The organism is Pseudomonas sp. PS01297 (assembly GCF_029959305.1).
Classification (GTDB): domain Bacteria; phylum Pseudomonadota; class Gammaproteobacteria; order Pseudomonadales; family Pseudomonadaceae; genus Aquipseudomonas; species Aquipseudomonas helleri.
The window spans coordinates 1-57671 of record NZ_JASCPQ010000013.1; the positions used below are offsets into that span (position 1 = coordinate 1).

53 protein-coding genes, 1 tRNA gene and 1 pseudogene are annotated in these 57671 nt (G+C 57.4%); 28 read left to right on the forward strand and 27 right to left on the reverse strand.

Features of this window, described 5'->3' with window-relative positions; genetic code table 11:
- A pseudogene (locus QMX84_RS06535) lies at positions 1 to 228 on the forward strand (hypothetical protein); the annotation flags it as partial.
- Between the two features lie 218 nt (positions 229 to 446).
- Here the strand turns inward: QMX84_RS06535 and tyrS are convergent.
- Entirely contained in the window at positions 447 to 1646 is a 1200-nt protein-coding gene (tyrS, locus tag QMX84_RS06540) for a tyrosine--tRNA ligase (protein ID WP_123750923.1), read from the reverse strand.
- 212 nt (positions 1647 to 1858) lie between these two features.
- On the opposite strand from tyrS, the gene QMX84_RS06545 reads away from it, so the two are divergent.
- Both QMX84_RS06545 and QMX84_RS06550 read left to right on the forward strand, forming a co-directional pair.
- A complete protein-coding gene (locus QMX84_RS06545; RefSeq protein ID WP_262124274.1) occupies positions 1859 to 3259 on the forward strand; it encodes a peptidoglycan DD-metalloendopeptidase family protein in 1401 nt (466 codons plus the stop codon).
- Between the two features lie 3 nt (positions 3260 to 3262).
- Complete coding sequence (locus QMX84_RS06550; RefSeq protein WP_262124270.1) at positions 3263 to 4354, forward strand: anhydro-N-acetylmuramic acid kinase; 1092 nt, start codon at positions 3263 to 3265, stop codon at positions 4352 to 4354.
- A gap of 61 nt (positions 4355 to 4415) precedes the next feature.
- Here the strand turns inward: QMX84_RS06550 and erpA are convergent, their stop codons facing one another.
- Positions 4416 to 4766: an iron-sulfur cluster insertion protein ErpA gene (erpA, locus tag QMX84_RS06555; protein ID WP_048372172.1), complete on the reverse strand. Its 351-nt coding sequence runs from the start codon at positions 4764 to 4766 to the stop codon at positions 4416 to 4418.
- Positions 4767 to 4913: 147 nt separating this feature from the next.
- Positions 4914 to 5948, reverse strand: a complete 1035-nt coding sequence (gene argC / locus QMX84_RS06560) for an N-acetyl-gamma-glutamyl-phosphate reductase (protein WP_282363432.1) — start codon at positions 5946 to 5948, stop codon at positions 4914 to 4916.
- A 133-nt stretch (positions 5949 to 6081) separates the two neighbouring features.
- Between argC and hemJ the strand changes: the two genes are divergently transcribed.
- The 6 genes from hemJ (at position 6082) to coq7 (ending at position 10116) form a co-directional block, all read left to right on the forward strand.
- Positions 6082 to 6507, forward strand: coding sequence for a protoporphyrinogen oxidase HemJ (hemJ, locus tag QMX84_RS06565; RefSeq protein ID WP_048372176.1), 426 nt, complete (start codon positions 6082 to 6084; stop codon positions 6505 to 6507).
- Positions 6508 to 6537: 30 nt separating this feature from the next.
- The gene (locus QMX84_RS06570) at positions 6538 to 7497 is read left to right on the forward strand and encodes a nitronate monooxygenase family protein (protein ID WP_153335048.1); all 960 of its coding nucleotides are present in this window, start codon (positions 6538 to 6540) and stop codon (positions 7495 to 7497) included.
- Between the two features lie 60 nt (positions 7498 to 7557).
- A complete protein-coding gene (locus QMX84_RS06575; protein WP_262124268.1) occupies positions 7558 to 8076 on the forward strand; it encodes a DUF805 domain-containing protein in 519 nt (172 codons plus the stop codon).
- Positions 8077 to 8152: 76 nt separating this feature from the next.
- Positions 8153 to 8941 (forward strand): SDR family oxidoreductase, encoded by a 789-nt coding sequence (locus QMX84_RS06580; protein WP_153335050.1) that lies wholly within the window; start codon positions 8153 to 8155, stop codon positions 8939 to 8941.
- Between the two features lie 66 nt (positions 8942 to 9007).
- On the forward strand, positions 9008 to 9346 hold the full coding sequence (locus tag QMX84_RS06585) for a histidine triad nucleotide-binding protein (protein WP_282363433.1): 339 nt from the start codon (positions 9008 to 9010) through the stop codon (positions 9344 to 9346).
- A 122-nt stretch (positions 9347 to 9468) separates the two neighbouring features.
- Complete coding sequence (gene coq7, locus QMX84_RS06590) at positions 9469 to 10116, forward strand: 2-polyprenyl-3-methyl-6-methoxy-1,4-benzoquinone monooxygenase (RefSeq protein WP_282363434.1); 648 nt, start codon at positions 9469 to 9471, stop codon at positions 10114 to 10116.
- A gap of 69 nt (positions 10117 to 10185) precedes the next feature.
- On the opposite strand, the gene speD is transcribed toward coq7, so the two are convergent.
- Together speD and QMX84_RS06600 are read right to left on the reverse strand one after the other, a co-directional pair.
- A complete protein-coding gene (gene speD, locus QMX84_RS06595; protein WP_048372186.1) occupies positions 10186 to 10977 on the reverse strand; it encodes an adenosylmethionine decarboxylase in 792 nt (263 codons plus the stop codon).
- A gap of 238 nt (positions 10978 to 11215) precedes the next feature.
- A complete protein-coding gene (locus tag QMX84_RS06600) occupies positions 11216 to 11638 on the reverse strand; it encodes an OsmC family protein (protein WP_048372189.1) in 423 nt (140 codons plus the stop codon).
- Between the two features lie 221 nt (positions 11639 to 11859).
- Between QMX84_RS06600 and crp the strand changes: the two genes are divergently transcribed.
- Positions 11860 to 12504, forward strand: a complete 645-nt coding sequence (crp, locus tag QMX84_RS06605; protein WP_048372190.1) for a cAMP-activated global transcriptional regulator CRP — start codon at positions 11860 to 11862, stop codon at positions 12502 to 12504.
- Here the strand turns inward: crp and QMX84_RS06610 are convergent.
- From QMX84_RS06610 to rpe, 7 genes are all read right to left on the reverse strand, one after another.
- The gene (locus QMX84_RS06610; RefSeq protein ID WP_262124266.1) at positions 12501 to 13202 is read right to left on the reverse strand and encodes a lipoate--protein ligase family protein; all 702 of its coding nucleotides are present in this window, start codon (positions 13200 to 13202) and stop codon (positions 12501 to 12503) included. The two genes, crp and QMX84_RS06610, sit on opposite strands and share 4 nt — an antisense overlap.
- Positions 13203 to 13227: 25 nt before the next feature.
- Positions 13228 to 14064, reverse strand: a complete 837-nt coding sequence (gene trpC / locus QMX84_RS06615; RefSeq protein WP_262124265.1) for an indole-3-glycerol phosphate synthase TrpC — start codon at positions 14062 to 14064, stop codon at positions 13228 to 13230.
- Complete coding sequence (gene trpD, locus QMX84_RS06620) at positions 14061 to 15110, reverse strand: anthranilate phosphoribosyltransferase (protein ID WP_153335053.1); 1050 nt, start codon at positions 15108 to 15110, stop codon at positions 14061 to 14063. The genes trpC and trpD overlap by 4 nt, the downstream gene beginning before the upstream one ends.
- A gap of 9 nt (positions 15111 to 15119) precedes the next feature.
- The gene (locus QMX84_RS06625) at positions 15120 to 15713 is read right to left on the reverse strand and encodes an aminodeoxychorismate/anthranilate synthase component II (protein WP_048372197.1); all 594 of its coding nucleotides are present in this window, start codon (positions 15711 to 15713) and stop codon (positions 15120 to 15122) included.
- Positions 15714 to 15724: 11 nt separating this feature from the next.
- On the reverse strand, positions 15725 to 17212 hold the full coding sequence (gene trpE / locus QMX84_RS06630; RefSeq protein ID WP_282363435.1) for an anthranilate synthase component I: 1488 nt from the start codon (positions 17210 to 17212) through the stop codon (positions 15725 to 15727).
- A 69-nt stretch (positions 17213 to 17281) separates the two neighbouring features.
- On the reverse strand, positions 17282 to 18100 hold the full coding sequence (locus QMX84_RS06635; RefSeq protein WP_282363436.1) for a phosphoglycolate phosphatase: 819 nt from the start codon (positions 18098 to 18100) through the stop codon (positions 17282 to 17284).
- The gene (rpe, locus tag QMX84_RS06640; protein WP_048372202.1) at positions 18097 to 18771 is read right to left on the reverse strand and encodes a ribulose-phosphate 3-epimerase; all 675 of its coding nucleotides are present in this window, start codon (positions 18769 to 18771) and stop codon (positions 18097 to 18099) included. Before rpe ends, QMX84_RS06635 begins: the two co-directional genes overlap by 4 nt.
- Positions 18772 to 19055: 284 nt before the next feature.
- Between rpe and QMX84_RS06645 the strand changes: the two genes are divergently transcribed.
- Complete coding sequence (locus QMX84_RS06645) at positions 19056 to 19514, forward strand: transposase (protein WP_282363437.1); 459 nt, start codon at positions 19056 to 19058, stop codon at positions 19512 to 19514.
- A gap of 3 nt (positions 19515 to 19517) precedes the next feature.
- Here QMX84_RS06645 and QMX84_RS06650 read toward each other — a convergent pair whose 3' ends face one another.
- The 6 genes from QMX84_RS06650 to QMX84_RS06675 form a co-directional block, all read right to left on the reverse strand.
- Positions 19518 to 20342 (reverse strand): ABC transporter permease, encoded by an 825-nt coding sequence (locus QMX84_RS06650; protein WP_048372203.1) that lies wholly within the window; start codon positions 20340 to 20342, stop codon positions 19518 to 19520.
- 10 nt (positions 20343 to 20352) lie between these two features.
- Entirely contained in the window at positions 20353 to 21600 is a 1248-nt protein-coding gene (locus tag QMX84_RS06655; protein WP_048372205.1) for an ABC transporter permease, read from the reverse strand.
- A gap of 68 nt (positions 21601 to 21668) precedes the next feature.
- Complete coding sequence (locus QMX84_RS06660; protein ID WP_048372207.1) at positions 21669 to 22709, reverse strand: ABC transporter substrate-binding protein; 1041 nt, start codon at positions 22707 to 22709, stop codon at positions 21669 to 21671.
- Between the two features lie 40 nt (positions 22710 to 22749).
- On the reverse strand, positions 22750 to 23874 hold the full coding sequence (locus QMX84_RS06665; protein ID WP_048389627.1) for an ABC transporter ATP-binding protein: 1125 nt from the start codon (positions 23872 to 23874) through the stop codon (positions 22750 to 22752).
- A gap of 296 nt (positions 23875 to 24170) precedes the next feature.
- Entirely contained in the window at positions 24171 to 24800 is a 630-nt protein-coding gene (locus QMX84_RS06670) for a response regulator transcription factor (protein WP_048372210.1), read from the reverse strand.
- A 10-nt stretch (positions 24801 to 24810) separates the two neighbouring features.
- Positions 24811 to 27222: a sensor histidine kinase gene (locus QMX84_RS06675; protein ID WP_282363438.1), complete on the reverse strand. Its 2412-nt coding sequence runs from the start codon at positions 27220 to 27222 to the stop codon at positions 24811 to 24813.
- A 54-nt stretch (positions 27223 to 27276) separates the two neighbouring features.
- Between QMX84_RS06675 and QMX84_RS06680 the strand changes: the two genes are divergently transcribed.
- A complete protein-coding gene (locus QMX84_RS06680; RefSeq protein ID WP_282363439.1) occupies positions 27277 to 28269 on the forward strand; it encodes an alpha/beta hydrolase family protein in 993 nt (330 codons plus the stop codon).
- Here QMX84_RS06680 and QMX84_RS06685 read toward each other — a convergent pair.
- The 3 genes from QMX84_RS06685 to QMX84_RS06695 are packed head-to-tail and all read right to left on the reverse strand — an operon-like array spanning position 28266 to position 30728.
- Complete coding sequence (locus QMX84_RS06685; RefSeq protein ID WP_282363440.1) at positions 28266 to 29033, reverse strand: TerB family tellurite resistance protein; 768 nt, start codon at positions 29031 to 29033, stop codon at positions 28266 to 28268. The genes QMX84_RS06680 and QMX84_RS06685 overlap by 4 nt on opposite strands.
- Position 29034: 1 nt before the next feature.
- The gene (murU, locus tag QMX84_RS06690; RefSeq protein ID WP_282363441.1) at positions 29035 to 29706 is read right to left on the reverse strand and encodes an N-acetylmuramate alpha-1-phosphate uridylyltransferase MurU; all 672 of its coding nucleotides are present in this window, start codon (positions 29704 to 29706) and stop codon (positions 29035 to 29037) included.
- A complete protein-coding gene (locus QMX84_RS06695) occupies positions 29703 to 30728 on the reverse strand; it encodes a phosphotransferase (RefSeq protein WP_262124251.1) in 1026 nt (341 codons plus the stop codon). Before QMX84_RS06695 ends, murU begins: the two co-directional genes overlap by 4 nt.
- Before the next feature lie 132 nt (positions 30729 to 30860).
- Here QMX84_RS06695 and QMX84_RS06700 point away from each other — a divergent pair, with 132 nt between their 5' ends.
- From QMX84_RS06700 to QMX84_RS06750, 11 genes are all read left to right on the forward strand, one after another.
- Positions 30861 to 33611 carry an LPS-assembly protein LptD gene (locus tag QMX84_RS06700; RefSeq protein ID WP_282363442.1) on the forward strand — a complete coding sequence of 917 codons (2751 nt, stop codon included), beginning with the start codon at positions 30861 to 30863 and terminating at the stop codon, positions 33609 to 33611.
- Positions 33592 to 34929 (forward strand): peptidylprolyl isomerase SurA, encoded by a 1338-nt coding sequence (gene surA, locus QMX84_RS06705; protein WP_262124247.1) that lies wholly within the window; start codon positions 33592 to 33594, stop codon positions 34927 to 34929. Before QMX84_RS06700 ends, surA begins: the two co-directional genes overlap by 20 nt.
- Entirely contained in the window at positions 34926 to 35915 is a 990-nt protein-coding gene (gene pdxA, locus QMX84_RS06710) for a 4-hydroxythreonine-4-phosphate dehydrogenase PdxA (RefSeq protein WP_282363443.1), read from the forward strand. The genes surA and pdxA overlap by 4 nt, the downstream gene beginning before the upstream one ends.
- Positions 35912 to 36730, forward strand: a complete 819-nt coding sequence (gene rsmA / locus QMX84_RS06715) for a 16S rRNA (adenine(1518)-N(6)/adenine(1519)-N(6))-dimethyltransferase RsmA (protein ID WP_048372225.1) — start codon at positions 35912 to 35914, stop codon at positions 36728 to 36730. The genes pdxA and rsmA overlap by 4 nt, the downstream gene beginning before the upstream one ends.
- A gap of 123 nt (positions 36731 to 36853) precedes the next feature.
- Positions 36854 to 37234: a Co2+/Mg2+ efflux protein ApaG gene (gene apaG / locus QMX84_RS06720; RefSeq protein ID WP_048372227.1), complete on the forward strand. Its 381-nt coding sequence runs from the start codon at positions 36854 to 36856 to the stop codon at positions 37232 to 37234.
- Positions 37234 to 38115: a symmetrical bis(5'-nucleosyl)-tetraphosphatase gene (locus tag QMX84_RS06725; RefSeq protein WP_153367682.1), complete on the forward strand. Its 882-nt coding sequence runs from the start codon at positions 37234 to 37236 to the stop codon at positions 38113 to 38115. Before apaG ends, QMX84_RS06725 begins: the two co-directional genes overlap by 1 nt.
- 33 nt (positions 38116 to 38148) lie before the next feature.
- Positions 38149 to 38466, forward strand: coding sequence for a thiosulfate sulfurtransferase GlpE (gene glpE, locus QMX84_RS06730; protein ID WP_048372231.1), 318 nt, complete (start codon positions 38149 to 38151; stop codon positions 38464 to 38466).
- Positions 38467 to 38777: 311 nt separating this feature from the next.
- A complete protein-coding gene (locus tag QMX84_RS06735; protein WP_048372233.1) occupies positions 38778 to 40700 on the forward strand; it encodes a PrkA family serine protein kinase in 1923 nt (640 codons plus the stop codon).
- Positions 40701 to 40802: 102 nt separating this feature from the next.
- Complete coding sequence (locus QMX84_RS06740) at positions 40803 to 42077, forward strand: YeaH/YhbH family protein (protein WP_048372234.1); 1275 nt, start codon at positions 40803 to 40805, stop codon at positions 42075 to 42077.
- Complete coding sequence (locus tag QMX84_RS06745; RefSeq protein ID WP_048372235.1) at positions 42074 to 43636, forward strand: SpoVR family protein; 1563 nt, start codon at positions 42074 to 42076, stop codon at positions 43634 to 43636. The genes QMX84_RS06740 and QMX84_RS06745 overlap by 4 nt, the downstream gene beginning before the upstream one ends.
- A 61-nt stretch (positions 43637 to 43697) precedes the next feature.
- A complete protein-coding gene (locus QMX84_RS06750) occupies positions 43698 to 44927 on the forward strand; it encodes a multifunctional CCA addition/repair protein (RefSeq protein ID WP_282363444.1) in 1230 nt (409 codons plus the stop codon).
- 89 nt (positions 44928 to 45016) lie between these two features.
- Here the strand turns inward: QMX84_RS06750 and folK are convergent, their stop codons facing one another.
- Positions 45017 to 45535: a 2-amino-4-hydroxy-6-hydroxymethyldihydropteridine diphosphokinase gene (gene folK / locus QMX84_RS06755; RefSeq protein WP_282363445.1), complete on the reverse strand. Its 519-nt coding sequence runs from the start codon at positions 45533 to 45535 to the stop codon at positions 45017 to 45019.
- Entirely contained in the window at positions 45526 to 45879 is a 354-nt protein-coding gene (gene folB, locus QMX84_RS06760) for a dihydroneopterin aldolase (RefSeq protein ID WP_048372241.1), read from the reverse strand. Before folB ends, folK begins: the two co-directional genes overlap by 10 nt.
- Positions 45880 to 45953: 74 nt before the next feature.
- Between folB and plsY the strand changes: the two genes are divergently transcribed.
- Entirely contained in the window at positions 45954 to 46523 is a 570-nt protein-coding gene (gene plsY, locus QMX84_RS06765; protein ID WP_048372243.1) for a glycerol-3-phosphate 1-O-acyltransferase PlsY, read from the forward strand.
- Between the two features lie 4 nt (positions 46524 to 46527).
- On the opposite strand, the gene tsaD is transcribed toward plsY, so the two are convergent.
- A complete protein-coding gene (tsaD, locus tag QMX84_RS06770; RefSeq protein WP_048389613.1) occupies positions 46528 to 47553 on the reverse strand; it encodes a tRNA (adenosine(37)-N6)-threonylcarbamoyltransferase complex transferase subunit TsaD in 1026 nt (341 codons plus the stop codon).
- Positions 47554 to 47751: 198 nt separating this feature from the next.
- On the opposite strand from tsaD, the gene rpsU reads away from it, so the two are divergent.
- From rpsU to QMX84_RS06790, 4 genes are all read left to right on the forward strand, one after another.
- Positions 47752 to 47967: a 30S ribosomal protein S21 gene (rpsU, locus tag QMX84_RS06775; protein WP_002551877.1), complete on the forward strand. Its 216-nt coding sequence runs from the start codon at positions 47752 to 47754 to the stop codon at positions 47965 to 47967.
- 473 nt (positions 47968 to 48440) lie between these two features.
- Positions 48441 to 50396 carry a DNA primase gene (gene dnaG, locus QMX84_RS06780; protein ID WP_282363446.1) on the forward strand — a complete coding sequence of 652 codons (1956 nt, stop codon included), beginning with the start codon at positions 48441 to 48443 and terminating at the stop codon, positions 50394 to 50396.
- Positions 50397 to 50463: 67 nt separating this feature from the next.
- On the forward strand, positions 50464 to 52311 hold the full coding sequence (gene rpoD / locus QMX84_RS06785; RefSeq protein WP_123750899.1) for an RNA polymerase sigma factor RpoD: 1848 nt from the start codon (positions 50464 to 50466) through the stop codon (positions 52309 to 52311).
- A 164-nt stretch (positions 52312 to 52475) separates the two neighbouring features.
- Positions 52476 to 52552, forward strand: a tRNA-Ile gene (locus tag QMX84_RS06790).
- A gap of 218 nt (positions 52553 to 52770) precedes the next feature.
- Here QMX84_RS06790 and QMX84_RS06795 read toward each other — a convergent pair.
- From QMX84_RS06795 to QMX84_RS06805, 3 genes are all read right to left on the reverse strand, one after another.
- Positions 52771 to 53997 carry an SLC13 family permease gene (locus QMX84_RS06795; RefSeq protein WP_153329182.1) on the reverse strand — a complete coding sequence of 409 codons (1227 nt, stop codon included), beginning with the start codon at positions 53995 to 53997 and terminating at the stop codon, positions 52771 to 52773.
- 166 nt (positions 53998 to 54163) lie between these two features.
- Positions 54164 to 55000: a polyphosphate kinase 2 family protein gene (locus tag QMX84_RS06800; RefSeq protein WP_048389604.1), complete on the reverse strand. Its 837-nt coding sequence runs from the start codon at positions 54998 to 55000 to the stop codon at positions 54164 to 54166.
- Positions 55001 to 55016: 16 nt separating this feature from the next.
- Positions 55017 to 57641 (reverse strand): plasma-membrane proton-efflux P-type ATPase, encoded by a 2625-nt coding sequence (locus tag QMX84_RS06805; protein WP_053225282.1) that lies wholly within the window; start codon positions 57639 to 57641, stop codon positions 55017 to 55019.
- Positions 57642 to 57671: the final 30 nt, after the last annotated feature.

A 57671-nucleotide genomic window follows, 5' to 3' on the forward strand; every position in this document is an offset into this window, starting at 1 on the left:
TTGGCTCAGCAATCGTTGGTTACATCTTTGATTTCTCGCGGAGTAACTTGTGATGCTGATAATCTTTTTGACTATCAGTCTGACTCCACAAGCACCCACACGAATTGCTTGATTCAGTTGTTAAAGAGCGGTTGGTTAAGCTTTCGCTCAACCGAGGCGCGCATTCTACAGCAGCCTCTGTTGCTGTCAAGCGGTTATTTTAAGATGTTTTCAAAGTTTCCTTTGTAACATCAACCACTTGCGCTTTCGATCTCTCGTTAGCGGGAGGCGAATTCTACAGCGTTACACGCCGCTGTCAACACCTCATTTCCTGCTTCGATGAATTGAAGCTGGCACCGTCAAAACCATCCAACTCGTTGATATTCAAGGAGTTTTACGTTTCGACTGCGCCGGAAGTGGGCGCATTATAGGCTAATAAAATGCGCCGTCCAGCACTAATTTCAGATTTATTCAGCTTTTAGCGTAATTCGCGCAAAAGACTTCTTGCCAGCCTGGCAAACGTGAGTCGAACCCACTGCATATATATAGGAGCGATCAACCACCTCACCATCTATACGCACACCACCCGAGCCCAGCAAATCCCGCGCAACCGCAGAGTTCTTCACCAGGCCTGCTTTATTAAGGACGGCCGCAATCGGCATGTCTTCTGCCGATACGAGCTCGATCTCAGGCAAGTCATCCGGCAACTCACCATCCTTCATCCGGTTACCCGCACCGCGATGAGCACTAGCTGCCGCTTCTTCACCATGGAAACGCGCCACGATCTCTTCAGCCAGCTTGATCTTGATGTCACGCGGATTAGCCCCCGCCTCAACATCAGCACGCAAAGCATTGATTTCGTCCATCGAACGGAAGCTCAGCAATTCGAAGTAACGCCACATCAACGCATCCGGGATAGAAACCAGCTTGCTGTACATCACGCCCGGCGCTTCCTGGATCCCGACGTAGTTACCCAAAGACTTGGACATCTTCTTAACACCGTCCAACCCCTCAAGCAGCGGCATGGTCACGATGCACTGAGCTTCCTGGCCGTAACCGCGCTGCAACTCACGCCCCATAAGCAAGTTGAACTTCTGGTCAGTACCACCCAGCTCAACATCGGCCTTCAGCGCAACAGAGTCATAACCCTGCACCAACGGATAAAGGAACTCATGAATAGCGATTGGCTGGTTGGTGGTGTAGCGCTTATCGAAGTCATCGCGCTCTAGCATGCGAGCAACGGTGTACTGAGACGTCAGACGAATAAAGTCAGCAGGCCCCATTTGATCCATCCAGGTGGAGTTGAACGCCACCTCGGTCTTGGCCGGATCAAGAATCTTGAAGACTTGGGTTTTATAAGTCTCGGCATTATCGAGCACTTGCTCGCGCGTCAGCGGAGGACGCGTAGCACTCTTGCCACTTGGGTCGCCAATCATCCCGGTGAAGTCCCCAATAAGGAAAATCACCTGATGCCCCAGATCCTGGAACTGACGCAGCTTATTAATAAGCACGGTGTGCCCCAAGTGCAGATCCGGCGCCGTCGGGTCGAAACCTGCCTTAATACGCAACGGCTGGCCGCGCTTGAGTTTCTCGACCAATTCAGACTCGACCAGCACCTCTTCGGCACCACGCTTGATTAGCGCTAGCTGCTCTTCAACCGACTTCATATCAGACCCGTAAGGCTCAAATTCAAAAAGGAACCAACCATACAAGATCAGAGACTAATTACAAGTTCTGCCCGGCATATGGCGACCATCCGCCCAGGAAAGGTTCGTCGACTTGCTTCAAGGGTGATTTGGTTATATTTTATACAGTTATTTCATCTTTACCGTGTCAGTCATCTTTTCCAATTCATCCTTTATTCAAAGTCAAATTATCTATGACCAGTCAACCGCCTAAAGCGCCACCGCTTTATCCGAAGACCCACCTGCTTGCCGCAAGTGGTATCGCCGCCCTTTTAAGCTTGGCTTTGTTGGTTTTCCCATCGAGCGAAGTAGAAGCAAAAAGAACAACCCTGAGCCTCGAACTGGAAACTCCTGCCGAGCAACTCAAGCAAGACCAAGGCAGCGAAGAGTTGGTCCAGACGACCAACGACGCCACCCCAGCGCCTTTTGCTCAAATAGAACAGCCAGACAGCACCCCTGAAGCCACCGCCAAAGTCGAAGAACCCAAAGCCCCAAACCATCGTGAAGTGGTCGTCACCAAAGGCGATACGCTATCTACTCTATTCGAAAAAGTAGGCCTGCCCGCGTCCTCCGTTCATGAAATTTTGGCCAGCGACAAACAAGCCAAGCAATTCAGTCAGCTCAAACACGGCCAGAAACTTGAGTTTGAAGTGGGCCCTGACGGTCAGCTAAACAACCTGCACAGCCAGATAAGTGATCTTGAAACCATAACCCTCACCAAAAGCGCCAAGGGCTACGCGTTTCGTCGCGTTACCGCACAACCGACTCTCAAATCCGCCTACGTACACGGCGTCATCACCAGTTCATTGTCTGCTTCCGGCCAGCGTGCAGGCTTGCCGCACAGCATGACCATGCAAATGGCCAAGGTGTTCGGCTACGACATCGACTTCGCCCAGGACATCCACCCAGGCGACCAGTTCGAAATCATCTACGAACAAAAAGTGATTAACGGCAAGACCGTCGGCACCGGCAACATCCTGTCTGCCCGCTTTACCAACCGCGGCAAAACCTACACCGCAGTGCGCTACACCAACAAGCAAGGCATCAGCAATTACTACACCGCTGACGGCAACAGCATGCGCAAAGCATTCATCCGTACTCCGGTTGATTTTGCCCGTATCAGCTCGCGTTTCTCGTCAGGCCGCAAGCACCCCATCCTGAACAAAATCCGCGCCCACAAGGGCGTCGATTATGCGGCTCCGCGCGGCACACCGATCAAAGCAACGGGCGATGGCAAAGTCTTCCTTGCAGGCCGCCAAGGTGGCTACGGCAACACCGTGATCATTCAGCACGGCAATACTTACCGCACCCTGTACGGGCACATGCAAGGCTTCGCCAAAGGCATTAAAACCGGTGGCACAGTGAAGCAAGGCCAAGTGATTGGTTACATCGGTACGACGGGCCTGTCCACCGGACCGCACCTGCATTACGAGTTCCAGGTCAATGGCGTTCACGTAGATCCGCTTGGCCAAAAGCTGCCAATGGCAGACCCTATCGCAAAAGCCGAGCGCACACGCTTCCTGCAACAAAGCCAGCCATTGATGGCCCGCATGAACCAAGAGAAAGCCACTCTCCTGGCTTCGAGCAAGCGCTAAGCCATGGCCCTCTATATAGGCGTAATGTCCGGCACCAGCCTGGACGGTCTGGACATTGCACTTATAGAGCTGGGAGCGAGCATCAAACTGCTCGCCACCCACTACACGCCTATGCCAGACGCACTGCGCAATGAACTACTGGGTTTGTGCAGTAGCGGACCAGACGAAATAGCCCGTTGCGCCATCGCTGAAAACCATTGGGTCGAACTCGCAGCTCAGGGCATCAATAGCCTGCTCAAGCAGCAGCAACTGTCGCCCAGCGCCATCCGAGCCATTGGCAGCCATGGCCAGACGATCCGGCACGAGCCGGCACAAGGTTTCACCGTCCAGATCGGTAACCCTTCCTTGCTGGCCGAGCTCACCCATATTTGCGTAGTGAGTGATTTCCGCCGTCGCGACGTAGCCGCTGGCGGTCAAGGCGCACCGCTGGTTCCAGCCTTCCATGAAGCCTTATTTACCGATGATGTAGGCTACCGAGCAGTATTGAACGTAGGAGGCTTCAGCAATCTAAGTCTGATTACTCCTGAAAACCCAGTAGCAGGGTTCGACTGCGGCCCGGGGAATGTTCTGCTGGATGCCTGGATACAAACGCAACGCAATGAACTCTATGACCGAAATGGCCAATGGGCAGCCAGCGGCAAGGTCGCCCCTCTTCTGCTTAGCACCTTACTGAGTGACCCTTTCTTTCAAACAAAGGGCCCAAAGAGCACAGGCCGCGAGGTGTTTAACCTCCCATGGTTGCAGAATCACCTGAATGCGCTTCCGGTCTTTGCCGCAGAAGATGTTCAGGCCACCCTGCTAGAGCTCACCGCACAGACTATCGTGCAGTCACTGCAGGCAGCCCAAGCGAATACCAGCGAACTGTTAGTCTGCGGGGGTGGAGCGCATAACGGTGCATTGATGACCCGCCTCGCTCAGTTACTGGGGCAAACACAGGTCAGCAGCACCCAGGCCAAAGGCGTTGACCCGGACTGGGTTGAAGCGATGGCTTTTGCATGGCTTGCGCACTGCTGCCTTGAAAACATCCCCACCAACCGCCCAAGCGTCACCGGGGCGCGCGGCCTGCGTGTTCTGGGCGCTATATACCCCGCCTGATCGCAGACAGCAAAACGCCGCGATTCGACGCGGCGTTAAGGGTGTAGCAGGTAGCGCGACATTAAATCGAGAACGATGATCCGCAACCACAGGTCGTGGTTGCATTCGGGTTCTTGATGACAAAGCGCGAACCTTCCAGGCCTTCCTGATAATCCACCTCAGCACCTGCCAAGTACTGGAAGCTCATCGGATCGACCACCAGGCTTACGCCTTCGCGCTCAACGATGGTGTCATCGTCGGCCACGTCTTCATCGAAAGTAAAACCATACTGAAAACCGGAACAACCGCCGCCCGTTACAAATACGCGCAACTTCAAACGATCATTACCCTCTTCATCGACCAGGCTCTTCACCTTGTGCGCAGCACCTTCGGTGAATTGCAAAGCCGTGGGGGTGAAGGATTCGACGCTCATGCTGACTATCTCCCGGCGCTATGCCGCCATAATGCGTGATGAAGCGCATTATCCGCTTCTCCTAGAAAAGCGGTCAACTATTAAGGGAGCAGCGGCAAGCTTCAAGCTACACGCTTGCCGCGCACAACGTGAAGCTTACAGCTGCTCTTACGGCAACATTCCTGCGTGAGACAAGCCCAGGCGCTCATCCAGACCGAACAGAATGTTCATGTTCTGCACCGCTTGGCCAGAAGCCCCTTTAACCAGGTTATCGATAACCGACAACACCACCACCAAGTCACCGTCCTGTGGGCGATGCACCGCGATACGGCACACGTTCGCCCCGCGCACACTGCGGGTTTCCGGGTGGCTGCCGGCAGGCATCACGTCAACAAAAGGCTCGTTGGCATAACGCTTTTCGTACAACGCCTGCAAGTCGACCGAACGATCCACCACAGTGGCGTAAAGCGTGGAATGAATACCACGAATCATCGGCGTCAGATGTGGGACGAAGGTCAAACCCACGTCTTTACCTGCAGCACGACGCAAGCCCTGACGAATTTCTGGCAAATGGCGATGCCCTTTTACCGCATAAGCTTTCATGCTTTCGGACGTCTCGGCATACAACGAGCCGACACTGGCACCGCGCCCGGCACCGCTGACACCCGATTTACAGTCAGCAATCAGCACAGAGGTATCCGCCAGCCCGGCTTCCAGCAACGGCAAAAAGCCCAGTTGTGCGGACGTTGGATAGCAACCCGGCACCGCAATCAGGCGGGCCTGTTTGATTTGCTCGCGGTTAACCTCAGGCAAGCCATAAACAGCTTCCTTCAACAACTCTGGCGCGCCGTGAGGCTGACCGTACCACTTGGCCCATTCATCCGCGTCCTGCAAACGGAAGTCTGCCGACAGGTCGATCACCTTGGTGCCAGCCGCCAGCAATTCGCCAGCCAGTGCATGAGCAACGCCGTGAGGCGTGGCGAAAAACACCACATCGCAGGCCGCCAATGTCTGAGTGTCCGGCACGCTGAACGCCAGGCCGTCATAGTGACCGCGCAGGTTCGGGTACAGATCGGCAACTGGCAGGCCCGCCTCGGATCGAGAAGTGATGACAACCACTTCAGCTTGCGGATGCTGTGCCAGCAAACGCAGTAATTCGACACCGGTGTAACCCGTGCCGCCGACAATACCGACCTTGACCATAACCTGCCCTCAACGAACCCACTGGAAAGCCCTCGATAATAGGGACACCGCGCCCCTGCGACAACCGTCAAGGTGACTCTCAGATGCTCTACTACTACTATTTGGTCTACCGTGAACCTGGGAATAACTAAAAATGCTTTATCTATGGATCAAAGCCTTCCACATCATCAGCATCGTCTGTTGGTTTGCAGGCCTGTTTTACCTGCCCCGCCTCTTTGTTTACCACGCACAAAGCGAAGATTCCGTCAGCAAAGAAAGATTCAGCCTCATGGAACGCAAGCTATATCGCGGCATCATGGGCCCCGCAATGATCGCCACCCTGATCTTCGGCGGCTGGCTGCTCTACCTGACCCCGGGCTTTCTCAGCCAAGGGTGGATGCACGCCAAACTGACCCTCGTGTTCCTGCTGATCGGTTATCACCACATGTGTGGCGCTCAGGTAAAACGCTTTGCCCGTGGCGAGAACACGCGCAGCCACGTGTTTTATCGCTGGTTCAACGAAGTCCCTGTTTTATTCCTGCTGGCCATCGTCATCCTGGTGGTGGTCAAACCGTTCTGAATTTAACTCTCCCAACTCTGAGGTTATCCAATGTCACTGCCTGCTTTGCTGGATCAACGCTTGCGCCTGCCGGTAGTTGCCGCGCCCATGTTCCTGATTTCCAACCCGCAACTCGTCCTGGCGTGTTGCCGCAATGGTGTCGTGGGCAGCTTTCCGGCGCTCAATCAACGTGACAGCAGTGGTTTCAAAGCCTGGCTTGAAGAGATCGAAGCCGGGCTGGCGACATTGGAAAACCCGGCGCCCTACGCCGTTAACCTGATTGTGCACAACAGCAACCCACGGCTGCAGGCGGATCTGGCGATTTGCATTGAGCATAAAGTGCCCATCGTCATCACCAGCCTGGGCGCAGTTAAAGAGGTCGTTGATGCCGTCCACAGTTATGGCGGACTGGTTTTCCACGATGTGACCACCCGCCGCCATGCCGAAAAAGCCGCAGAAGCGGGTGTCGATGGCCTGATTGCAGTAGCCGCAGGCGCCGGTGGCCATGCTGGCACCTGGAGCCCGCTCGCGCTGGTGGCAGAGATTCGTCAGTTCTTCGACAAAACCATTCTGCTGGCCGGTTGCATCAACCACGGCCACGAAATTTTGGCCGCTCAGGTGTTGGGCGCAGACCTCGCCTACTTGGGTACACGCTTTATCAGCACCCAGGAAAGCCATGCCCCTGACGCGTATAAAGAGATGCTTCTGGCCTCCCATGCCGCCGACATCATCCACACCGCGGCGGTATCGGGCGTACCCGCCAGCTTTATGCGTCAAAGCCTTGAGAATGCAGGTTTTGATCTGGCAGCCCTTAAAACCCAGGGCGAAGTAAAACTCAAGCCGCTCACCGACGAAGCCAAAGCCTGGAAAACCGTGTGGTCAGCGGGTCAAGGTGTAGGAGAAATCACCGATCTACCGACAACCGAGCAATTAATTACCCGCATGGATGAGGAATACCGCACAGCGTTAAGCCTTACCTCACAGCTGGCCCAGCACTGGCCGCGACACTGACACCTAGAAGCCCGCCCACCCGGCGGGCTTTTTTAAAGACACACCGACAAGGAAGCCTTCATGCCAGAACCAATCCCGGGCAATACACCCTCAGAAGCACCTTTCGCCACGCTGGACCCTCTGGGGTTTGACGGTCGCATTGGCCGTTTGCGATTTTTGGTCTGGAGCACCGTGATCACCCTCATTGCTATCGTGACCGGGGTATTGGTACTGCTGGCCGTCAATGTTTCACCCACATTGGGTATTACCTGCGGCGCAACACTGGCCATTGCTTATGCGTTCATTAGCCTGAGAATTGGCGCCCAGCGCCTGCATGACCTCAATTGGTCCGCCTGGATGTTGCTGCTGCATCTGGTACCGATGGCCAACCTGGTACTCGCGGTCATGATGCTCCTGATGCCCGGCACAGAAGGCCCGAATAAATACGGCCCGCCGCCACCGCCCAACAGCCGCTCAGTCACCATCGGCGCGTGGATCATCATTTTCTTCATCGGTTTAAGCCTGTTCGTGATGGCGGCGCTCTTCGCTTTAGGCTTAATGGCAACGTTGATCAACGCAGCCACCAGCAACACCCTGTAAACTGCGCAGCTAAATGAACGCGTTAACGCCAGGGACATCATTGTCACCGGACTGTACCGTTGCGATGGAGAGAAACATGACCCGTTACGCTTTGATCACTGGCGCTTCCAGCGGCATCGGCCTGGCCCTGGCAGAAGCGCTTGCCCGCCGCGGGCGCAGCCTCATCCTGGTTGCCCGTCAGCGCGATGCGCTGGAAAGCATTGCGCTTGAGTTGACCCAACGTTTCGGTGTCGAAGTCTTGTTCCGCGCCTGTGACTTGGGCGAACCCCTGCGCCTGTCCGGCTTCTTGCTGGAGCTGGAAGAAGGTGACCGGCAAATCGACTTGCTGATCAACTGCGCCGGCATTGGCACTTGCGGGCCGTTCCTCGCCCATGACTGGAGCGCCGAGCAAGACCTGATCGAGCTCAACATCCTGGCCCTGACCCGCATGTGCCATGCCATTGGCAACATGATGGCCGTGCAGGGTGGCGGGCAAATCCTCAACGTCTCCTCGATCGCCGCCTACCAGCCCGGCCCGTGGCTCAGCACCTACTTCGCGAGTAAAGCGTATGTACTGCATTTCTCCGAAGGCTTGCGCGAAGAAGTGAAAAAAACCGGCATCAAAGTCTCAGTGCTGTGCCCTGGAGTCACCCGCACCGGCTTTTTCGACGCGGCAAACATGAACCCGGAAGCCGTCAAACGTAATAAAAGTGCCCTGAGCCCCGAAGAAGTTGCTCTTTTCACTGTGCGGGCACTCGACAAGAACAAGGCGATTATCATGCCCGGCTGGCGCAACCGCTGGCTCACGCGCATGCCACGCCTGCTTTCTCGCTGGCTGACCCGCAAAATCGCAGCCTCAGTGAACAAATCTTACTGCCCGCGTTAACGAGACTGGGCGTAATCGGTGTCCGTGAGTACACTCAGACCGGACTTCACTCACGGAGACAACGCTTTGGATACTCTGTTCACCAAAATCATCAACCGTGAAATACCGGCCAATATCATCTATGAGGATGATCAAGTGCTGGCTTTCCACGATATTGCCCCCCAAGCGCCGATTCACTTTTTGGTCATTCCAAAAAAACACATCGCCACCCTCAATGACCTGACCGAAGAAGACAAACCGCTGGCCGGGCACATTCTGTTCACCGCGCAGCGCCTGGCCAAAGAGTTGGGCTGCGAAGACGGTTTTCGCGTAGTGATGAACTGCAATGAAAATGGAGGCCAGACGGTCTACCACATTCATATGCACGTTCTGGGTCAACGCCAGATGAACTGGCCGCCGGGCTGATTGCCCTGCCAGACCGTACACACCGTGGGAGCCACCGCTCCCACGCCGACGCATGATCCAACGCAAACCCTGCCTGCGCGTTTGAGGTAAACTGGCCACCGTGATTTTTTCCGGAGGTAAGCATGACTACCCAACGTCACTACTCGCCGATTGACCGTCTCCTGTTGCAAGCTGATACCGCCATGCGCACCCTGCTGCCCTTCAGTGGTCAGCCGCATCGCCCTTCCCCGGCCATTGTCAAAACCGAAAAGCCGCTGGATGAAAAAACCGCCCGCCACGTAGCCGGGCTGATGCGCATCAACCATACCGGCGAGGTATGCGCCCAAGCGCTGTACCAAGGGCAGGCCTTGACCGCCAAACTGCCGCACGTGCGCGAAGCGATGGAACATGCCGCCGAAGAAGAAATCGACCACTTGGCCTGGTGCGAACACCGCATCCACCAACTGGGCAGCCATACCAGCGTGCTCAACCCGCTGTTCTACGGCATGTCATTTGGCATCGGCGCTGTCGCTGGCCTGATCAGCGACAAGGTCAGCCTGGGTTTTGTTGCCGCGACTGAAGACCAAGTGTGCAAACACCTCAACGAGCACCTTGAGCAACTGCCTGCCGAAGATGAGAAATCCCGCGCCATCCTCGAGCAGATGCGCCTCGACGAAGAACAACACGCCGAGTCAGCATTGAATGCAGGCGGCTATCACTTCCCGGCGCCGGTAAAATTTGGCATGAGCCTGCTGGCAAAAGTCATGACCAAAAGCACCTATCGCATCTGACCCCGGCATTCGGGTCATAAAAAAAGGCGGTTACCTCTCGGTAGCCGCCTTTTTTTGTTGCGCGAAACCTTACCCCATATTGCGGGCGTAGAAGATTTCGAGCATTTCATGCTTCACGCGCTCAGTGACCTGCGCACGTTGTTCAACCGACAGATTGCTGGTCGCGTCGCCGAACAGGTAATTATCCAGTTCGAAGTTCTTGAGCAGCATCTTGGTGTGGAACAGGTTTTCCTGGTACACGTTCACGTCGGTCATCTGGTAACCGTCGCGGGTATCTTCGGAGAGGTAGTTCTGGATCGAGTTGATCTCGTGATCGATAAAGTGCTTTTTGCCTTCTACGTCACGGGTAAAACCACGCACACGATAGTCGACCGTCACGATATCCGAATCAAACTGATGGATCAGATAGTTGAGAGCTTTAAGCGGTGAAATAACGCCGCACGTCGACACGTCAATATCCACACGGAAAGTCGCAATACCGTCCACAGGATGAATCTCTGGATAGGTGTGCACCGTGATATGACTTTTGTCGAGATGACCCAAAATGGTCTCAGGCAGCGGGCCAGGAGATTCTTCGATCTGGCTTTCGGTAGGCGTTACCGGTTGCTCAGAAATCAGAATAGTGACGCTGGCGCCTTGTGGATCGTAATCCTGACGAGCGATGTTCAGGATGTTGGCCCCAATGATATCGACCACATCTGTGAGGATCTGCGTCAGGCGTTCTGCGTCGTACTCTTGATTGATGTACTCAACGTATGCCTGCTGGTCTTGCGGGGTTTCCGCGTAGCAGATGTCATAGATGTTGAAGCTCAAGGTCTTTGTCAGGTTATTGAACCCGTGGAGCTTGAGTTTGCTTTTCACCGTTATAAAACTCTCTATGTCGATGCGGCTCGGCCGCGTGATCCAGCATGCCCGTCAAGTGCGTGGACGCACCTGCGTAGGACGGTTAACACCTCTTCGCGATGGCGATTTTGGTTATTTGTTCGGACGTGAGCCGGGGTTATTCCCTGCCACTGCCCTTAAAAAAGTGGCGCATTATGCAGACGTCAGCTTCTGATCGCCAGAGTCTGCAATGCTTTTATGTAAATTGGATGTCGGCTCAGCCTAGTTCAACAATTTCATAGTCGTGGCTAATAGCTACACCGGCTGCGCCCAGCATGATCGACGCCGAGCAATACTTCTCGGCAGACAGCTCGATTGCACGCTTTACCTGAGCTTCTTTCAGGCCACGGCCCTTGACGACAAAGTGCAGGTGGATCTTGGTGAACACTTTTGGGTCTTCAGTGGCGCGTTCTGCTTCCAGAAAAGCCTCGCAGCTTTCAACCGGCTGACGCGACTTCTTGAGGATACTGACGACATCGAAGTTGCTGCAGCCGCCGAGCCCCAGCAGGAGCATTTCCATAGGTCTTACACCCAAGTTGCGACCGCCACTCTCAGGAGGGCCGTCCATGACAACCACATGGCCACTCCCTGATTCGCCCAGAAACATGGCTTCACCTGCCCATTGAATGCGTGCCTTCATCACCCAGACTCCACTGTTCTAAAAGGGGCGCCAGCTTAGCACAGGGCCTTAAAGCGGTGACTCACCGCACCAAAGGCTTTATCCGTCAGCCCATAATAAAAAATCTACAAACCATACAGAATCTGTCTGTTAAGCTGGCGCCAAATCACTGGCGCCAGCCAGCCAGCGCTCTATATAAAATTAGATCTGCCCCTTACTGTGTACGCTTTCGGGATACAACCATGGTTGCTATTACCCCCCTATCCAAGATCAAGAATCTCGACAAATTTTTGACTCATTGCCAACGCAGACGCTATCCAACCAAGAGCAATATCATCTGCGCAGGCGAACACTCACACACGCTGTTTTTCATTCTCAAAGGCTCTGTCACCATCCTGATTGAGGACGACGAAGGGCGCGAAATGATCATTGCCTACCTCAACTCAGGCGACTTCATTGGCGAGCTGGGCTTGTTTGAACAGGCAGGCCAGGAACAACCCCGCAGCGCTTGGGTTCGGGCCAAGACTGAATGCGAAGTCGCAGAAATCAGCTACGTAAAATTCAGAGAGTACGCACAACAAGAACCCGAGATTCTTTACTCCCTGAGCGGCCAGATTGCTCAGCGTCTGCGTAACACCACACGCAAGGTGGGAGACTTGGCGTTCTTTGATGTCACCGGCAGAGTCGCACGTTGCCTGCTGGACCTGTGCAAACAGCCCGACGCCATGACCCACCCGGACGGGATGCAGATCAAAATCACGCGTCAGGAAATCGGCAGAATTGTCGGTTGTTCACGAGAGATGGTCGGCCGTGTGCTCAAAGGTCTTGAAGAACAAAACCTGGTCAGCGTCAAAGGCAAAACCATGGTGGTGTACGGTACCCGCTAAGGGCGTAGCAGGGGCGCCAGAATCTGTTGATAACTGGCCTCCAGGCGCTCGAAGAAATCGGGCGCGACAAACACTTCATGCAAGGCAATATGGCTGTCAGCTAGGCAGTGTTGATCTTGCGCACAGCGCTGATTGAAACGATTGACGGCAGCCACCATCGACTCACGTTCATCTTCAACCAGCAATGCACCGTGCACCAGCCCCACAGGCCGTTGGCCACCCTGGCTTTGGCGCCAGCGCTGAGCCGTGCCAACCAGTTTGCGGGCATTGAGATTGACGTTAAAACGGCCATCACAAAAGGCGCCTTCGACTTCGCCTAAAGACGCCGTGCCGCCCAAAGCTGTCAACAGATCACAGATCGGGTCACACAAGCGGCGATAGGCCGTTTCGATACGACCGTGATCGCCTTCGCTGCGGGGTGGTGCATACACCAGCGCGATATTGACCGTAGAGGGCGATTGAGGAACGGGCTCTCCGCCCGTCTCACGCAACAAAATCGGCCAACCACTGGCGGCCAATTCAACACTGGCTTGATCAAACCCGGCCAACCGGCTCAAGCGCCGAGGCATCACCAGCGCACGGTCAGTGGGTTGCCAGAACAGCACACCCGCCTCAGCCTGCCCAGCACACACCGAAGCCAGCAAATCCTGCTCGGCTTTAAGACCTGCTTCGACGGTGAGTTGCTGGATAAGCGCCATAGAGACCTGCCTGAGACAAAACGGGTTAGTCCAGCGTCGAGCCTGTCACATGCACGCTACGCTCCGGGAAGAACAAACGCTGCAGCTCAACACCTGGCTGCTCAGCGCGCATAAACACCTCACCAACGAGGAACGAATACACCTCACTGATTTCCATCAGCTCAACGTCGGCCCGGTTGAGAATCCCGCTTTCAGTGATCACCAAGCGATCACGCGGCACCCGTGGCAACAAGTCCAGCGTGGTTTCCAGGCTGACCTCAAAGGTGTGCAAATTGCGGTTGTTGATACCCACCAGCGGGGTATCCAGGGTCTTCAAGGCACGTTCCAGTTCATCGGCATCGTGCACTTCAACCAGCACATCCAGGTTGACGCTTTTGGCAACAGCAGCCAGCTCGGCCATCTTCACGTCATCCAGCGCAGAGACGATCAGCAACACGCAGTCCGCCCCCAACGCGCGCGCTTCAACGATCTGATAAGGATCGATCATGAAGTCCTTGCGGATCACCGGCAACTTGCACGCTGCCCGGGCTTCACGCAGGTACTGATCAGCGCCCTGAAAGTAGTCAACGTCGGTCAAAACCGACAAACACGTTGCGCCGCCCAGCTCATAACTTTTGGCAATGTCGGCCGGAACAAAATCTTCGCGGATCACGCCCTTGCTCGGCGATGCCTTTTTGATTTCGGCAATCACCGCCGGTTGCTTCAGTTTGGCCTGGGCCAACAAAGCTTTGGCAAAACCGCGTACAGGATCTGCCTGAGCCGCCAGACCTTCAAGCTCCGCCAGGCTCAAGCGTGCGCTGCGCTCGGCGACTTCTTGAACTTTACGCGCCAGAATTTTTTCCAGAACGGTAGGCACACTCATGCTTCATTCTCCTGCTTGAAGATCGCGGTAAAGGCGCCCAGCTCTTCGAGTTTTTCTCGCGCCAGACCTGTGTGCAATGCATCGTGGGCCAAAGCCACACCCTCTTTGAGCGTGTAGGCAAGGTCAGCGGCGTACAGCGCAGCGCCGGCATTGAGTACGATCATTTCAGCGGCCTTCTGGCCCGCCTCAGTTTTGCGACGGCCCAAGGCATCGCGGATCAGCTCCAATGATTGCGCCGGGCTATCCACCACCAGGCCAAACAAACTCTGGCTCTTTATACCCAAGTCTTCTGGCTGAACCCAGTACTCAGTGATTTCACCTTTTTTCAGCTCGGCCACAAACGTTGGTGCGGCCAGGCTGAACTCATCCAGACCGTCTTGCGAATGCACCACCAGCACGTGTTTGCTGCCCAGACGCTGCAACACTTCAGCCAGCGGACGGCACAGCGCCTGGTTGAACACCCCGACCACTTGATGCAACACACCAGCCGGATTCGTAAGCGGGCCAAGCATGTTGAACAAGGTGCGCAGCCCCAGGTCGCGACGCGGGACTGCCGCGTGCTTCATGGCGCCGTGATGGGACTGGGCAAACATAAAGCCAATGCCGACGCTGTCGATGCAACGCGCCACCTGAACAGGTGTCAGGTTCAGGTACACACCGGCAGCCTCAAGCAGGTCGGCACTGCCGCTTTTGCCCGACACCGCACGGTTACCGTGTTTGGCCACCGTGCAACCGGCAGCAGAAATCACCAGGGCAGACGCCGTGGAGACGTTGAAAATGTTCGCGCCATCACCCCCGGTGCCGACGATATCCACCACGCCGTCCAGGGTATTGAGCTCGACCTTGTCCGCCAACTCACGCATGGCCGTGACGGCACCAACGATTTCGTCGATGCTCTCGCTCTTCATGCGCATGCCCATCATGAACGCGCCAATCTGCGCTTCAGTGCATTGGCCGGTCATGATGTCGCGCATTACATCGCGCATCTCGGTTTCGCTCAAATCAAGGTGACCGACGATACGGCTCAGGGCTGTTTTGATATCCATAAGAAGTCCTTAGCGCGTGCCGCCAGTTTGTTTGAGGAAGTTAGCGAACAGTTCGTGGCCCTGCTCGGTCAGAATCGACTCCGGGTGAAATTGCACCCCTTCGATGTTCAGCGTTTTGTGGCGCAGGCCCATGATCTCGTCAACCGAACCATCGGCATGTTGCGTCCAGGCCGTGAGCTCCAGGCACTCCGGCAGGGTTTCGCGCTTGACCACCAGCGAGTGGTAACGCGTCACGGTCAGCGGGTTGTTCAGGCCCTGGAATACACCCGTGTCCAGGTGATAGACCGGGCTGGTTTTACCGTGCATCACTTGCCGGGCGCGAACCACGTCACCGCCAAAAGCCTGGCCGATGGACTGATGGCCCAGGCACACACCCAGAATCGGCAGCTTGCCGGCAAAGTACTTGATCGCTTCAAGGGAAATGCCCGCCTCATTAGGCGTGCACGGGCCGGGCGAGACCACAATGCGCTCAGGCTTGAGCGCCTCGATCTGGGCCACGGTCAATTCGTCGTTGCGCACCACTTTGACCTCGGCACCCAACTCGCCGAGGTATTGCACAACGTTGTAAGTAAAAGAGTCGTAATTGTCGATCATCAGCAACATGGCAAAGCTCCTCAGGCGTCGGATGCGGGGGTTTGTTCAGCGAGCGCTACGGCACGAAACATCGCGCGACGTTTATTCAGCGTCTCTTCCCACTCCAGGGCCGGTACCGAGTCAGCGACAATGCCGCCGCCGGCTTGTACGTGCAATTCGCCATCTTTGATCACAGCGGTCCGAATCGCGATGGCCGTGTCCATGTTGCCGTTCCAGGCGAAATAACCGACTGCGCCGCCATACACGCCACGTTTGACCGGTTCCAGTTCGTCGATGATCTCCATCGCGCGAATTTTCGGCGCACCCGACAACGTACCCGCAGGCAAAATGGCGCGCAACGCGTCCATTGCGGTCAGGCCGCTTTTGAGCTGGCCAGTGACGTTAGACACAATGTGCATCACGTTGGAGTAACGCTCGATCACCATCTTCTCGGTGAGCTTCACCGAACCGATTTCCGAAACGCGCCCCGTGTCGTTACGCCCAAGGTCAATCAGCATCAAATGCTCGGCAATTTCCTTGTCATCCCCCAGCAGGTCTTTTTCCAGCGCCAGGTCCGCTTCTTCCGTGGCGCCGCGTGGGCGAGTCCCGGCAATCGGGCGCACGGTAATCAGATTGTCTTCCACCCGCACCAGCACTTCCGGCGAACTGCCCACCACGTGGAAGTCACCAAAGTTGAAGAAGTACATATACGGCGTCGGGTTGAAGCAACGCAGCGCGCGGTACAGATCAATCGGCGCGGCCTTGAAGTCGATCGACATACGCTGCGACGGCACAACCTGCATGCAGTCGCCCGCCAGGATGTAGTCCTTGATCGTATCGACGGCTTTTTCGTAATCGGCCTGGGTAAAGCTGGAACGGAACACCGGATCAGCGGCTTGCTGCTGGGTGAAATCCAGGCCACGGCGCGGGGCAATCGGTTGGCGCAACTGCTCAAGCAACGCCTCAAGACGCGCCTGGCCCTGGTCATAGGCATCGGCCTCAGACGGATCCACCAGCACGATTGCGTGCATCTTGCCGGCCAGGTTATCGAAGACCACAACAGCGTCCGACACCATCAGCAAAATGTCCGGCACACCCAGCGGGTCCGGGTTCGGGCATTTACCCAAACGCTTCTCGACATAACGCACGCAGTCGTAGCCGAAATAGCCCACCAGACCGCCGTTAAAACGCGGCAGACCGGCAATGGTCGGTACGTTGTAACGCGCTTTGAACGCCTCAACGAAAGCCAACGGGTCTTCAACCTCGTGAGCTTCGATTTCTACACCGTCGTGGGTGATGCGGATCTGCTGCTCATGGGCACGCAACACCGTGCGGCATGGCAAACCAATGATCGAATAACGCCCCCACTTCTCGCCGCCCTGCACCGACTCCAGCAGATAGGAGTTAGGCTGGTCGGCCAGTTTCAGGTAGATCGACAGCGGCGTGTCGAAGTCGGCAAGGGTTTCACGTGCAAGCGGGATACGGTTGTAGCCAGCAGCGGCCAAGCGCAGGAATTCTTCGCGGATCATGAGGTGCCTCGTGGTCTGAGGTAAAACAGTCAGGTATGCAAACGTGCCGGATCTCCGGCCAGATAAAAGTCAGGCGCGCCAACGCCAACGGGCCAGGGCCTTGATAACTTTCATCCAGAGTTTGCGAGTGACCACCACGATGGAATCTCTTTGAGAGGGGTGAACAGGAGCGCCCAACGTTATCTCAGGCGCCGAATCTAAGCAACCGACTATCAGCTCTTGCAGGTTATCAATGACCGCATCCGGTGACTCTTCGGCAATCGGTCGGCCATGGTTATAGCCGTAGCTCAGCGCAACACAGCGCACACCTGCGGCCTTGGCCGCCAGCACGTCATTGCGCGAATCGCCGACAAACAGCGACTCCTGCGGGGTTACACCGGCCATTTTCATGACAAAAAACAGCGCTGCAGGGTCCGGTTTTTTCTGCGGCATGGTATCGCCGCCGACAATCCAGCGAAAAAACCGGCCCAGCTTCATTTCATCCAGCAGGGGCGCCACAAACCGCTCGGGTTTGTTGGTAATCAGGGCCATTTCAACGCCCTGCTTTTGCAGCCACTTGAGGCTTTCGCGCACACCCGGGTAAACCTTGGTGTGTTCATGGCCGCCCGCGTAGGCTTCCATGAAAATCTCCAGCGCCTGCTCGGCTTCGGCGTCATCGACGCCCTTTGCATCCATGTTGCCGGCCAGCGCACGGCGCACCAGCAGCGGCGCACCGTTACCGACCCACATCCGCACGTTCTCGATGCCCGCCGGTGGACGCCCCAGTTTGAGCAGCATGCTCTCAACGGCGACGGCCAGATCTGGAACCGAGTCGATCAAGGTTCCATCCAGATCGAACATCACCAGTTTAGGCAGCGGCCCCTGGAGCGACTGCTCAAAACGGCTCATGGGCGCGCCAACGCTAGCTCGGCGCGCATTTTCTGGATGACTTCTTCGTAGTTCGGCGTGTTGAAAATGGCCGAACCGGCGACAAAGGTGTCGGCACCGGCTTCAGCGATTTCACGGATATTGCCGACGTTCACGCCACCATCGATTTCCAGGCGGATATCACGGCCCGAAGCGTCGATCAGTGCACGGGCTTCGCGCAGCTTGTTCAACGTACCGGGGATGAACTTCTGCCCGCCGAAGCCCGGGTTCACGCTCATCAGCAAGACCATGTCGACCTTGTCCATCACGTACTTGAGCACATCCAGCGGCGTGGCCGGGTTAAACACCAGGCCCGCCTTGCAGCCGCCTTCGCGGATCAACTGCAAAGAGCGGTCAATGTGCTGAGTGGCTTCGGGGTGGAAGGTGATGTAAGTCGCCCCGGCTTCGATAAAGTCGCCAATGATCCGGTCGACCGGGCTGACCATCAAATGGGCATCGATGGGCGCGGTGATGCCGTACTTGCGCAGCGCCGCGCAGACCATCGGGCCGATGGTCAGGTTAGGGACGTAATGATTGTCCATGACATCGAAGTGCACGATATCAGCGCCCGCGGCGAGTACATTGTCGACTTCCTCACCCAGGCGGGCGAAATCGGCAGAGAGAATCGATGGGGCAATAGCGAAGGGCTGCATAACGCACCTTTTAATAAGCAAATCACGGTGGCGGGCATTGTATACGCCCTGCCAAGAAGCGCCACCGCACCGTGATGATTGGCGCCTAATGCCAACTTCACGACCGCTTCGCGCCCGATCGCAGCCTGCGGCAGCGACTACAGGGTACGCGCCTTGTAGCCGCTGCCGAAGGCTGCGATAAGGACCGAAGGACCTTCCAGCAATATCTTGCGAACAAAGGGTTCCGCTAGTTCCAAAGCCCTCGTCTAACGTTGAAAGTACATCGACTAAACGAGTGCAATGGAATGCCTTATTTCTCCAACGGAAGCCAACTATTAAAAGGACGGTCTTCAGAGCAGGGACGTATTTATTTACTGACCACCGTCACGGAGCAAAGGCGCCCCATTTTCAGTGATTTTCACATTGGACGGCTTATGGTCAGCCAAATGAGACAAGCGCACGATCAAGGCATTGTCGACTCAATTGCATGGGTGGTGATGCCGGACCACTGCCACTGGCTATTTGAGTTGCGCCAGAAAACACTGGGCGAATTAATGTGCCGCATCAAGTCACGCAGCAGCGTGACCGTTAACAACGCCAGCCAGTCCAGTGGTCGACTGTGGCAAAAGGGTTATCACGACAGGGCATTGCGCCGTGAAGATGACCTCAAGGCAACCGCCCGCTACATCGTACAAACCCCGATCCGTGCGGGCCTGGCCGCACGAATCGGGGACTATCCCTTATGGGATGCGTGCTGGATGTAACCCTTACGCCTGGGCCGTGCGCATTTTTTCGCTGCGCCCGCGCAACCACTCCAGGGTCAGCAACAACACCACCGAGAAGGCAATCAACAAGGTCGCCGCAGCGGCAATGGTCGGGCTGAGGTTTTCGCGGATGCCGCTGAACATCTGCCGTGGCAAGGTCGCTTGTTCGGGCCCGGCCAAAAACAGGGTCACGACCACTTCATCAAACGAGGTCGCAAAGGCAAACAACGCCCCCGAAATCACCCCCGGCGCAATCAGTGGCAAGGTCACCCGGCGGAACGCCGTCAGCGGCGAAGCCCCCAGGCTGGCCGCAGCACGCACCAGGTTCTGGTTGAAGCCCTGCAAAGTCGCTGACACGGTGATGATCACAAACGGCACGCCCAACACCGCGTGCACCACGATCAACGAAAAGTAGCTGTTACCCAGGCCCAGCGGCGCAAAGAACAGGTAACTGGCCACACCGATAATCACCACCGGCACCACCATCGGCGAGATGACCAAGGCCATCACCAGCGCCTTGCCCGGGAAGTGCCCCCGGGTCAGGCCAATGGCCGCCAACGTACCAAACACCATGGCCAGCACCGTCGCGGCAGGCGCCACGATCACGCTGTTTTTCAAGGCCCGCATCCACTCCGCCGAGCCAAAGAAATCCTGGTACCAGTGCAGCGAAAAGCCCTGCAACGGATACACCAGAAAACTGCCCGAGTTGAACGACAACGGGATGATCACCAGCACCGGCAAAATAAGAAACAACAGGATCAACCCACACAGAATGCGCAAGCTGTAAAACCACACCCGCTCAATGGGCGACATATAAGGACTCAGCATGGCGATCTCCTTAGCTCAAGCGCAGGCGGCTTGCGCCTACCAGCCAGTTGTAAATCAGATAAAGCACCACGGTCGCCAACAGCAGCAGGCCGCCCAGTGCCGTCGCCATGCCCCAGTTGATGCTGGTGTTGGTGTAAAACGCCACGAAGTAGCTGACCATTTGATCGTTCGGGCTGCCCAGCAAGGCCGGGGTGATGTAGTAGCCAATCGCAATGATGAACACCAGCAAGCAACCCGCGCCCACACCGGCATAGGTCTGTGGGAAATACACTCGCCAGAAACTGGCAAACGGGTGGCAACCGAGTGAGATCGCTGCGCGCATATAGGTCGGAGAAATGCCTTTCATCACGCTGTAGATCGGCAAAATCATGAACGGCAACAAGATGTGCACCATCGCGATGTAGACACCGGTCCGGTTGAACACCAGCTCCAGCGGCTTATCAATAATGCCCAGGCTCATCAGCCCGCTATTGATCAGGCCACCAGATTGCAACAAGACAATCCAGGCGGCGACCCGAACCAGCACCGAGGTCCAGAACGGCAACAGCACCAGAATCATCAACAGGTTGCTTTTGCGTGCTGGCAAGTTGGCCAACAGGTAGGCCAGCGGATACGCCAGCACCAGGCAGATGCAGGTGATGACAAAACCCATCCAGAACGTACGCGCAAAAATGTCCAGATAGATCGACTGATCCGGGGTGGCCGGGGCTATTTCGCCCAAGTCGTCGATACGGTGATCAACCGAGGCCAACAGGTAAAACGGGGTAACGCTTGAGGTGTTGCGCTTGATCGCCTGCCAATAAGCCGGGTCGCCCCAACGCTCGTCCAGGCCTTCCATCGCGTCTTTGTAAGACGCCGGCTGCGCCTTGAACGGCAGGCCCTTGGCGGTTTTCATCAGCAGGCTGCGGTAGCCGGCCAATTCCATGTTCAGACGCTTGGACAAATCACCCAGCACTTGATTCTTGCGGGCTTCGGCCAAGTCTTCGCTCAACGCCTGGTACACCGGCTCAGCGGGCAAGCCCTTACCGTCCCAGCTGTGCACAGCCACCACTGTACGCGGCAAACCCTCTACCACTTCCGGGTTACCGACACTTTTGTAGAGCAGGGCCGCGATGGGCACCAGGAACACCAGCAACAAGAAAATAACCAACGGTGCGATCAGGGCCTGCGCTTTCCAGCGATTAACCCGTTCGGCACGCTTTAGGCGTTTTTTCAACGACGTGTTGGAGACCTCGTTCAGGGGAACGGCGATGGCCATGGCGAACTCCGGAAATCTTTAAACGATGGCGGCGTGGCCAGATCAGCCACGCCGCCGTTGCGTAGTGCTTACTTGGCAGCCCAGGCGTTGAAACGCTGCTCCAGTTGCTCACCGTTATCAGCCCAGAAGCTGACGTCGATTTGCACCTGGTTAACGATGTTTTGCGGGGCGGTCGGCATGTCTTCCTGCACGTCTTTAGGCAGCAAAGGCATGGCTTCTTTGTTCGCCGGGCCGTACGCAATGTTTTGCGAGTAGAGGCTCTGCTGTTGCGGCTGCAAGGTGAAGGCCATGAACTTCTTCGCCACGTCGGCTTTAGCCTTGCTCAGGCCTTTAGGGATGGCCCATGCATCGAAGTCATAGATGCCGCCATTCCAGACGATCTTCAGATTGCTTTCTTTCTGTACCGCCGCGATCCGGCCGTTGTACGCCGAGCTCATGACCACGTCGCCAGAGGCCAGGTACTGCGGCGGCTGAGCGCCCGCTTCCCACCATTGGATAAAAGGCTTGAGCTCATCGAGCTTTTTGAAAGCGCGGTTCTGCCCGTCCTTGCTCGCCAGCACGGTGTACACGTCTTTCGGCGCCACGCCGTCGGCCATCAAGGCAAATTCGAGGGTGTATTTGGCGCCTTTACGCAGACCGCGTTTGCCCGGGAATTTCTGCGTGTCCCAGAAATCCGCCCAGCTGGTCGGTGCGGTTTTCAGTTTGTCTGCGTTGTAAGCCAATACCGTTGACCACACGAAGAAGCCCGCGCCGCAGGTCTGGATTGCGCCTTTTACGTACTGGTCCGGGTTGCCAAACAGTGCAGGGTCCAGCGCTTCAAACATGTCTTCATCGCAACCGCGGGCCAGTTCTGGCGACTCCACTTCTACCAGGTCCCAAGAGATGCTTTTGGTGTCGACCATGGCCTTGATCTTGGCCATTTCACCGTTGTACTCACCGGCGATGATTTTGCCGTCGCCCTTGGTTTCCCACGGCTGGTAAAACGCTTTGACCTGCGCCGCCTTGTTCGCGCCGCCAAACGACACCACGGTCAGGTCAGTCGCGGCCAGCGCACTGCCCGCAAACATCAGGCCGAGGCTCAGAGCCGTTAACTTTAAAGTCTTGTGCATTGTGTGTTCTCCGCTGTGCAGGGTGGGTGAAACCGGGCGATCAATTCGCCTCTAATACAGGGTCCAGCGCACGTACATGTTCGACTTGCCAGCCCAGCGGCACGACGTCGCCGACGGCCAGGGTGGGGTCCAGCTCGGCAATCGGCTGTTTCACAAAGAAATCGGTCTTGCCGCAGACTTCCAGACGAACCCGGACGTGGTCGCCCAGATAGATAAATTCTTCGACACGCCCCGAGAAACGGTTGGCGCAGGACTCGCTCGCGTCCTTGAGGGTGATGCGCTCGGGACGAATCGACAGCGTCACCGGATCGCCCGTGCGGCCCACATTCACGGCCAGCGCCTGCACCTTCTCGCCACGGCTCAACTCGACCACGCAGCGCTCCCCGTCCTGGCTGTGCAGACGGCCGCTGAGGCGGTTGTTCTCACCAATAAAGTTGGCCACAAAGGTGTTTTTGGGTTCTTCGTAGAGGGTACGCGGCGGGGCAATTTGCTGGATCTCGCCCTGATGGAAGACCGCCACCCGGTCGGACATCGTCAGCGCTTCGCCCTGGTCGTGGGTCACGTACACCACAGTCACGCCCAGGCGTTGGTGCAGGTGCTTGATCTCCATCTGCATGTGTTCACGCAGTTGTTTGTCCAGTGCGCCCAATGGTTCGTCCATCAGGACCAACTGCGGTTCGAACACCAGCGCCCGCGCCAGGGCAACACGCTGCTGCTGGCCACCCGACAATTGCGCCGGATAACGCTGCGCAAACGCTTCGAGCTGGACCATGCTGAGGACTTTTTTCACCCGCTCGCTGACATCGGTGCGGTTAAGGCCGCGCACCGTCAACGGAAACCCGAGGTTTTCGGCCACCGTCATGTGCGGGAACAAGGCGTAGTTCTGAAACACCATGCCGATGTCGCGCTTGTGCGGCGGCACATTATTGATGGCCCGCCCGGCCAGCAAAATCTCGCCTGCGGTCGGCGTTTCAAAGCCGGCCAGCATCATCAGACTGGTGGTTTTGCCCGAACCGGACGGTCCGAGCAAGGTCAGAAACTCGCCTTTGCGAATATCCAGATTAAGATCTTTGACGATCAGGTTTTCGCCGTCATAGCTCTTTTGCACGCCACGGAAGCTGACCAATACATCACTCGCCCCAGCGCTTGCACCGACCTCACTCATAACCGCACCTTTTGTTTTGGACTGCTGTAGTCCAAGACTAAAGAAGGTGCCAGCCCACAGAAATCGGGGCGCAGGAGAGATTTACATCAGCAGGCTGGAAGGCTTTTTGTAGGGATTGCCCTATAGCGATGTCGCAAACAGAACGCCCCCTGCCACCCAGCCCAACGACTACGTTGAGAGCCGTCACAAAACTGTCGCAAACAGATATGCACTCCCTCACCTCCACCCCGTAGGAGCTGCCGAAGGCTGCGATCTTTTGATCTTAAAAGATCGCAGCCTTCGGCAATCCATACGGTTCAGATCAACTTATGCTCCATCGCATACTTCACCAACTCCGCCAGCGAAGTGACGTTGAGCTTCTGCATCAGCCGCGCTTTATGGGTGCTGATGGTCTTGCTGCTCAGCGCCAGTTGCTGGGCAATGTCGTTGACGTTCGCGCCCTGGGCCAGGCGCTCAAACACCGAAAACTCGCGCTCGGACAACAACGCGTGCAGCGGCCGCTCATCCGTCAGCCCCACCTCAAACACCATGCGATCTGCCAGCTCCGGGTCGATATAGCGCCCGCCCGCGGCCACCTTGCGAATGGCGGTCAACAGCAGTGCCGGGTCGCTGTCTTTAGTGGCATAGCCCGCCGCGCCAAACTTCAAGGCACGGGCCGCCATTTGCGCTTCGTCGTGCATCGACAACACCAAAATAACCGGCGGGTTGTTCAACGCACGAATCCGCGGGATAGCCTCCAGCCCATTCACCCCCGGCATGGAAATATCCAGCAGCACCACTTCACACGGCACGTGGCGCAAGGTTTCAAGCAACTGCTCACCATTGCTCGCCTCGCCCACCACCAACAAGTCTTTCGCCAGGCCGATCAATTGCTTGATGCCTTCACGCACGATGGTGTGATCTTCTGCTACCAGTACACGAATCACAGGTCCTTCCTTATTCAGAGTCACTTGGGTCTGGCTGACGTTGAGTCAATGGCACGCGCACCGCCAGGGTAGTGCCCTCGCCCGGTTCGCTGTGCAGGTCCAAGGTGCCGCCAAGCATCAGGACGCGCTCGCGCATGCCCACCAGGCCGAAGGAGGTCGAGCGCCCGGCCGACGGTTCAAAGCCCCGGCCATCATCACTGATGGTCAGGCACAACTCCCGACCCTCGACACTCAAGGTCAACTCAACCGTTTGCGCATCGGCGTGGCGCAGCACGTTGGTCAGGGCTTCCTGCAAAATCCGGAACAGGCCCACTTCCTTGGCCGCACTCAACGGCGGCAGTTGTTCAGGGACTTGTACCAGACACGGGATATGCGAGCGTGCTTCAAAACGACGGGCCTGCCACTCAATCGCCGAGCTGATCCCGGCATCCAGAATCGGCGGGCGCAAGGCCGTGGCCACATCACGCACGAGCTGGAACAACTGGGCGATGAGTTTTTTCATGCTATTGAGCCGCTCGCGCAACCCCGGATCAAGGTCCGCATAGGCCAGCTCACACATTGAGGTTTCGAGTTTAAGCACCGTGAGCATTTGCCCCAGCTCGTCATGAACCTCGCGGGCTATTCGCGCCTTTTCCTCCTCGCGAACGCTCTCCAGGTGCGCTGACAACTCACGAAGCTGACCGCGCGAGCTATCCAGCTCCAGCTCGATGCGCTTGCTCTCGCTGATGTCCCAGACAATTCCGTCCCAGACCACCGTACCGTCTTCAAGACGGCGGGTCATGGCTTTGATCTCGGCCCAGCGTTGCAGCCCTTCACGGGTCAGAATCCGCCCTTGCCACGACCAGTCACTGTCACTGTCTATGGCTACGTCCTGCACCCGATGGTAATCAGCTCTGTCATCCGGGTGCACGAGGCTGCGCAGGCCAACGTCATGTCGGCGTAAGGTTGCCGGAGAAAACCCCACCAGGCTCTCGCTGCCTTCACTGATGTAAGGGAAGTCCAGTTCGCCCGTCAGCAACGAGCGCTCCAGTCGAAATACCAGCCCCGGCACATTGGCTGCAATGCCTTGCAGGCGCGCATCGCTTTCTTGCAACGCGGCCTGCACACGGCGGCGCTCGGTGATGTCATGCAGGTAAACCACCAGGTATTCGGCCTGTTTAAAGCGCAGAAAGCTCAAGGTCACGTCAGCCGGGAACTCGCTGCCATCAGCCCGCACGCAAATCGCTTCCATGCGCTGCGCCGTGTCCTCGTTACCCCGCGCGCGGCGCCACAAGCCCAACCAGCGGTCCATGTCCAGGCCCGGCTCAAAATCACTCAGTGACCGGTCGAGCACCGCGCCCGGCGAATACCCCAGCATGTTTTCGGCCGCCAGATTGGCGTACCGAATATGGCTGTCCCAGTTAACCCATAAAATTCCCACCGGGCTTTTATCGATAGAAAACTGCGTCAGGCGCAGGGCCTCGGCGCTGGCGGCCCCCTCGGCGAGGTCTTCGCGGGCTTTTAACAGCGCCTGCTCCAGAACACTCTGCTGGCGGCGCTGCCACACCACAATGGCCATGCTGGCCAACATCAGCGCCGCGAACAACAGCACGAGGTTTTGCCAGAAGCCGGGGGAGTGGGTTGAGCGCGCGAACTTGGGCTGCAACCAAAGCGTGTGCAGTTGCTCCATATCCCGTGCTGGTATCGCATGGAGCCCGCGCTCCACGATGCCGGCCAACTCGGGCAAGTCCCGACGCGTACCCACCCGCAAAAGCTGCGGCAAGCCAATGTCGCCAACCACCGCCAAAGCGGTGAACTCAGGCTCGGCAGAAAGCCGTGCCAGTTGCGCTTCATCAATCACCGCATAGGTGGCTTGCTGACTCAGCAAGAGTTGCAGGGCCTGACGCTCCAGTGGCACGCCTTGCAGATTGAGCCCCGGATAACTGGAACGCAAAAAATCTGCCGTCGCACCGGGCATCCGCACGGCGACACGGGTTTTGCTGTCGATGCGATCAAGGTCTACTGAACCTGAGCCATTGCGTTCACCGACCAACAATTGCGGGACCCGCATATAAGGGTCAGAAAAAATCCACACGCGCAGCCCGGCCGGGGTTTGCTTAAGCCCCGGCGCGATGTCGATTTGCCCCTCACGCGCGGCCTTCTCCAACTGTTCAAGGTCCGGGTAGGTGCGCCAGGTCAGGTCAATATCCAGGCTCTGCGCCAGCCATTTCATCAGCTCAACATTGGCCCCGGACAACTGCTGCAAGCGTTGGTCAAACGTGGCATAAGGCGCCTGCAACACCAGGCCGACCCGCATCGCTTTATGCTGCGCCAGCCATTGCTGTTGCTCGGGACTTAATTGCGCAGCCGGGATAGTCGCCGCGTGCCCCATCAAGGGCAGCCACAACCAGCCGATAACCAACACATAGCAAAAACGCTTCATCGCAACACTCACACCCATTACGCTGCCGGGATAACTTCTGGCCTGGAATTACTTATGTCTTCTTTGCGCCTGGCGTTGGCGGCGTTGTACCTGTCATCTGCCTTACCGGTACTGGCGGCCGAGCCAGCTCCCGACACCACACCCGCGCAACCCGCACCCGTGGTGCGTCAACCCTTGCCTGAACGCAGCCAGGAAGACGCCGCTGCGCTTGAGCGACAAGTGCCGGCCGCTGAGCAGCAACAACTGCAAGACGCGCAGGACACTTTTCTGGCGCTCTGGAAACCGGCCAACAGCAGCGACCCCAGCGGCGTAGTGGTGATCGTCCCCGGCGCCGGTGAAAACGCCGACTGGCCACGGGTTGTAGGCCCATTGCGCAACAAACTGCCAGACGCCAACTGGGCCAGCCTGAGCCTGAGCTTGCCCGACCTGCGCAGCGAAGCCAGCCAACCGCGCGCGGCCGAACCAGAGAAAATCCCTACAGAGCCCGCGCCGAACAGTAGCAGTAAAGAGGCCAGCACCACAGCCAAACCCATCGAGCAGGCCGCCAGTGTCGGTACCGAGAACCCGGACACCGAGCTGCAACCCGAGCAAACCCTGGAAGCGCTGACCAACGCTGACGCCGAGCGTATTTTCGCCCGCATCGACGCGGCCATTGCCTTCGCTCAACAGCAACACATGCGCAGTATTGTGCTGCTCGGGCACGGCACAGGGGCTTATTGGGCAACGCGCTACCTGAACGAAAAGCAGCCCAAGCAGGTGCAAAAGCTCATTCTGGTAGCAGCGCAATCACCGGCTCAGGTCGAGCCCGATATCAATGTATTGGCCCCGGCGCTCTCGGTTGAGCTTCTGGATGTGTTCTACAAAGACAAACCGCTTATGCGCAAAGCCGCTTTGCAACGGCTACACGCCAGCAAACGCATGGATCGCTCAAATTTCAACCAGGTGGGCCTGGACACCATTGCCGGCAATCGCGAGGCTGAACAGGAACAACTGTTGCGCAGGATTCGCGGCTGGCTCAGCCCGAAGGCAGTGGACAAGCCGGACTAACGAAAACCGCGGTACTCACGGATCAACGCATACGCGTGATGCAGCTCGCGGGTTTTATCGGTGGCCTCACGCACCTGCGCCGGGGTTGCACCGGCGCCCGCGACTTTGTCCGGGTGGTGACGGCTGAGCAAACGCCGGTAAGCCCGTTTGATGTGCTCGGGATCGGTGCTGGCGGTCACGCCGAGCAAGGCAAGCGCCTGCTGGTACGTGCCGCCCCGGGTTGCGGGCGTTTTTTTCTGCGGCTCGTGATCGGCCCCCAGCAGTTGCACTTGCTGCGGGGTCCAGCCCAACCAGCGGCCCCACTGGAAAATCAGTTTTCGCTCTTTGGGGTCTACCCGTCCGTCCGCCACAATCATTCGCCAACAGGCCCGCAGCACGCCTTCGGCCGCCGCAGGCTGAGCCCGCAAGCGCAGCAGATAACCGCGTAACGAGTCATGCCCGGACTTGCCCCGGTTGAACGCGGCAATCGCACGCTGCTGCGCGGCCGGGTTCATGTCGAGCTGGAGCATTTCCTGGCGCGCCTGTTCGATATGTTTATCCACAACCCGCCCGCCGCTTTTGGCCAGCCGACCGAGTAACACAAACAGCAGTTCATCATTGCGCAAGGCCGGGCGGCCGCCCAGACGCTCACGCAATTGCGCCCAACTGTGAAGTTGCAAGCGCCGGTCCAGGGCCTGCCCCAACAAAGCGCCAAGCATGGCCCCCGGAATGCTGGCGATAAAAAAGCCAGCCCCGGCTCCGATCAGAGTCCCTGGCCACAGCATCTTAGTGTTTGCCCTTAATCAACAACTCAACCTCTGCCAACCGTTCATGTGTGCCGACATCCACCCACTGCCCCTGCAAGCGCTCGCCTGTAACTGCACCTGCAGCCATGGCGGTGCGCAGCAAAGGAGCCAGCTTGAATGCCCCCGCTGTCGAGCCGTCAAACAGCGTCGGGCTCAAGACCGCAATCCCGCTGTACGTCAGCGTGTCGGCGCCGGGCAGCGCGTCCTGCACGTGACCATCGCTCAGCGAGAAATCACCGCCGGGATGATGCACCGGGTTGTCCACCAGCACTAAATGCGCTTGCCCGGCCAGCGGTTGGCGCAACCCGGCGAAGTCGTAATCGGTCCAGATGTCGCCGTTAACCACGACAAAAGGTTTATCGCCCAACAGCGGCAAGGCTTTAAAAATGCCTCCACCGGTTTCCAGCGGCTCGCCTTCGGCGGAGTACTGAATGCTCACACCAAAGCGTGCGCCATCGCCCAGGTGGTCTTCGATCTGCTGGCCGAGCCAGGCGTGATTGATCACGATTTCGGTAAAACCTGCCGCTGCCAGCGCGCGCAGGTGGTACTCGATTAATGCCACGCCGCCTGCGCGAATCAACGGTTTAGGCGTGTGCAGGGTTAACGGGCGCAGGCGTTCGCCTTTGCCCGCAGCCAAAATCATCGCTTTCATGCAGGGGTCTCGGCCGAAAGGCGCAGGCTGGCGAACAACTCACCCAGCTCAGCCAGTTCAGGGCGACGTGCCAATACCGCTTCTATATAAGAGAAGAAGCGCGGCACGTCGGCCAGGTAGCGGGGTTTGCCATCACGGTGGCAGATACGGGCAAAGATACCGATCACTTTCAAGTGGCGCTGCACGCCCATCAAATCGCTGGCCCGCAAGAACTCTTCAAAATTGGCACCCACCGGAATACCCAGCGGCAAGGCCAGCTTCCAGTAGTCTTCCAGCCAGGCGCGCACGCGCTCTTCGGGCCAACTGAGGAACGCATCCTTGAACAGGCAGGTGATGTCATAGGTCACCGGGCCATACACGGCATCCTGAAAATCCAGCACGCCGGGGTTAGGAATACTGAGCATCAGGTTGCGCGGCATAAAGTCGCGGTGCACCAGCACTTGGGGCTGCGCCAGTGCGCTGTCGATCAACAGCGTGCTGACACGCTGCCAGGCCGCCAATTGTTGTTCGGTGAACTCGACGCCCAAATGCCGGCGCACGTACCACTCAGGGAACAGTTCAAGCTCACGGCGCAGCAAAGCCACGTCATAGCTGGGCAAAGGGGCCGTCATCGGCAATTGCTGGAAGGCCAGCAAGGCTTCGATGGCGTCCTTGAACAATTCATCGGCGTTGCTGCTGTTGATCACATCCAAAAAGGTTTTATTGCCCAGATCGTTGAGCAAAAGGAACCCGCGCTCCAGGTCTTGAGCGTAAATTTTTGGAACATTTATCCAACTGGTACGCAATAAATCTGCGATTTCGACGAAAGGTTGGCAGTTTTCCTGAGGCGGCGGAGCGTCCATCACGATAAAACTGCGGCCCTCGCCCTCCCATCGGAAGTAGCGTCGGAAACTCGCGTCACTGCTGGCCGCAGTCAATGTGGCCGGGGGCACGGGACCCCACCCCTCGTTCTCGAACAAGGTGTCCAACTGTTCATCAAGCCAAACATTCAGGTGTTGCAAGCGTACATCTTGGTCAGGCATTACAAGGGTCTCCGACGGCGCTAGCCGTCAAGCGGGTCATGCTTTATTATCCAGAATCTTTTCCAGACCATCGATAGGCGTGCGGTCCCCCCACCGCGGGCTGATGGCACGCAGGAAGCCCGGACTAATAAGATGGCATTGAAATCCCCCGCGTTTCGTAAAAAATTTCCGTTGCTGGTAACTGGCAGTCTGCTGGCCATGCAACCTCTAGCCGTGCCATTCGTATTTGCCGAGGAGCAGTATGACTGTTCCGCATCGGCTTCGGGTGGCTGGGATTGCGCGCCGAAAGCAAATACTGCGCAATTGCCACCACGCCCATCGCACAACGGCACCGTGGCGCAAGCCAATGGTGAGTCGGGCGAGCAAGGTGAGCAAACCCCGCTGGTGACATCCGCCAAAGGTCGTGGCCTCAAGGCGCGCAGTGCTGACTACAGCCACCTTGACTGGGTCCCGCGTGACAAGCTCACGCCGGCGCAACTGGCTGAAACCGGCCCGTATTGCTCTGGCGCCTATATCGAGCCTACGCGTCCCGGCATGCGCGACACCACCAGCAAAAGCGATTCGCCGACCTTCATTGGCGCCAAAGCTTCCCGCTACCAGCAGGAAGAGCAAATCGCGACCCTGGCCGGTGATGTGGTCATGCGCCAGGGCAGCATGCAGGTCGAGGCTGATGAAGCCAACTTGTACCAGGCCGAGAGCCGTGGCGAGTTGAGCGGCAATGTGCGTCTGCGTGACAACGGTGCACTGCTGGTTGGCGACCACGCCGATGTGCAGCTGGACACCGGTGCCGCCAAGGTCGACAACGCCGAGTACGTGTTGCACAAGTCGCGTATTCGCGGCAGCGCGCTGTACGCCAAACGTGCCGAAGACGCGATCATCCGCCTCAAGGACGGTACGTACACCACGTGCGAACCGAACAGCAACGCCTGGCAGCTCAAAGGCAACAACATCACGTTGAACCCGGCCACCGGTTTCGGTACCGCAACCAACGTGACACTGCGGGTTAAAGACATTCCAGTCCTTTACACCCCGTACATTTACTTCCCGATCGACGATCGCCGTCAGTCCGGTTTCCTGCCGCCGTCCTTCAGCAGCAGCTCCGACACCGGCTTTACGCTCGTGACCCCGTACTACTTCAACCTGGCACCCAACTACGATGCCACGTTGTACCCGCGCTACATGACCAAGCGCGGTCTGTTGATGGAAGGTGAGTTCCGCTACCTGACCGAGTCCAGCGAAGGACAGTTCGGTGCCGCGTACCTCAACGACGACAACGACGATCGCAAGCGGCAGACCGACTACGAAAAAACCCGCTACATGTACAACTGGCAGCACAAGGGCGGGCTTGATTCGCGCGTGCTGACCGAAGTTGACTACACCAAGATCAGCGATCCGTACTACTTCCAGGATCTGCAAAGTGATCAGGTTGGCGTCGAAAGCCGTGACTACCTGAACCAGCAAGCAGCTGTCAGCTACCGTGGCGATGACTTCACCGCCAAGCTGAACGTGCACGCTTACCAGTTGGCGACCGTGACCCAGGTCACGCCGTACAACCAGATGCCACAGCTCACCTTCAATGGTGGCCTGCCGTATCACCCGGGTGGCGTGAACTTCTCTTACAACACCGAACTGGTGCGGTTTGAGCGCGACCTGGAAAACGGCACCTATACCGACGAATACGGCGTCACCACGCCGCGTCTGGACAGAAACGTAACAGGCCTGGCGCGCGCCAACGGCACACGTCTGAACCTCGCACCGGCCATGTCGCTGCCGATGACCTCGAGCTACGGCTACGTGACCCCGACCCTCAAGTACGCGTATACCCAGTACGATCTTGATCTTGATGGCACCGGCAAAACGCAAATGGTCACGGATGGCGACAAGTTCGACAGCTCTGTCAGCCGCAGCGTACCGATCGCCAGCGTTGACAGCGGCCTGTACTTCGACCGCAACACCAACTGGTTCGGCACCAACTACCGCCAGACCCTGGAACCACGGGCGTTCTACCTGTATGTGCCTGAGCGCAACCAGGAAAACATCCCTGTTTTCGACACCAGCGAAAGTACCTTCAGCTATTCCTCGCTGTGGCGTGACAACCGCTTCACCGGCACTGACCGCATCGGCGACGAAAACAAACTGTCGCTGGGCCTGACCAGCCGCTGGATCGAAGAAAACGGCTTCGAGCGTCAACGCGTCAGCATTGGCCAGGCGTATTACTTCAAGGACCGCAAAGTTCAGTTGCCGGGCATCGATGATAATCGTGACGACTCGACATCGAACGTCTCCCCGTACGCACTGGAATACGCTTACCGCTTCAACCGCGACTGGCGTGCAACCGCTGACTACAACTGGGACCCGGAAACCCGTAGCCCACGCTCTGGCAGCGCAATGATGCATTACCAGCCAGAAGACAACCCGAACAAGGTGGTCAACCTGGGCTATCGCTATCGCAACGACCAAGTGGTGTACAACCAGTACACCGGTAAGTGGCAATTCGGCGGTGACTACCTGTCTCCTGGGCAGGACGGTTACATCAAGGATTACTACAAAATCCAGCAGCACGACTTCTCGGTGATCTGGCCGCTCGTGCCGCAATGGAGCGTCATCAGCCGCTGGCAGTACGATTACAACCGCAACCGTACCCTGGAAGCCTTCGGTGGCTTTGAATACGACAACTGTTGCTGGAAAATGCGCCTGATCAGCCGCTACTGGGTTTCCAACGACGAATACACCCAAGAAGCCCCGCAAAACGAAAAGGGCGACCATGGGATCTTCCTTCAAATTGTGCTGAAAGGTCTCGGCGGCGTTACAGGCGCCAAAGTAGAGAGCTTCCTCGACAAAGGCATCCAAGGTTATCGTGAACGTGAAGATCAAGCTTTCTGAGTGTCTGCGCCCCCTAGTATTGGGCGCATTGTTCCTGGGTACTGCGGCGGCACACGCTGCAGTTCAGCCCCTTGATAAGGTGGTGGCCATCGTCGATAACGACGTGATCATGCAGAGCCAGCTGGACCAGCGTGTCCACGAAGTTCAGCAAACCATCGCCAAGCGCGGGCAGGGTGTCCCCCCTGCCAGCGTGCTGGACCAACAAGTGCTTGAGCGTCTGATTGTCGAAAACCTGCAACTGCAGATCGGCGAGCGTTCGGGCATTCGTATCTCTGACGAAGAACTGAACCAGGCCATCGGCACCATTGCCCAGCGCAATAACATGACCCTGGATCAGTTCCGTCAGGCGTTGGCCCACGACGGCCTGTCCTATGACGATGCGCGCGAGCAGGTTCGCCGCGAAATGATCATCAGCCGTGTACGTCAACGCCGTGTGGCCGAGCGTATTCAGGTGACTGATCAGGAAGTAAAAAACTTCCTCGCCTCTGACCTGGGCAAGGCGCAATTGTCCGAGGAATACCACCTGGCCAACATTCTGGTCCCGACGTCTGACAGCGCAAGCTCAAGTGAAGTCCAGGCGGCGGCCCAGAAGGCTGAAGATCTCTACAAGCAACTCAAGCAAGGTGCTGACTTTGCCCAACTGGCGATCGCCCGCTCCGGCAGCGACACCGCACTGGATGGCGGCGACATGGGCTGGCGTAAAGCGGGCCAGTTGCCACCTCCGTTCGATCGTATGCTGAGCAGCATGCCGACAGGTGACATTACGCCTCCGGTCCGCACGCCTGGCGGCTTTATCATTCTCAAGCTGCTCGACAAGCGCGGCGGCCAGACCGTGATGGTCGACGAAGTTCATGTTCGTCACATCCTGATCAAGCCAAGCGAAATCCGCACTGAAGCGCAAACCAAGGAACTGGCACAAAAAATCTACGACCGCATTCAGTCGGGCGAAGACTTTGCCACCCTGGCCAAAACCTATTCGGAAGACCCAGGTTCAGCCCTTAACGGCGGCGACCTGAACTGGATCGACCCGAACGCGCTGGTGCCGGAGTTCCGTGAAGTCATGGCCGAAACCCCGCAAGGCGTCCTGTCCAAGCCATTCCGTACTCAATACGGCTGGCATGTTCTGGAAGTATTGGGCCGTCGCTCCACTGACAGCACCACCCAAGCCCGCGAGCAGCAAGCCATGAACGCCTTGCGTAACCGCAAGTACGACGAAGAGCTGCAAAGCTGGCTGCGTCAGATCCGTGACGAAGCCTACGTAGAAATCAAACTCCCTGGCGCAACCAACCAGGCAGAGAGCGCAGACCCAGCACAGTGAAAACACAGCGTTTTGCACTGACACCCGGCGAGCCGGCAGGCATAGGTCCCGACCTGTGCCTGCTTCTCGCCTCGCAACGCCAGCCACATCCCCTGATTGCCATTACCAGCCGCGACCTGCTCCACGAGCGGGCCGCGCAACTGGGCGTGGCTGTCAGTTTGCTGCCCGTCAGCCCGGACAACTGGCCCGACCAACCGGCACCTGCAGGCAGCCTCTATGTCTGGGACACGCCGCTCAATGCTCCTGTCACCGCAGGCACATTGAACAAAGCCAACGCCCCGTTCGTCCTTCAAACCCTGACCCGTGCAGCCCTTGGCTGTGTTGCAGGCGACTTTGCAGGCATGATCACCGCGCCCGTGCACAAAGGCGTGATTAACGAAGGCGGCATCGCGTTTTCTGGCCACACCGAATTTCTGGCAGACCTGACCCACACCGAGCAAGTCGTGATGATGCTTGCCACGCGCGGGCTTCGCGTCGCGCTGGTGACCACTCACCTGCCGCTGCGTCAGGTGGCCGATGCAATCACACCTGAGCGCATAACCCGGGTAACCCGAATTCTGCATGCCGACCTGCAACACAAGTTCGGCATCGCCCAACCACGCATCCTGGTGTGCGGGCTCAACCCCCACGCCGGTGAAGGCGGCCACTTGGGCTTTGAAGAAATCGACATCATCGAACCCACCCTGGAGCGTCTGCGAAGCGAAGGCATGGACCTGCGCGGCCCATTGCCTGCCGACACTCTGTTTACCCCCAAATATCTGGAGCACTGCGATGCAGTGCTGGCGATGTACCACGACCAAGGCCTGCCCGTGCTCAAGTACAAAGGGTTTGGCGCCGCCGTCAACATCACCTTGGGCTTGCCGATCATCCGCACGTCTGTCGACCATGGCACCGCCCTGGATCTGGCAGGCAGCGGCAAGATCGACACTGGCAGTCTGCAAGTCGCCCTGGAAACCGCCTATCAGATGGCCGAGACACAACTATGACCGAGCAATACCAACACAAGGCGCGTAAGCGCTTTGGCCAAAACTTCTTGCACGATGCGGGCGTTATCGACCGCATCCTGCGCGCGATCAATGCCAAGTCGGGCGACCGCCTGCTGGAGATTGGTCCGGGCCAGGGCGCATTGACCCAAGGCATCCTGAGCAGCGGCGGGCAACTGGACGTTGTCGAGCTGGACAAAGACCTGATCCCGATCCTGAATCAGCAATTTGCCGGCATGAGCAACTTCAACCTGCACCAGGGCGACGCGCTGAAGTTTGACTTCGCAACCCTCAATGCTGCTCCACGCACGCTGCGTGTCGTCGGTAACCTGCCGTATAACATCTCCACGCCGCTGATTTTTCACCTGCTGAAAAACGCCGAGCTGATCCGCGACATGCACTTCATGCTGCAAAAAGAAGTGGTTGAGCGCATGGCCGCAGGGCCTGGCGGCGGAGACTGGGGTCGTCTGTCGATCATGGTTCAGTACCACTGCCGCGTCGAACACCTGTTCAACGTCGGCCCTGGCGCCTTCAACCCGCCACCAAAAGTCGACTCGGCGATTGTCCGCCTGGTGCCACACGACGTACTGCCACACCCGGCCAAGGATCATCGCCTGCTGGAGCGCGTGGTACGTGAGGCTTTCAACCAGCGCCGCAAAACGCTGCGTAACACCCTAAAAGCCTTGCTCAGCAACGACGAAATCGAAGCCGCCGGCGTCGATGGCAGCTTGCGCCCGGAGCAACTCGACCTCGCCGCTTTCGTGCGCCTGGCCGACACACTCAGCGAAAAAGCGGCTAACGCGCCCGTTGCTGACTGATTACTGAGAAAAAACGGTGCCCGGACCAGACATAGCCTCTGGCCGGGCACCCGCCCTCTAGCCTAGACTCAGGCAGCTGTTTTATTCCGAACGTTGTCTGCGCTTTTCAGTAAGGCCTCTCGCATGCATGAGCCCCGCTATGTGATCGACGTCAGCGTCGTCACGCGTTACCTGCCAGAACAATCTCAACCCGAGCATCAGCGCTACGCCTTTGCCTACACCATTACAGTAAGCAACACAGGCACCGTGGCGGCTAAACTGCTGTCCCGGCATTGGGTGATTACCGATGGCGACGGGCATGTCGAAGAAGTGCGCGGAGCCGGAGTGGTCGGGCAACAGCCATTGATCGAGCCCGGCGAGCAGCACACGTACAGCAGCGGTTCGGTGCTCACCACCACAGTGGGCACCATGCAGGGCAGCTACCTGATGCAGGCAAATGACGGCCATCAGTTCAAAGCCATCATCAAGCCCTTCCGCCTGGCCGTACCCGGAGCGCTTCACTGATGGCGGTCTATGCCGTGGGTGACCTGCAAGGGTGCTTGCAGCCCCTCAAGTGCCTGCTGGAGCAAGTGGCCTTCGACCCGGCCAACGATAAACTGTGGCTGGTGGGCGACCTGATCAACCGCGGCCCGGAATCACTCGAAACCCTGCGCTTTCTCTACCGTATGCGCGAATCTGTGGTGTGCGTGCTGGGCAATCACGACCTGCACCTGCTGGCGGTTGCCTACAACATCGAACGCCTGAAAAAGGGCGATACGCTGCGCGACATCCTGCAAGCGCCCGATTGCAATGACCTGCTCACCTGGCTGCGACAGCAACCGCTGCTGCACTACGACGCCGAGCGCAATACGGCGCTGGTGCACGCCGGGATACCGCCGCAGTGGTCACTGAAAAAAGCCCTCAAATACGCCGGAGAAGTTGAACACGCCTTGCGCGATGACAGCCTCATCAAGCCATTCCTTGACGGCATGTACGGCAACGATCCAGCCAAGTGGGACAGCGACCTCACCGGCATCACCCGCCTGCGGGTCATCACCAACTACTTCACCCGCATGCGCTTTTGCACCCGCGACGGCAAACTCGACCTCAAGAGCAAAGAAGGTCTGGGCACCGCGCCGCCGGGCTTTGCGCCATGGTTCAGCTACAAAGAACGCAAAACCCGGGACACCAAGATCATCTTTGGCCACTGGGCGGCACTTGAAGGCCAATGCTCTGAGCCTGGCGTGTTCGCACTCGATACCGGCTGCGTCTGGGGCGGTGCGATGACCTTGCTCAATGTCGATACCGGCCAGCGCCTGAGCTGCGACTGTGACGAGCAGGGGCACCCGGCCCCTCAACTGCTTTGCCCTCCAACCCCCTCTTCGCAACCGCCGCTCGCGCCCTGATTCGCACGCGCTGCCTGGCTAAAGGAAACTCCCATGACTGAATTCAAACGCATTCCCCCACAAGAAGCCCAAGCCCTGCGCGAAAAAGGCGCGGTAGTCGTCGACATCCGCGACCAGCCCACCTATGCCGCCCTGCATATCACCGGCTCACAGCATCTGGACAACCAGTCGATCGCTGACTTCATCCGCGCAGCCGACCTCGACGCCCCGCTGATCGTCACCTGCTACCACGGCAACTCCAGCCAAAGCGCAGCGGCTTACCTGATCAGCCAAGGGTTTTCTGACGTTTACAGCCTCGATGGCGGCTTCGAACTGTGGCGCACCACCTACCCCGCAGAAACGTCCCAATAAGTAGCCCGAAAAATATTTTCATCCGCCCAAGCCCGCGTCCTGAGCGGGCTGGCGCTCTTGCAGACCAACGGTCGCGCCAACTATTCGCGCATCTCTTCTTGACCTCCCCGATTACCAACTATCCTTAAGCGCAGGCCATCCGAATCTGGGGAGAGCCGGTACACCGGTGTATGGATCATCAGTAGTAACTTCAAGGGGTTAAGCCCCTTGATGGTGTCCTGGGGGGTACACGGCAACTGCAACGTTGCTGCATGCCAGCACTCGAACTGACCGATCAATCGCCGGCTCCACGTATCGAGCGAGGTGACGTCATGAGTATTTTTAGCCACTTCCAACAACGCTTTGAATCCACACGCCAAGAAGAGCTAACGCTCCAGGAATACCTTGAGCTGTGCAAACAAGACAAAAGCGCTTACGCCTCAGCTGCCGAACGGCTGCTGATGGCCATCGGTGAACCGGAACTACTGGACACCTCAACCAATTCCCGCCTGTCGCGCATTTTTTCGAACAAAGTGATTCGCCGCTATCCGGCCTTTGCCGACTTCCACGGAATGGAAGAGTGCATTGACCAGATCGTGTCCTACTTCCGCCATGCCGCGCAGGGCCTGGAAGAGAAAAAACAAATTCTCTACCTGCTCGGCCCGGTGGGCGGCGGCAAGTCTTCGCTGGCTGAAAAGCTCAAAGAACTGATCGAGAAGGTCCCGTTCTATGCGATCAAGGGCTCACCCGTCTTTGAGTCACCGCTGGGGCTGTTCAACGCGACCGAAGACGGCGCGATTCTTGAAGAAGACTTCGGCATCCAAAAACGCTACCTGAACACCATCATGTCGCCTTGGGCGACTAAACGCCTGGCCGAATTCGGTGGTGATATCAGCCAGTTCCGCGTGGTTAAACTCTACCCTTCGATCCTCAATCAGATCGGCGTGGCCAAAACCGAGCCCGGTGACGAGAACAACCAGGACATTTCGGCCCTCGTCGGTAAGGTCGATATCCGCAAACTCGAAGAATTCCCGCAAAACGACGCCGACGCCTACAGCTACTCGGGCGCACTGTGCCGGGCCAACCAGGGCCTGATGGAATTCGTCGAGATGTTCAAGGCACCGATCAAGGTGCTCCACCCCCTGCTCACTGCCACTCAAGAGGGCAACTACAACAGTACCGAAGGGCTGGGCGCGATTCCGTTCAACGGCATCCTGCTGGCTCACTCCAACGAATCGGAGTGGCACACCTTCCGCAACAACAAGAACAACGAAGCGTTCATCGACCGGATTTACATCGTCAAAGTCCCGTACTGCCTGCGCGTCAGCGACGAAGTCAAAATCTACGACAAGCTGTTGTTCAACAGTTCGCTGGCCAAGGCCCATTGCGCGCCGGACACCCTGAAAATGCTCGCGCAGTTCACTGTGCTGTCGCGCCTTAAAGAGCCAGAGAACTCCAACATCTACTCCAAGATGCGGGTCTATGACGGCGAGAACCTCAAAGACACCGACCCGAAAGCCAAGTCGATTCAGGAGTACCGCGACAGCGCGGGCGTGGATGAAGGCATGACCGGTCTGTCGACCCGTTTCGCGTTCAAAATCCTCTCCAAAGTATTCAACTTTGACCCGCACGAAATTGCTGCCAACCCGGTGCACCTGCTCTATGTGCTGGAGCAACAGATCGAGCAAGAGCAGTTCCCGGCGGAAACCCGCGAGCGTTATTTGCGCTTCCTCAAGGAATACCTGGCACCGCGCTACATCGAATTCATCGGCAAGGAAATCCAGACCGCTTACCTGGAGTCCTACAGCGAGTACGGGCAAAACATCTTCGACCGCTACGTGCTCTACGCCGATTTCTGGATTCAGGACCAGGAGTACCGCGACCCGGAAACCGGCGAGATCCTCAACCGCGTAGCGCTCAACGAAGAGCTGGAGAAAATCGAAAAGCCGGCCGGTATCAGCAACCCGAAAGATTTCCGCAATGAAATCGTCAACTTCGTGCTGCGCGCCCGCGCCAACAACAATGGCAAAAACCCGACCTGGCTCAGCTACGAGAAGCTGCGCGTGGTCATCGAGAAGAAAATGTTCTCCAACACCGAGGACTTGCTACCGGTTATCAGCTTCAACGCCAAAGCGAGCAAAGAGGACCAGCAAAAACACAACGACTTCGTCACCCGCATGGTCGAACGCGGCTACACCGACAAACAAGTACGACTGCTCTCCGAGTGGTATCTGCGAGTCAGAAAATCGCAGTGAGGCAGTTGTAGGCCTCAAGCCTCAAGCTGCAAGAAGAAACACACGCGCTGTGCTTCGACTTGCAGCTTGCAGCTGACAACTTGAAGCTGCCCGGAGGGCCTTATGAGCTATGTGATCGACCGACGCCTCAATGGCAAGAATAAAAGCACGGTAAACCGTCAGCGTTTCCTGCGGCGTTACCGCGACCACATCAAAAAGGCGGTCGAAGAGGCCGTAGGCCATCGTTCCATCACCGACATGGAGCATGGCGAGCAAATCAGCATCCCGGGCCGCGACATTGATGAGCCCGTGCTTCACCACGGCCGTGGTGGCAAGCAAACCACGGTTCACCCCGGTAACAAGGAATTCACCAGCGGTGAACACATCCAGCGCCCACAAGGAGGCGGCGGAGGGGGCGGCGGCCCTGGCAAGGCGGGCAACTCCGGCGAGGGCATGGACGAATTCGTCTTTCAGATCACCCAGGAAGAGTTCCTCGAATTCATGTTCGAAGACCTCGAATTGCCGAACCTGATCAAACGCCACCTGACCGGCACCGACACTTTCAAAACCGTGCGCGCGGGCATCAGCAACGAAGGCAACCCGTCGCGCATCAACATCATCCGCACCCTGCGTTCGGCCCACGCACGGCGCATCGCCCTGTCCGGCAGCAGCCGGGCAAAACTCAAAGAAGCCAAAGCTGAACTTGAGCGGCTAAAACGTGAAGAACCGGACAACTTCGGCGATATCAAAGACATCGAGGCCGAAATAGAGAAACTCAGCGCACGGATACACCGTGTGCCGTTCCTCGATACCTTCGACCTCAAGTACAACCTGTTGGTCAAACAACCCAACCCCAGCTCCAAGGCGGTGATGTTCTGCCTGATGGACGTTTCCGGGTCCATGACCCAGGCCACCAAAGACATCGCCAAGCGCTTCTTCATCCTCTTGTACCTGTTCCTGAAACGGAACTACGACAAGATTGACGTGGTGTTCATTCGCCATCACACCAGCGCCCGCGAGGTCGATGAAGAGGAGTTCTTCTACTCCCGGGAAACCGGCGGCACCATCGTGTCCAGCGCACTCAAACTGATGCAAGAGATCATGGCCGAGCGGTATCCGGCCAACGAATGGAACATCTACGCGGCCCAGGCCTCGGACGGTGACAACTGGAACGATGACTCACCTATTTGCCGCGACATCCTGGTCAACCAGATCATGCCGTTCGTGCAGTACTACACTTACGTTGAGATCACCCCGCGCGAGCATCAGGCGCTCTGGTTCGAATACGAGCGCATCAGAGACTCGTTTCCCGACACGTTCGCTCAACAGCAACTGGTCTCGGCCGGCGATATCTACCCGGTCTTCCGTGAACTCTTCCAGCGCAGGTTAGCCACATGACCGCCAAAGAGCATAAACGCCAACCCATTTCCACAGGGTCCGAGTGGACCTTTGAGCTGATCCAGGCTTACGACCGCGAAATCAGCCGCCTCGCGGAACGTTATGCGCTGGACACCTACCCCAACCAGATTGAGGTAATTACCGCTGAGCAAATGATGGACGCCTACGCGTCCGTCGGCATGCCGCTGGGTTACCACCATTGGTCCTACGGCAAACACTTCTTGAGTACCGAGAAGTCCTACAGCCGTGGGCAGATGGGGCTGGCCTACGAAATCGTGATCAACTCCGACCCGTGCATCGCCTACCTGATGGAAGAAAACACCATCTGCATGCAAGCCCTGGTCGTGGCCCACGCATGCTACGGGCATAACAGCTTCTTCAAGGGCAACTACCTGTTCCGGACCTGGACCGACGCCAGCTCGATCATCGACTACCTGGTGTTCGCCAAGCAGTACATCATGCAGTGCGAAGAACGCCACGGCATCGATGCCGTCGAAGACCTGCTCGACTCCTGCCATGCCTTGATGAACTACGGGGTGGACCGCTACAAACGACCCTACCCGATTTCGGCCGAAGAAGAACGCCGTCGCCAGAAAGACCGCGAAGAGCACCTGCAAAAGCAAATCAACGACCTGTGGCGCACCATCCCCAAGGGGGTGGGCAAATCCAGCGAAAAGGACAACGCCCGCTTCCCGGATGAGCCGCAGGAAAACATCCTGTACTTCATTGAAAAACACGCGCCACTGCTGGAGCCCTGGCAGCGCGAAGTCGTGCGCATTGTGCGCAAAATCGCCCAGTATTTTTACCCGCAGCGCCAAACCCAGGTGATGAACGAGGGCTGGGCCACGTTCTGGCACTACACACTGATGAACGACCTGTATGACGAAGGGCTGGTCACCGATGGCTTCATGATGGAGTTCCTGACCTCGCACACCAGCGTGGTCTTCCAGCCAGGCTTTGACAGCCCGTACTACAGCGGGATCAACCCCTATGCACTGGGGTTTGCGATGTACCAGGACATCCGCCGCATGTGCGAGCACCCCACCGAAGAAGACCGGCGCTGGTTCCCGGACCTTGCAGGCAGCGACTGGCTGACCAGCATCAAATTTGCCATGAGCAGCTTCAAGGACGAGAGCTTCATCCTGCAATACCTGTCGCCCAAGGTCATTCGCGACCTCAAGCTCTTCAGCATCATGGACGACGATCAAAAAGACGACCTGCTGGTGCCTGCGATTCACGACGAGAACGGTTACCGCACCATCCGCGAAACGCTGGCGGCGCAATACAACCTGGGCAATCGTGAACCCAACGTGCAGATCTGGAGCATTGATCGACGCGGCGACCGCTCCCTGACCTTGCGCCATCAACAACATGACCGCAAACCGCTCGGTGACTCCACCGACGAGGTACTCAAGCACCTGCACCGTTTGTGGGGCTTCGATATCCATCTGGAGACCCTGCAAGGCGACCAGATCATGAAGGTGCAGCACGTACCGCCCAAAGGCGAGCATGGTGAAAACGACTACGGCCGTCTGGACTTGTCCGCCGTCCACCTGTAACCACATCGGCCTCCGCTAACGCGGCACACGGGTTATCCTGTCGCGCTAACGGAGGCTTTTTATGAAGATCTATAAAGTGGGCGGCGCAGTGCGCGACCGCTTGCTGGGCAAACCCGTCACCGACATCGACTGGGTGGTGGTAGGCGCGACTGCCGAGCAAATGCTCGCCGAAGGGTTTCGCCCGGTGGGGTCAGACTTCCCGGTGTTTCTTCACCCAAAAACCGGTGAAGAATATGCACTTGCCCGAACCGAACGCAAAAGCGGCCATGGCTACGGTGGCTTTGTCTTCCATGCCAGCCCCGACGTCACCCTCGAAGACGACCTGATACGCCGCGACCTGACCATCAATGCGATGGCCGAAGACGCTGATGGCAACATCACCGACCCGTACCACGGCCAGCGAGACTTAGAGGCACGCATTCTGCGCCACGTTTCCCCCGCGTTTGCCGAAGATCCCTTGCGAGTTCTGCGTGTTGCCCGCTTTGCCGCCCGTTATGCCGGGCTTGGTTTCAGCATCGCTCCCGAGACCCTGGAACTCATGCGCCAACTGTCCGCCTCTGGCGAACTGCAGGCCCTGACGCCCGAGCGTTGCTGGAAAGAACTCTCCCGCGCACTCATGGAAGATCACCCACAGGTATTCATCGAAGTGCTGCGCAGTTGCGACGCGCTTGAGGTGCTGCTTCCAGAGGTCAACGCCCTGTTTGGCGTGCCACAACCTCCCGTTCATCACCCCGAAGTCGACAGCGGCCTGCACACGCTGAGCGTGCTCGAACAAGCCGCCTTGCACCACCAGCCGCTGACTGTGCGCTGGGCCTGCCTGCTGCACGACTTGGGCAAAGGGATGACGCCCGAGAGCCAGTGGCCACGACACATTGCCCACGAGCACAAAGGGCTGCGTCTGATAAAAGCCGTCAACGAACGCTACAAAGTACCGAGGGATTGCCAGGAACTGGCGCTGCTGGTGGGCGAGTACCACACCCATGGTCATCGCGCCCTGGAGCTCAAGGCATCGACATTGCTGGAGTTGCTGCAGCGGTTTGATGTATATCGCCGCCCTCAGCGTTTTGAGGAATTTGTGGTGGCCTGCGAAATGGACGCCAGAGGGCGTTTAGGTCTGGAGAACCGCCCTTACCCACAGGCGGATTATCTGCGCGGCGCGGCCCTGGCAGCACAAGGCGTTACCGTACAACCGCTGATCGAACAAGGTTTCAAAGGCCCCGAACTGGGCGAAGCCCTCAAACACGAACGGCTCAAGGCCCTGCAAGCCTACAAAGACGCTGCCAAACACTGACCGTCTGTAGGAGCGAGCTTGCCTCGCGATCTTTTAAACAGTCAAAAGATCGCGAGGCAATCGAGCGTCGAGCGGCTGCTCCTACAAAATCAAAGCATCTCTGCCGGCGTCAATTGCACGCCTCGCCACTCAAACGCCACAGGCACCAATACCTGGTCGATCTGCGCTTCGGCCCACATCTGGACAAGGGTTTTACCCACGACCGGATGCACCTTATCTGGCGCCATCAACGACAACGGCCAAAGCACAAACGCATTCTTGAGAATTTCTGCTCGCGGCAAGGTCAGGAACTCAAAGTCGCCCTCCAGATCGCCGTAAAACAACACGTCGATATCCAGCGGCAGCCCTTTGCGATCCGGGGCATAACGCCCGTTATCCGCTTCAATCAACTTCAAACGTCGGCTTAATTCCATTAGTGGCAAATCGGTTTTGGCCGCGACCACCAGATTGAAAAATGGCCCGCTTTTGATGCCCACCGGCTGACTTTCAAACACCGCCGAACACGTCATGCCCACTAAAAAGCCCGCAAGCGCGTCCAGCCCGGCACACAAATGCCGTTCACGCTCGGTATTGCTACCGAGCCCGAGATAAACCTCTGTTAGCGGCATCCGCGCTCAATCTCCACACCCACCCCTGTGGCCGCCGCAACGGCGCCGGGCTTGGTCAGCTTGAGGTGCAACCAGGGAATATTGAATTCACTCATCAGCACCTGCGCCAAACGTTCGGCAAATGTTTCTACCAGCTGGAACTGAGCCTGCTCGGCAAACGCCTGGATGCGCGCTGACACACTGGCGTAATCCAATGCCAGGGTCAGGTCGTCTCCGGCCGCTGCCGGGCGGTTATCCCACGCAAAACTCAGGTCTAACCGCAGGCACTGACGGATGCCGCGCTCCCAGTCATAAGCACCGATAACGGTGTCAACTTCCAGGCCTTCGATAAACACTCTGTCCAAGCACTCTTCTCCGCAGCACGACAAGGGCGCAATGCGCCGTTAGAATCAGGGCGTCCTTGCCCGGAATAGTTAGCATGTTTTGGTTACTGGCGATGCTCGCCTACCTGCTTGGTTCTATGTCCTTCGCTATTTTGCTCAGCCGCCTGACGGGAAATCCCGACCCGCGAATGAGTGGCTCAGGCAATGCCGGTGCAACCAACATGTTGCGCCTGGCCGGTAAAAAGCTCGCCATCCTGACCTTGCTTGGCGATCTGTGCAAAGGGCTTTTACCGGTATTGCTGGCCTATCAACTGGGCTGCACGCTCCAGCAACAAGCCTGGATCGGCGCCTGCGCCGTTGTAGGGCACATGTACCCACTGTACTTCCGCTTTCGCGGCGGCAAGGGCGTTGCCACCGCGGCCGGCATGCTGCTGGGCCTTTATCCGCCCGCCGCGCTGCTGGCTGCTGTCGCATGGCTGCTGACCTTCCAGCTCAGCCGCACGAGCTCGCTGGCCTCACTGATTGCCGCTCCCCTCACCCTGCCCTTGCTGGCCTGGCAAGAACCTGCAGCGCTGCTGCCCATGAGCGCCCTGACGACGCTCATAGTGTGGCGGCACCGCAGCAATCTACGCGACCTGATGGCTGGGCGCGAACGGCATTTCTGAACCCTTACAGCGGTGGCAACTGCTCCATCGGCCAGCGCGCCTGCACGCTGATCGCCAGGCTCTCGTGCTGGCCTGCCAGCAAACGCTGACACCCGGCATAAGCAATCATCGCGCCATTATCGGTGCAGAACTCCGGGCGAGCGTAGTACACCTGACCGTTCATCTCGCCGAGCATTTTCTCGAGCGATTCACGCAGCGCCTTGTTCGCACTCACACCCCCGGCAATGACCAGGCGCTTCATCCCGGCAGCCTTCAGCGCACGCTTGCACTTGATGGTCAGGGTCTCGACAACGGCCTGCTGAAACGCCAGCGAAATATCGCAACGCGCCTGCTCCGTATCTTCGCCCGCGTCCACACAACGCTGCCAGGTATTCAGCGCGAAGGTTTTAAGGCCGCTAAAACTGAATTGCAGCCCCGGACGATCGGTCATCGGCCGCGGGAACACAAAACGCCCGGCAACCCCTTGTGCAGCCAGCCGCGCGATCTCAGGGCCACCCGGATAACGCATCCCCATCATCTTGGCGGTTTTGTCGAAGGCTTCGCCCGCCGCATCATCCAGGCTCTCGCCCAAGAGCTCGTATTGACCGATGCCATCGACACGCACCAGTTGCGTATGGCCGCCCGATACCAACAAAGCGACGAACGGGAACTCAGGTGGCTGTTCTTCCAGCATGGGGGCCAATAAATGGCCTTCCATGTGGTGCACGCCAAGGGCAGGAATACCCCAGGCAAAGGCCAGCGCCTGGGCACATGAAGCCCCGACCAGCAAGGCCCCGACCAGTCCCGGCCCTGCCGTGTAGGCAATGGCGTCAATCTCTGTAGGCACGCAATCGGCCTCAGCCAACACCTGACGAATCAAGGGCAGCATGCGCTTGACGTGATCACGCGAGGCAAGCTCCGGCACCACACCGCCATAAGCGCGGTGCAGGTCGATCTGACTGAACAGCGCATCGGCCAAAAGCCCGCGTTCACTGTCGTATAGCGCGACGCCGGTTTCGTCGCAGGAAGTTTCTAATCCCAGTACTAGCATGGGTTTACGCCTTGTTGAGGCTCAATTCGAAGGCGCGCATAATAGTCGCCACTCCCGCCCCCGACCAGCGGTTTTCGATCAGAGGCTTTGCATTCCGGGCGTTGAGGGGTTAACATCCGCAACCCTTAAAAACCGACGTCTTACAACGCAATTTAGCCTTGGGACGTTGACCCCGGTAATGAATGAAGGTAGCTCTGGATGCCAGCCGTCAAAGTAAAAGAGAACGAACCCTTCGACGTAGCTCTGCGTCGTTTCAAGCGCTCCTGCGAAAAAGCCGGTGTACTGGCTGAAGTTCGCAGCCGCGAATTTTACGAGAAGCCGACTTCTGAGCGTAAGCGCAAAGCAGCAGCAGCTGTTAAGCGTCACGCGAAGAAAGTTCAGCGCGAGCAGCGCCGCGCCGTTCGTCTGTACTAATACACAGACGTTCGTTGCAAGCTTCTGCCAAGCCCGGCCTAAAGCCGGGCCGTAGGCAGTTGCAGCAAGTTACACGCTCTACCGTCAAGGCCGCAGATGCGACCGCGACAAAGCGTAACACCACGTCAGACCTGGTTTTAACAACCAGCGGTGCACGTCTTTACTGACGAGCCTTACAAGGCTACCGACGAGCACACTTTTTCTGATTCTCCCAAGACAATCAGCCCAAGGTACTTCTCCTGTGCCTGCTTATGAGCCACCCGAGACCCACCACAGGTCAATTCGGACTCAGAGCGCAACACCTATCGAACATATTCGTACTGATTAAAACCCTAGTCAGATGAGATTCGACAGATACACTTCCCCACAATGACTGAGCAGACGCCACACGATCGAGCCATGCACCTGCGTGCACGCCATCATGCCAAGCCACTCATCTGGGTTAAATTCTGCTCCGTGATGACGAGAACGCCATGGCCGGGTTAATCCCCCAGAGCTTTATTGACGACCTTCTGAACCGCACCGATATCGTCGATGTCGTCAGCTCGCGCGTGCAAATGAAGAAAGCAGGCAAGAACTACACGGCTTGCTGCCCGTTTCACAAAGAAAAAACGCCCTCGTTCAGTGTCAGCCCCGACAAACAGTTTTATTACTGCTTTGGCTGCGGCGCAGGCGGCAATGCACTCGGCTTCATCATGGACCACGACAACCTGGACTTCCCCCAGGCCGTCGAAGAGCTGGCAAAAGCTGCCGGCATGGAGATCCCCCGAGAAGAAGGCGGCCGCTCACACAAGCCACGGCAACCTACCGACTCACCGCTCTACCCGCTTCTGACCGCCGCCGCCGACTTTTACCGGCAAGCACTCAAGAGCCATCCTGCGCGCAAAGTCGCCGTCGAATACCTGAAAGGCCGCGGCCTGACCGGCGAAATCGCTCGCGACTTTGGCCTTGGTTTCGCCCCGCCCGGCTGGGACAACCTGTTCAAGCACTTGAGCAACGACACCCTGCAGCAAAAAGCGATGATTGACGCCGGGCTGCTGGTGGAGAACGCCGAGACCGGCAAACGCTACGACCGCTTTCGCGATCGCGTGATGTTCCCGATCCGCGACAGCCGGGGCCGTATCATTGCGTTCGGCGGCCGCGTGCTCGGCGACGATAAGCCCAAATACCTGAACTCCCCGGAAACCCCTGTGTTCCACAAGGGCCAGGAGCTCTACGGGCTGTTCGAGGCACGCAAATTCAACCGCAGCCTCGATGAAATCATCGTGGTTGAAGGCTACATGGACGTGATCGCGCTGGCCCAGCAAGGCCTGCGCAATGCCGTCGCCACCCTCGGCACCGCCACCAGCGAAGAGCACATGAAACGCTTGTTTCGCGTGGTGCCCAGCGTTTTATTCTGCTTTGACGGCGATCAGGCTGGCCGCAACGCTGCCTGGCGCGCCCTTGAGGCCACACTTTCGTGCTTGCAGGACGGGCGCCGTGCGCGCTTTCTGTTTTTGCCCGAAGGCGAAGACCCGGACACACTGGTGCGCTCCGAAGGCACCGATGCCTTCAAGGCGCGCATCAACCAGCACGCGCAACCGCTTGCCGATTACTTTTTCCAGCAACTGACCGAAGAAGCCGACCCGCGGTCGCTTGAGGGCAAAGCCCACATGGTCACGCTGGCAGCACCGTTGATCGACAAAGTGCCAGGCGCCAACCTGCGCACATTGATGCGTCAGCGCCTGACCGAAATCACCGGCCTGACCCACGACATGGTCAGCCAACTGGCACAAAGCGCGCCCGTCAAACCTCAGGCCCAACCCGCTTACGACCCCGGCATTGATTACGACGCGATGCCCGACTACAGCGACTTCCAGCAACCGGACGTGTACATCCCCCAACAGGAATGGACCCCGAAAAAGCCTGGTGCTAGCGGTAAAAAGTGGGAAAACAAACCTTGGGACAAAAAAGGCAAACGCGGTGCCGAGCGCGAGCAGGCCTGGGTGCCGGTCGGCGTTGAACCGCCCACGCTAACGGCCTTGCGCACGCTGCTGCACCACCCCCAACTGGCAAAAAAAGTTGAGGATGCCGGGCACTTTGCGGCCGAAGACCAGACCAATAATCAGTTACTGATTGCTCTGGTAGAAGCCGTACAGAAAAATCCTAAGCTAAGCTCTATTCAGTTGCTGTCGCGCTGGCACGGCACCGAGCAGGGTCGATTGTTACAACGACTGCTGGAAAAGGAATGGCTAATTGACGCCGATAACCTTGAACAACAGTTTTTCGACACCATAACTAGCTTGTCAGCACGCCAACGTGAGCGAAATCTAGAGCAACTTCTTCGAAAAGCACGTCAAGGCGAGCTTAGTACCGAGGAAAAAAACCAGTTACGCGACCTCTTGAGTCGCAATAATCCTGCATCAAACCCGACCTCAACTGGCGCGTGAGGTCACAGCTAAGGTATAATCCTCGGCTTGTTTTTTGCCCGCCAAGACCTTCAGTGGATAGGGTGTTATGTCCGGAAAAGCGCAACAGCAGTCTCGTATCAAAGAGTTGATCACCCTCGGCCGTGAGCAGAAGTATCTGACTTACGCAGAGGTCAACGACCACCTGCCCGAAGATATTTCAGATCCGGAGCAAGTGGAAGACATCATCCGCATGATTAATGACATGGGGATCCCCGTACACGAGAGTGCTCCGGATGCGGACGCCCTTATGTTGGCCGATGCTGACACCGACGAAGCCGCTGCTGAAGAAGCAGCCGCAGCGTTGGCGGCAGTAGAGACCGATATTGGTCGTACGACTGACCCTGTACGTATGTATATGCGTGAAATGGGTACGGTAGAGTTGCTGACACGTGAAGGCGAAATCGAAATCGCCAAGCGTATCGAAGAAGGCATCCGTGAAGTGATGAGCGCAATCGCGCACTTCCCTGGCACGGTTGACCACATTCTCTCCGAGTACACTCGCGTCACCACCGAAGGTGGTCGCCTGTCCGACGTTCTGAGCGGTTATATCGACCCGGACGACGGTATTACGCCACCTGCCGCCGAAGTTCCGCCACCTGTCGACGCCAAAGCTGCTAAAGCTGACGACGACAGCGAGGATGACGACGCCGAATCTTCAGACGATGAAGAAGAAGCTGAAAGCGGTCCAGATCCGATCATTGCCGCCCAGCGTTTTGGTGCCGTCTCTGATCAGATGGAAATCACTCGCAAGGCGCTGAAAAAGCACGGCCGCGCTAGCAAGCAAGCCATCATCGAACTGGTTGCCCTGGCTGAGCTGTTCATGCCGATCAAACTGGTTCCGAAGCAATTCGAAGGTTTGGTTGAGCGTGTTCGCAGCGCCCTGGAGCGTCTGCGTGCACAAGAACGCGCCATCATGCAGCTGTGCGTACGTGATGCACGTATGCCACGCGCCGACTTCCTGCGCCTGTTCCCAGGCAACGAAGTTGACGAAAGCTGGAGCGATTCGCTGGCCAAAGGCAAAAGCAAATACGCTGAAGCCATTGGCCGCCTGCAACCGGATATCATTCGTTGCCAGCAAAAGCTGTCGGCACTGGAAGCAGAAACCGGCTTGACGGTTGCTGAGATCAAAGACATCAACCGTCGCATGTCGATCGGTGAGGCCAAGGCCCGCCGCGCGAAGAAAGAGATGGTTGAAGCGAACTTGCGTCTGGTGATCTCCATCGCCAAGAAGTACACCAACCGTGGTTTGCAGTTCCTCGACCTGATCCAGGAAGGCAACATCGGCTTGATGAAAGCGGTAGACAAGTTTGAATACCGCCGTGGCTACAAATTCTCGACTTATGCCACCTGGTGGATCCGTCAGGCGATCACTCGCTCGATCGCCGACCAGGCCCGCACCATCCGTATTCCGGTGCACATGATCGAGACGATCAACAAGCTCAACCGTATTTCCCGCCAGATGCTGCAGGAAATGGGTCGTGAACCGACCCCGGAAGAGCTGGGCGAACGCATGGAAATGCCTGAGGACAAAATCCGCAAGGTATTGAAGATCGCTAAAGAGCCGATCTCCATGGAAACCCCGATCGGTGATGACGAAGACTCCCATCTGGGCGACTTCATCGAAGACTCGACCATGCAGTCGCCAATCGATGTAGCCACCGTTGAGAGCCTTAAAGAAGCGACACGCGACGTACTCGGCGGCCTGACGGCACGTGAAGCCAAAGTACTGCGCATGCGTTTCGGTATCGACATGAATACCGACCACACCCTTGAGGAGGTTGGTAAGCAGTTCGACGTTACCCGTGAGCGGATTCGTCAGATCGAAGCCAAAGCGCTGCGTAAGCTGCGCCACCCGACGAGAAGCGAGCACTTACGCTCCTTCCTCGACGAGTGATCCCAAAACCCCCGGCCCTGCCGGGGGTTTTGCTTTGTGGGCAACACAGCGTCTGCGCAGCTTCAAATGCGACAGAACTCGCACGCAGAATTCTTCGTACCTCTAATTAAGATTTTTCGGATAGCACTCCTAAGAAACCATCGTTATAATCCCCGGCTTACTTAGGGCCTATAGCTCAGTTGGTTAGAGCAGGGGACTCATAATCCCTTGGTCGCAGGTTCGAGTCCTGCTGGGCCCACCACATTAAAAGCCGCGCACTGCGCGGCTTTTTTGTGCCCTTAACAAAGAGCTCATGGCCCACTCCCCCCGTAGCAGTTGACGAGCCTTGCGAGGCTACGTCCGGCTGCGCAGCAGCCGTCATCCACCCCGCCACCCTGACCAACTGTAGCCGCTGCCGAGGCACGAGGCTGCGATGCGGGCCGCAGGACCGCCCCTGAAGCCCCGCAATCCCCCACCACCTCACAAAAACGCAATCCACAGCCCCGCCATCAGCAAGGTCACCAAGGTCACTGGCACCCCGGACTTTGCGAATGACCCGAACGAGATCTTGATACCGCACCCCGCCGCCTGTTCCACGACGATGATCCCGGCCAGGCTGCCGAAAATAATAAGGTTGCTCGAAAACCCGGTACCCAACGCAATCGCAGCACCTAACGATTGCGCGTTGTTGTCCGGGTGCAGGTACGGAGAAAGCAGCATCACCGCCGGGTTGTTGCCGACCACATCACTGAGCAATGAACCGGCCACAAACAGCGAAATTGGGTCGTTGACGTCGATGCCCACATGGCGCAACCAGTCAAACAGCGATTGCGGCAGTCCGGTATTGGCAAGTGCCTGGTTGCAAATAAACAAGCCGATAATCAGCAGCAACAGGTTGCCGTCAACTTGCTTGAGCACGTCTTTGGAAGCCAGGCTGCGGTTGACCAGCAGGATGCCCGCGCCGGCCAGGGCCACCAGTTCTCGCGGCCATATATCGGCCACCAGGGCGATGATTACGGCGCTGGCGACGATGATGGCTTTGGTCGTCTCGACTTTATCGAGCTGTATGGGAGGGTGGACAACCGCTTTATCGGTCTTACGCTCCAAGGTCCATTTGCCACGGTATTGCCACGCGATGATGCACCAGATGATGGGCAGCGATAAAAGCGCCGGCACCCCTGCGGCAATCATGAATTCGTTAAACGAGAGATCAAGCGCTTGGGCCGCAATCATGTTTTGCGGGCTGCCGATCAGGGTGCCCGCGGCACCGGAGTTGGCCGCAAAACAAAATGCCAGCAGAAACGGCACCGGGTTAAGCCCCCGTGCCAGCGCCACGCTGACCAGCAGCGGCGTCATCGACAACACCACCACGTCATTGGTCAGCAATGAGGAAAGCCCGGCACTGACGGCAATAAACACTGCCAACAGCGCGACCGGGGTAATTTTCAGCGTTGCGACTTTCTCCGCAGCCCAGGCATAAAACCCCGAGACCGTGAACGCACCCGACACCACCATCAAGCCAAACAGCAGCCCAAGGGTGCGGTAGTCGATGGCATCCCACGCGGCTTGCGGGCTAAGGCTTCCTGCTACGATCATGGCCAGGGCGCCAACGACTGCAGCGCCCGTTCTGTCCACGTTAAATGCCGGCAGCTTACCGACACCCATTACCAAATAAACCATGAAGAAAATAAGCAGGGTTGTGTACATAACGACGCCTAATGCAATGAAGCCCGTCACAGGCCGATATAAGGTGAACCGCTAAATGCCAATAGCGCCTCCTGCTCTGATCAACCAACAGGAAACGCTATGAGATGTCAGACCTGGCCATCGCCGCCCTGAACGTTCAAAACCTTCAGGGCGGCGCTCTAATGATTTAGAGTTTTTCTTTCTTGGCCTGGTGGTACTTCCTTCTGATTTCTTTGAGATCAACCGTAGGTTTGGGCAACTGCATCTTCATGTCTTTGAGCGTCTTCTCAACAATGCTCCCGACAGCCAGGTTGCGGAACCATTTGTGATTGGCCGGGATGACATACCAGGGCGCATGGTCAGTCGAACATTTGTTCAACATCGCCTCATACGCCTTGATGTAGTCGTCCCACAGGGCGCGCTCTGAGTAGTCACCCTCGCTGATTTTCCACTGCCGCATCGGATCATCCAGACGCTCTTCAAACCTTCTCAACTGCTCCTCTGGGGAGATATATAAGAAGAACTTCAGGATCGTCGTGTTATTCGAATGCACGGTGCTTTCAAACGCATTGATCAGGTCGTAGCGCTTTTCAATAACCTTGCCTGGCGCCATTTTGTGCACGCGCTGCACAAGCACGTCTTCATAGTGCGAACGGTTAAAGATAGCAACGTTACCGTCTGCCGGGACATGGGGATGCACCCGCCAAAGGAAATCATGGCTGCTTTCTTCGGGAGTCGGCTGCTTGAAACCATGCACATTGGTGCCTTGCGGGTTCATCGATCGCAACACATGCCAGCAAGTACCATCTTTACCGGCCGCATCAATGCCCTGCAAAACAATGAGCAAGGAATGTTTGCGCTCGGCATAGAGCTTCTTCTGCAGGTCAGAGATGCTGGCGGACTGTTGATCAAGATGCTTTTGCGCATCCTTTTCCGATTTATAAGGACCATGAAAGTCAGGGTCCACGTCAGCGAGGCGAATTTTTGACCCTGGCTTAACAATCAACTTACTAATAAGGCTCATAGTCTGGCTTCCCTAGTCATGCGATGGCTTTAGTCAGGTTTTCGCTTTGTTTTTCACGCTTGTCGACAACGGAGAAGTAGATCAACTTCACGATATCGATGATCACCATCCAGACAAGGACGTACACCCAGACAACGCCGATCAGTTCCCACGAAATAGCCGGGACGAAAATACCGAAGGCACAAATAAACACTGCGACAATCTGCGTACCGATAACCGCCAACAACAGCGGCAACGACGGGAACGGTGGTTTGAACACGCTATTACGGTTACGCACCACAAACAGCAACAAGTGGCCGCCCGCTGCCAACTGCAAGAACAACATGGTCTGTAGATGACTCAGGTCGAGTGCAAACACATGCATCAGTTCTGCGTTATTCATCCAGTACATCGAGATCAGAACAAGACCAAAGCTCTGCGCCAGTGCCATCAACCCCATCAGTGAAGAGAATATGATGATTCGGTGCATATCCCATCTCACCGGTTTCTTGGCTATTTTGACGTTGTCATAGGCGATGGTCATGATCGGAATATCATCCAGCAACGCCAGTACCACAATCATGATGGCGGTCAACGGACGCACGCCGAACACCAAGTAAGACAGCACCACCACAAACATGATGCAAATCGTCATCGCAATCCGGTAGTACACATACGAGGTAATACGCTCGAAGATAGCCCGCGCTTCTTCAATGGCATTCACAATCGTGGATAACCCGGGGGCGGTCAAAATCAGCGCGGCGGCCGATCTTGCCGCGTCCGTTGCACCCGACACCGCAATACCGCATTCAGCTTGTTTCAAGGCCGGGGCGTCGTTAACACCATCCCCTGTCATTGCAACAATGTGATTACGCTCTTGCAGCGCTTTAACGATCTGGTATTTGTTCTCCGGGAATACGCGCCCAAACCCGTCGGCCGCCTCAACTGCACGGGCCGCATCAATCGGAATATGGTTGTTGTCCGTATCTTTTGGGAACACCTGATCAGCAACCAAAAGATGCGTCCCAAGCCCCAGTTGCCGGGAGATTTCGGAACCAATCGCCACGTCATCGCCCGTCACCATCTTCACCGACAGGCCCAGCGCACGTGCCTGGGCAATGGTTTCTTTAGCGTCAGGGCGCGGCGGATCGAGCAAGGCCAGCAAGCCCAGGAGGTCCCAGGTTTTGCCGCCATCATCCGAGCGGGCAACACCGAGTGCGCGTGTGCCATGGCTGGCCAGTTCGCTCACTTTGCCGAAGTAAGCCGTGGAGCGCGGATCATCGCTGGAGGTCTCACTGATACCGCACAACGTGGCAATGACTTGCGGCGCCCCCTTGGCATAGGACGTCTGTTTTTGCGAAGCGTCTTGTACCACCGCCAGGGTCTTTTTATTGACCGGGTCAAAAGGCGTGAAGCTGACTTGTTTAAAGCCATCCAGCGATTTTTTATCTTTCAGCGCACTCAAAACAGCCTGGTCAATGGCATCCGTACTTTCCGGCTGGCACGCCAACGCGGCCCCAAGAATCACTTCATCAGGAGTTGTTTTAGGGTCAAAAGGAATCGCGCTATCAACGGTCAGGTGGTTTTGCGTCAATGTCCCGGTTTTATCGGAACACAACACATCAACCCCGGCCAACTCCTCAATGGCCGACAACCGCGAAACAATGGCCTTTTGTTTGGATAACGCCAACGCCCCCAGCGCCATGGTGACGGACATGACCGCGGGCATGGCCACCGGCACCGATGCGATCAGCAACACCAACACAAACTGCGCAATATCACCGGCTTCAGACCACGCCCAATGCCCTTGCACAACAATGTCTTTATACAACTGCGTGCCGACCAGAATCAGCGCCAGAATGGCCGCGAGGATAATCAGGAAATCCCCGATTCGCAGTACCGCTTGTTCAGCGTGGGACTTGGCGCCCGCACTGGCTACCAACTTGGCCGTGCGCCCAAAGAATGTATTGTTACCGGTTGACGTGACAATACCGGTCATAGAACCTTGCCGCGCGATAGAGCCGGAGTAACCGCTGTCACCGACCATCTTCGATACAGGCAAAGACTCACCCGTCAACGCCGCCTGATCCACCGACAAATAAGCGCCGTCGATCAACAGCAAGTCGGCGGGCAGAATCTCCCCACCGGACACTGTCACCACATCCCCCGGCACCAGTTCGGCCGCATCGATGGTTTGCAACTTCCCGTCACGCTTGGCGTGGGCTTTAAGTGCCAAACCTTTCTTCAGCGCCGCCAGTGCACTGGCCGCTTTGTTGTCCTGCCAAAAACCGACAGCCGCGTTATAAAGCAGCAGGCCGGTAATCACGATGAAGTCTGGCCAGTCCTGACGCGCCAACGAGATAAGTGCCGCAATTTCAATCATCCATGGAATAGGCCCCCAGAAATAACCGAGCAGTTTTTTCCAGCGACTGTCTTCTTTGGCCTCAATGGCGTTCGGCCCATACTTTTCAAGCAGGCTCTTGGCGGTTGCCGAACTAAGGCCATCTGGCGAACTGTTGAGTTGGCTTATTTCTTTCTTGATACCCTCAGCATCCAGTCGCGCCGGCTTGGCGTTAGAAGAGCTGGACGAACTGGGCGAGCTAGCTTTTTTCACCGGGTCACTGCTTGTAGACCCATCGCCTGCCAATGTGATGTCGGACATTCCCTTACCCTCTTAGACGGCTCTCGCTTA

Bases quoted from the DNA above. Each gene is read 5' to 3' on its own strand.
- rsmA (WP_048372225.1), top strand. From the start codon at position 35,912: ATGACCGAGCAATACCAACACAAGGCGCGTAAGCGCTTTGGCCAAAAC.
- QMX84_RS06795 (WP_153329182.1), bottom strand. From the start codon at position 53,997: ATGTACACAACCCTGCTTATTTTCTTCATGGTTTATTTGGTAATGGGT.
- dnaG (WP_282363446.1), top strand. From the start codon at position 48,441: ATGGCCGGGTTAATCCCCCAGAGCTTTATTGACGACCTTCTGAACCGC.
- trpC (WP_262124265.1), bottom strand. From the start codon at position 14,064: ATGAGTGTGCCTACCGTTCTGGAAAAAATTCTGGCGCGTAAAGTTCAA.
- QMX84_RS06740 (WP_048372234.1), top strand. From the start codon at position 40,803: ATGAGCTATGTGATCGACCGACGCCTCAATGGCAAGAATAAAAGCACG.
- QMX84_RS06625 (WP_048372197.1), bottom strand. From the start codon at position 15,713: ATGTTGCTGATGATCGACAATTACGACTCTTTTACTTACAACGTTGTG.
- QMX84_RS06800 (WP_048389604.1), bottom strand. From the start codon at position 55,000: ATGAGCCTTATTAGTAAGTTGATTGTTAAGCCAGGGTCAAAAATTCGC.
- QMX84_RS06805 (WP_053225282.1), bottom strand. From the start codon at position 57,641: ATGTCCGACATCACATTGGCAGGCGATGGGTCTACAAGCAGTGACCCG.
- tsaD (WP_048389613.1), bottom strand. From the start codon at position 47,553: ATGCTAGTACTGGGATTAGAAACTTCCTGCGACGAAACCGGCGTCGCG.
- QMX84_RS06545 (WP_262124274.1), top strand. From the start codon at position 1,859: ATGACCAGTCAACCGCCTAAAGCGCCACCGCTTTATCCGAAGACCCAC.
- QMX84_RS06725 (WP_153367682.1), top strand. From the start codon at position 37,234: ATGGCGGTCTATGCCGTGGGTGACCTGCAAGGGTGCTTGCAGCCCCTC.
- rpsU (WP_002551877.1), top strand. From the start codon at position 47,752: ATGCCAGCCGTCAAAGTAAAAGAGAACGAACCCTTCGACGTAGCTCTG.
- erpA (WP_048372172.1), bottom strand. From the start codon at position 4,766: ATGAGCGTCGAATCCTTCACCCCCACGGCTTTGCAATTCACCGAAGGT.
- rpoD (WP_123750899.1), top strand. From the start codon at position 50,464: ATGTCCGGAAAAGCGCAACAGCAGTCTCGTATCAAAGAGTTGATCACC.
- apaG (WP_048372227.1), top strand. From the start codon at position 36,854: ATGCATGAGCCCCGCTATGTGATCGACGTCAGCGTCGTCACGCGTTAC.
- QMX84_RS06745 (WP_048372235.1), top strand. From the start codon at position 42,074: ATGACCGCCAAAGAGCATAAACGCCAACCCATTTCCACAGGGTCCGAG.
- QMX84_RS06735 (WP_048372233.1), top strand. From the start codon at position 38,778: ATGAGTATTTTTAGCCACTTCCAACAACGCTTTGAATCCACACGCCAA.
- tyrS (WP_123750923.1), bottom strand. From the start codon at position 1,646: ATGAAGTCGGTTGAAGAGCAGCTAGCGCTAATCAAGCGTGGTGCCGAA.
- QMX84_RS06680 (WP_282363439.1), top strand. From the start codon at position 27,277: ATGTCTTCTTTGCGCCTGGCGTTGGCGGCGTTGTACCTGTCATCTGCC.
- QMX84_RS06645 (WP_282363437.1), top strand. From the start codon at position 19,056: ATGCCTTATTTCTCCAACGGAAGCCAACTATTAAAAGGACGGTCTTCA.
- QMX84_RS06655 (WP_048372205.1), bottom strand. From the start codon at position 21,600: ATGGCCATCGCCGTTCCCCTGAACGAGGTCTCCAACACGTCGTTGAAA.
- QMX84_RS06600 (WP_048372189.1), bottom strand. From the start codon at position 11,638: ATGAAGGCACGCATTCAATGGGCAGGTGAAGCCATGTTTCTGGGCGAA.
- QMX84_RS06635 (WP_282363436.1), bottom strand. From the start codon at position 18,100: ATGAGCCGTTTTGAGCAGTCGCTCCAGGGGCCGCTGCCTAAACTGGTG.
- QMX84_RS06675 (WP_282363438.1), bottom strand. From the start codon at position 27,222: ATGAAGCGTTTTTGCTATGTGTTGGTTATCGGCTGGTTGTGGCTGCCC.
- QMX84_RS06665 (WP_048389627.1), bottom strand. From the start codon at position 23,874: ATGAGTGAGGTCGGTGCAAGCGCTGGGGCGAGTGATGTATTGGTCAGC.
- QMX84_RS06610 (WP_262124266.1), bottom strand. From the start codon at position 13,202: ATGGCGCTTATCCAGCAACTCACCGTCGAAGCAGGTCTTAAAGCCGAG.
- QMX84_RS06570 (WP_153335048.1), top strand. From the start codon at position 6,538: ATGTCACTGCCTGCTTTGCTGGATCAACGCTTGCGCCTGCCGGTAGTT.
- QMX84_RS06575 (WP_262124268.1), top strand. From the start codon at position 7,558: ATGCCAGAACCAATCCCGGGCAATACACCCTCAGAAGCACCTTTCGCC.
- QMX84_RS06660 (WP_048372207.1), bottom strand. From the start codon at position 22,709: ATGCACAAGACTTTAAAGTTAACGGCTCTGAGCCTCGGCCTGATGTTT.
- murU (WP_282363441.1), bottom strand. From the start codon at position 29,706: ATGAAAGCGATGATTTTGGCTGCGGGCAAAGGCGAACGCCTGCGCCCG.
- glpE (WP_048372231.1), top strand. From the start codon at position 38,149: ATGACTGAATTCAAACGCATTCCCCCACAAGAAGCCCAAGCCCTGCGC.
- QMX84_RS06550 (WP_262124270.1), top strand. From the start codon at position 3,263: ATGGCCCTCTATATAGGCGTAATGTCCGGCACCAGCCTGGACGGTCTG.
- plsY (WP_048372243.1), top strand. From the start codon at position 45,954: ATGTTTTGGTTACTGGCGATGCTCGCCTACCTGCTTGGTTCTATGTCC.
- coq7 (WP_282363434.1), top strand. From the start codon at position 9,469: ATGACTACCCAACGTCACTACTCGCCGATTGACCGTCTCCTGTTGCAA.
- rpe (WP_048372202.1), bottom strand. From the start codon at position 18,771: ATGCAGCCCTTCGCTATTGCCCCATCGATTCTCTCTGCCGATTTCGCC.
- trpD (WP_153335053.1), bottom strand. From the start codon at position 15,110: ATGGATATCAAAACAGCCCTGAGCCGTATCGTCGGTCACCTTGATTTG.
- QMX84_RS06685 (WP_282363440.1), bottom strand. From the start codon at position 29,033: ATGCTGTGGCCAGGGACTCTGATCGGAGCCGGGGCTGGCTTTTTTATC.
- QMX84_RS06700 (WP_282363442.1), top strand. From the start codon at position 30,861: ATGGCATTGAAATCCCCCGCGTTTCGTAAAAAATTTCCGTTGCTGGTA.
- trpE (WP_282363435.1), bottom strand. From the start codon at position 17,212: ATGATCCGCGAAGAATTCCTGCGCTTGGCCGCTGCTGGCTACAACCGT.
- hemJ (WP_048372176.1), top strand. From the start codon at position 6,082: ATGCTTTATCTATGGATCAAAGCCTTCCACATCATCAGCATCGTCTGT.
- argC (WP_282363432.1), bottom strand. From the start codon at position 5,948: ATGGTCAAGGTCGGTATTGTCGGCGGCACGGGTTACACCGGTGTCGAA.
- QMX84_RS06580 (WP_153335050.1), top strand. From the start codon at position 8,153: ATGACCCGTTACGCTTTGATCACTGGCGCTTCCAGCGGCATCGGCCTG.
- QMX84_RS06750 (WP_282363444.1), top strand. From the start codon at position 43,698: ATGAAGATCTATAAAGTGGGCGGCGCAGTGCGCGACCGCTTGCTGGGC.
- crp (WP_048372190.1), top strand. From the start codon at position 11,860: ATGGTTGCTATTACCCCCCTATCCAAGATCAAGAATCTCGACAAATTT.
- folK (WP_282363445.1), bottom strand. From the start codon at position 45,535: ATGCCGCTAACAGAGGTTTATCTCGGGCTCGGTAGCAATACCGAGCGT.
- QMX84_RS06695 (WP_262124251.1), bottom strand. From the start codon at position 30,728: ATGCCTGACCAAGATGTACGCTTGCAACACCTGAATGTTTGGCTTGAT.
- QMX84_RS06650 (WP_048372203.1), bottom strand. From the start codon at position 20,342: ATGCTGAGTCCTTATATGTCGCCCATTGAGCGGGTGTGGTTTTACAGC.